The following is a 56,458-nucleotide window of genomic DNA, read 5'->3' as shown; positions in this document are numbered from 1 at the left end:
TAGCCATCAAACTCGTCAAAAGAAATCTCAGTATCCATGTTGAGATATTCTTTCATTTTTTCAAATAGATCCTGCATCTAGCGTCACAACTCCCTCATTATTCTCCGCACTATTTAATACGAGTTCAAAAAGTCGTCTTTTCAGCACCGAGAAAGTGGCGAGAACCTGAAGAAGGAGGAGCGGAGTGTAGGGGAACCTACATGAGCACCGGACTTCGAAGGTGAACGCCTCTTTCGATGTCGCATTAGCCCTCAGAAATACTTCGTGATCAAAAGACGACTTTTTGAACAACCTCTATTATATCAAAAACAAGGCTGGACAGGAAGTTGCCATTATCTGTGAGGCTATCACTGGCAACTGAGGACTCTCGCATACATGCAACGTCTCTCGTAATGCTCTATAATAGGGAAATACTGAATTGCTTGAGGAGAACGGAACAGATGACTACGCACAAAAAAGAACAAGACGCCAGCATCCGTGTCGGCCAGCAAATGACGCTCACGATCAAGAGCTTGGGCATCAATGGCGAAGGGATCGGCTATTTCAAAAGAAAAATCGTTTTCGTAGAGGGTGCCCTCCCTGGTGAAGTCGTCCATGCAGAGGTGACCGAGGCAAGGGAAAAATACGCGACCGCTAAGCTTTTGCGAGTCGTTGAAAAATCAGCCTCTCGCACAAAGCCCCCCTGTCCGGTCTATGCAGAGTGTGGCGGATGCAGCCTGCAGCACATGGATTATGCGGCACAGCTCGCGAGCAAGCAGGAAATCGTCATCGAGTCACTGCGCAAGTACGCTCGACTGAATCAGCCATCAGTCGCCCCTACGATTGGTATGGATAATCCGTGGTCGTATCGAAATAAAGCACAGTTTCAAGTGGGCAAGGAAAAAGGCAAGCTCATTGCCGGACTGTATCAGACAGGCAGCCACAAGCTCGTCAATCTGGAAGGCTGTCAGGTGCAGCATGAAGCGACGACGAAAATCGTCCAGACAGCGAAGCAGATCGTCGAGGAGCTCGGGATTCCTGTCTACGATGAGAAGAAACGGACAGGCGTCATCCGCACGATCGTAGCTCGCGTCGCTTTTGCTACGGGTGAAACGCAGTTAACACTTGTAACAGCTACCCCAGAAATCCCACGGGTAAAAGAGCTGATTTTGGAGCTCCGCACGAGACTTCCCGAGCTGGTAGGAATCGCGCAAAATGTAAACACGCAAAAAACGTCGCTTGTTTTTGGTGACAAGACGGTATCCTTATGGGGCAAGGCTTCCATCGCGGAAAAGCTGGGTGAGCTATCCTTCGACTTGTCGGCCCGTGCCTTCTTCCAATTGAATCCCGAGCAGACTCAAAAGCTGTACAATCAGGTGAAAACGGCTGCTGGACTGACCGGAAAAGAGCTCGTGCTCGATTTGTATTGTGGTACAGGGACGATTGGCTTGTGGCTCGCTCCGTATGCTCGTGAAGTACGCGGGATCGAGCTGATTCCTGAGGCTGTCGAGGATGCCAATCGCAATGCAGAGCGCAATAACGCCGCGAATGCCAGCTTCCATGTGGGCCGTGCTGAGGTCTTGATGCCAAGATGGGCGAAGCAAGGGACCAGGCCGGATGTTGTCGTAGTCGATCCGCCGCGAACAGGGCTGGATGATGCGTTGATTCGTTCCTTGCTGGATGTGCAGCCGAAGAAAATTGTGTATGTGTCTTGTAACCCTTCTACGCTGGCGAAGGATGTTGGGAAGCTGATGCAACGGTATGAGCTTGTATGTGTGCAGCCGGTGGATATGTTTCCGCATACGGCGCATGTGGAGTGTACAGTGTTACTAAAATTAAAAGGGGCTAATGAATAAGCCCCTTTCTTTCTATACCCCTAACGTGAATTGTGGATGGGCAATGTTGTAGTGAATCTTGAGCAAAAACCAAGGTGATATACCTTTATTTAACTATTAATACCCGTTAGTTTACTCACCAATAAGTTTGAGGAGCTTATCTCTTTCGTAGTCTGGGATTGAATAGGCTTGTGTCATAGTCAATGGTTCTCCAAGGGTACCGTTAACGAAGGTAGCTGCCATACCTTTTTTAAGCCACACAAGCTTGTCCATTGAATTCCCTGACTTGGGTTGAATTTGTATCCAATAGTCTGGGTCCATTTGGTTTCTTTCCACTTTTCTAGTTTCTTCAAAAGCATTTAGCACCTGTTGCATAGCTCTTTTGGTTCTTCGTTCATATGGAGGCATCAACCACCATTTAATATTTGGGTCAATAAACCAATCCGATATAACCTTACCTTTTGAATCCGAAATGGCTATTTTAACTATGTCGTGGCCATCTGAGTTTGGAAATCGATTAAACCACAAAAATGTGTTCACCACTACTATCAATAAAATAACCGCAAAAACCCCAAGTACTTTACTCCGCATAAACGCACCTCTTATATCCAGCGATATGGTGTAGTATTACCAAAGTTTGGATATCGATTATTAGCGTAAACTGCCCACTAGCTCTACCGCCACTTGTTATATTTTGATCTGTTTTCACTGTCTACTCGACACATGTGGAGAGCAGTTCACTGTTGGTCAGGAAAGCCTAATAGTTGAGGATGTATTGGCGGATATAGTAATGGAGCGGGTGAAGCCCCGCTTCTTTTTTCATCATAGTGAACCAGTGGACTCTTGCCCATTTTTCTTACCTGTAACTAGGCAGTTGCATAGGATAAATGGTCAATAAGCAAATCACTGAGAGGAGCATGAGTATGTATCCTAATTCATGCTATCACTATCAATGGTATAATCCAATGCAATGCCACTGGAATAACAAATGGAGTTATGATTGGAATCCCCATTATTGCAATTGGAACAATCACAGCTATAATCCTTATTATGGAAATATCACATTACAAGATTATGGAACAAGACCATTTGTAGTGAATATTGACCAAGCAACCAAGCAAAACAATAATTACCGCACCGTTCTGTGGACAGGTAAATATTTACAAGTGACTTTGATGAGTATTAATGCTGGGGAAGACATAGGTTTGGAAGTCCATCCGACAACTGACCAATTCATACGGATTGAAGAAGGTCAGGGACTTGTTCAAATGGGTGATAGCAGAGATAACTTGGATTTTCAAGTAATGGCTTACGATGACTATGCAATTATGATACCTGCTGGGAAATGGCACAATGTAACCAATACAGGTAATCGCCCTCTTAAAGTTTACGTTATCTATGCCCCACCTGAGCATCCATATGGTACAGTTCATGAAACAAAAGCAAGCGCTCAAGGAACGAGGTAAGTAAATTCTACCGCCTCCTATAAACAGGTACCCATAGTCTCGACACTTAAAAAGGTGCGAGCTGCGGGTGCCTTTTTGTATAGTAGAGAAAGCCACACAAGGATGACATGAGTCGTGGATTTGATGGTTATAATCTTAAGGGACAAACCCACCAATGAAAGAAGTGATAGACGATGGATTTAGAAACGGTCATGCAGGAGCTTGAAGCCCTCGGCAAGGAACGAACCAAGAAAATATATATATCCAACGGCGCCCATGAACCACTTTTTGGCGTGGCTACAGGCGCTATGAAGCCAATCGCGAGAAAAATCAAGATAAATCAACCGTTGGCTGAGCAGCTTTACGCCACTGGGAACTACGACGCCATGTACTTTGCCGTTGTGATTGCAGACCCAAAAGCAATGACCGCAGCCGATTTTGATCGGTGGATGGATACGGCTTATTTTTATATGCTGTCCGATTATGTGGTTGCAGTAACCTTAGCTGAAGCAGATATTGCACAAGAAGTTGCCGATCAATGGATGACAAGCGGCGAAGAGCTGCGAATGTCAGCTGGCTGGAGCTGTTATTGCTGGCTTTTGGGTAATCGCCCGGATCATGAATTTTCCGAGAGCAAAATTGCCAATATGCTTGAAACTGTGAAAAATACGATTCACGATTCTCCCGAACGAACGAAATACGCTATGAATAATTTTATATACACCGTAGCGACTTCCTATTTGCCACTCCACGATAAGGCTGTCGAAATCGCAAAGGCAGTAGGTCCGGTAGAGGTCCAAAAAGACAAAACAAAAAGCAAGTTTCTAAACGCTTCCGATAATATTCAAAAGGCAGTCGCTAAAGGACAGCTTGGCTTCAAACGGAAATATGTAAGGTGTTAGAGAAGAAAATAAATCGGAGTAGCCCTTTTGAGGTTACTCTGATTTTTTGCGAGCAAATGGCTGCGAGGGTGGCTACGTCTTGCTATTTGTACTATTTGGTGAGCTTGTAGGCGATACTGGACGTGTAGCGGTTTTTCTAGCAAGACCAAACTCCATCTGGAGACCGATGCCAAAATACATCGGCTGCGGGATGTAACTTCGTGCACTTGGTATATTATGGAATTAAAAAGGAGTTGTGTCACGAGTGAAAACGTTAATCGAATTCAAAAAAGTAACGAAAGAATACAAAAGCGGAGAAGTGCCAATCAAGGCACTTGATGGTGTTGACTTTTCCATATCAGAGGGAGAATTCGTCATTATTTTGGGTGCAAGTGGCGCCGGTAAAAGTACGATTTTGAATATACTTGGCGGTATGGATACGGCTACTTCAGGTCAAGTGTTCGTTGGTGATCAAGAAATAACGAGCTTCAACGAAAAAAAATTAACCGAATATCGCGGCGAGAAAATTGGCTTTGTATTTCAATTTTATAACTTAATTCCGAATTTAAACGCTCTAGAAAATGTTGAATTTGCTACGGAAGTATGTAAGAACCATCTGGATGCAAAAGATATTTTACATAAAGTTGGATTACAGAACCGTATCAAAAGCTTCCCTTCCCAGCTCTCTGGCGGAGAACAACAAAGAGTCGCTATCGCTCGTGCTGTTGCCAAAAATCCTTTGCTTTTACTTTGTGATGAACCAACCGGGGCATTGGATTATGTGACAGGTAAGTCCGTCTTAAAGCTTCTTCAGGATTTGAACAGAGATACGAAGAAATGCGTCGTTTTGATCACACATAATTCTGCCATTGCTCCTATGGCTGATAAAATCATCAAGGTGAAAAGCGGACGGATTGAAAGCGTTACGATTAACGATGAAAAACAAAGTGTTGAAGGGATTGAATGGTAATTATGAAATTGTTTTTAAAACTAGTAAGGGATATAAAACAATCACTCGGGCAATTCATAGCCTTTGTTTTGGTTATCGCCGTAGGAGCTTTTTTCTATGGAGGGCTTGTCACTTATAGCAATAATCTTAGTGCTTATACGGAGGCTTACTTCCTAAAACATATTGTAAGCGACTTAAACGTGTATTATAATCAAATTTCCAAAAAGGACGTCGCCAGTTTAAGCGGAATCGAAGGTATTAATAAAATTGAAGGACGTTACACCTTTGATGCCACGCAAGACTTCGCAGATAATAAATCCTCATTAAAAATTCATTCGATCCCTGTAAATAATGAAATCAATACACCTACTCTACTCGAGGGTAAACTCCCGTCAAAAAAGAATGAGATTCTATTAGATTCCCACTATGCAAAAGAACATCAATTTCAAGTCGGTGATCAAATCAGTATAAATGCGAATGAAAGCGATATTATGTTTACGATTAGCGGCTTGGGTGAGAATGTTGAACACGCAAAAAAGAACGAAATCCAAGACCATAAAACCTACGGAGTCGCTTATATTGCCGAAGAGACAATCTCTGATATCCTAGATGGCCTTTTCTATAATGAAATCATGATTGATGCTACAGAAGGTTACGATATTGACAAATTAGGGAAATCCATTGAAGGACAATCCCAACACCTTCCTTATGTAAACCAAGTAAGCAAAGAACGCACTTTCAGCTATTCGAAAATAAACGAAACGATCCATAATAATAAATTGATGAGTATGGTAATCCCTTTCGTGCTTTTTTTGATTGTAGCTATTATCCTGTTTCTTACCATGTCGCGAATTATTGATTCTCAAAGAAACCAAGTAGGTATTATGAAGGCGTTAGGTGTCAAAAACAGAAGCATCATGCTTCATTACATGGGATACCCTGTGCTGGCAAGTATAATAGGTTCCATCATAGGTTGTGTCATTGCCGCTCTTGTATTTGTTCCATTCGTAACTGCCTCTAGTGCAAGGGCCTACTCTCTGCCTGGCATTACATACTCCCTTTCTTTTTATTCTTTCATTCCTCCTATCCTTTTCTCCAGTGCTTTTGGAATCCTGGCGTGTTACTTAAGTGGTAGAACCATATTAAAAGAACGTGCGGCTCAAGCGATGCGTCCTAAACCGCCAAAGCAGATGAAAACGCTATGGATAGAAAGAATTCCGGGTGTTTGGAGCAATATTTCCTACAGCTACAAACTCATCTTGAGAAACATCTTTTTAAATAAACAAAAAGCTTTGGCGAGCTCAATTGGTGTTGTTGTAAGCACTGTCTTATTGATCACTGCTTTTGGCACTCAATCGGCCTTGCAAAAAGTAGCTAGCCAAGTTGAAAAGGTTTATACGTACGATTTACGAGTAGATTATACGCTGGGCACATCTACTGCTACGGTAAAGCTCCCCCCCGGTATGAAAAATCGATATTTTTTATCCACCTTTCCTGCTGAATTCACAAAAGGTGCTGAAAAAGAAAATGCCACTTTCGTTGTTACTGAACAAGAAAACAATCTCATTCGTTTCTTTGACGAAAATGACAATCGAATCTATTTAGAAAATAATGGTGTGCTGGTACCCAAATCCTACGCCGACAAATATCATATTTCAGCAGGAGATATCATCCAGATCACTTTCAAAGCACCAGAGCTGAAAAATAAATCTGTAGATATGAAGGTTTTACATATCTCTACACAGCTTTCGAACCCTTCTTTTTATATCACACCAGCCTATTTAAAGAGCTTTGGCATAGCCTACCGTCCAACCTCTCTTTTAGTGGAAGCAAATAGTCCTGCAGATCTGATAAGCGTTCGTAACTTCTTTGAACAAGATCCTCATGTAGAAACCATAGCAGATCGTGATGATCTGAAGAAAACAGCTGAGTATATTTTGAAACAAAACAATTTTGTATTTATCATGTTTATCATTTGCGCCGTCATCCTCTCCTTCGGCGCCATATACACGATCTCTTCCATCAACATATATGAAAGGAATCGCGAGCTAGCAACACTTAAGGTATTAGGCTATCAAAAAAATAAAATAAACAGACTGATCTTTTTTGAAAACATCATCCTAACCACATTTGCGGTCATTGTAGCTATACCGATAAGCGGCTATGTTTATTCCATGATTGTCAAGGCACTGTCCAGTACTCATCAACAAATCCCGGATCAACTAAGTATTTGGACCATGTTGGTATCTGTTGTTCTTGCCTACCTGCTTACGATTCTCTCTAACTTGTTACTTCGGAGAAAAGTAACCAACATCAATATGATTGAGTCATTAAAAAGTGTAGAATAGGCCATAGTCCGTTTTCCCCCCTGTACCAGTCTTCATAAGATAAACAAAAACAGGAGAGGAAACGAAGCATGCCGAAAACCACTTCACTATGCGAGCAGTTCTCCCGAATTATCAAGGGGCAATCCGGCTTTGCGGGCGGAAAATGCGTCTCGACCATCAATCGCGATCAAATAAAAGCAACGATTTCGGGGAAAAGATTTCGCGTAGTAAGACGAGCGTTAGATGCCATTCATTCATGAGAATAGGTGGAACAAGCCGAATCCTCTCTGTTACCGCAGGGAGGATTTTTCAGCTATAGAACATAACAGCTTGATCAGCTATAATGTGAAACAACCAAAAATAGGCATTTCAGGAAGGAATGATCCCCTTGAACACACAGATCATTGATATAGGCGTTAACCTCATGCACCGCTCCTTTCTCCAAGATCGCGATGAGGTCGTAGCCAGAGCTGCTGAACAAGGAATCTACCCGTTAATTTTGACGGGGACAAGCTTGAGAAACAGTACCGATGCAGCCAGATATGCGAGTCGCAACAAAGGAAAGCTATACTCCACAGCAGGTATTCATCCTCACGATGCAAAAAGCTGTGACGACTCAACCATCAAAAAATTAAGAGAACTGGCGTCACTTCCCCATGTGGTAGCCATTGGAGAGTGCGGGCTGGATTATAACCGTGACTTCTCCCCTCGTGATATTCAAAGAAAGTGGTTCATCGAACAAATATCCCTGGCTACAGAACTTCAAATGCCGTTGTTTTTGCATGAACGGGATGCTCATCTTGATTTTGTCTCGATCCTCAAAGAACATCGCCCAAAAATCAATCGTGCGGTTGTACACTGTTTTACCGGAACCGCCAAGGAATTAGAAGCCTATTTAGAAATGGATTTCCATATCGGGATTACAGGATGGATTTGTGATGAACGCCGCGGGAAGCATCTGCGCGAGCTTGTTAAAAAGATTCCTTTGAATCGTTTGATGATTGAAACGGACGCGCCGTTTTTAACCCCTCGTGATTTGAAAGAAAAACCTGTGGATGGACGTAATGAGCCACTGTATTTGAGACATATTTTGGATGCAGTCGCTCACTGTATGGGAATGAGACTACCAAGACTGCGAAAGAATTTTTTAACGTATAGATCTTCCTCCAGTTATTCAGCACATGTGGAAAATGTGCCATTTTTAATAAGGAAGGACATATAACAGATAGTTATTCACAAGAGGGACTCGTGCCCTCTTGTGGTTTCGAAGAAAATGTTATTTTCTGTAGTATTTAGCAAATTGTTTATTTTTCTTTATACTAAAATTGTTAAGGTGGCGCGGTGTTATATAAGCATAAATTTGAAAGCTTATGGAATCTTTTTTAATCATCCTAAGGCTATAAACAAAAAAATGAGTGAGACGTTTATTTTAAACCAAACATTTTAAGAAAGAAGGTATACAATGAATATTTATTCATTAATTATAAAATTCTTTGGTATAGGTTTTCTAATTATAGGATTCTTAAAAATCGGAGGGCTAATAACCATAGAATTCAAAAATATTTTCAGCCTATCGTTAGCTGGCTTCTTCTTTGTTCTGTTCGACTTTGTTAGTCATTTTGTTGAAAAGTCAAATAAAAAAGCATTAAGGAACACATTATCATATTTAAGGGTAGCAACTCTTTTTTTATCAATTATGACGATAATAGTAGTTCCATTTTTCCCTATAAAGTGGAATACACCATTTCTAAAAGTTATAACCGACTCGCTAGTTTATTTAAGTTTAGGAATAGTAATTTACCTTATAGGGTCTAAGGATAGAAGTGGGAGCGAAATCAATGTTTCTTCGTCGGAAAAAATGAAGCAAACTGATCTGAATTAATTTCAGTGATCAATCAATTGACAGAGTGTTGAAAACATTTGATGCAATCAAGATATCTCTTTGCGATTATCAATAATACATATAGATTGAAAATAATGGATGAAAATATAAGGAAGGTGGTTTGCTTATGCTTAAAAAAGTATGGCTTCAAGTCTATGTCTTTTCTTAGTTGTGATATCTCTTACACTTCCTACTCAAACCGCAGGGGGTCAAGAACAATCAAATAATACCGCAAGGATTAGTGATTACAGATAGCACGACTGACAAATTTGAAATTTATAGGCTAGAGACATTGAATAGGACTAGAATTGTGGGACGCGACTAATCTGTGTCCCACTTTTTCATTGCGACTATTTTAGACTCATCTATTTTTTTACAACTCTATTACATCCCCATGCTATGCTTTACGAGAGGTGATCCGGGTGGCTACCATCCTAATTGTCGAGGATGAAATTCCTATTAATGAGCTCATCAAAAGAAACCTGCAAGCAGTGGGACATACATGCATTTCTGTAATGGACGGTCTGTCGGCGCTTGATGCGCTGGACAAGCACGAGGTTGATCTCGTTGTGCTGGATATCATGCTGCCCGAGATTGACGGATATGAGGTTTTCCGGCAGATTCGAGGAAAGCCCACTATTTTTTTGACAGCCAAAAGCAGCTTGTCGGACAAAGTAAAGGGCCTCACTCTTGGCGCGGATGATTACTTGGTGAAACCATTTGAGATGCTGGAGCTGCTGGCACGTGTAGATGCGGTCCTCCGGCGCACGAAGAAGACAAGCAAGTCGTTTGAACTTGATGGGGTCAGAATCGATTTCGAGAGCAGGCAGCTGTTTCTCCATGATCATCCGGTAGATTACACCCCCAAGGAATTCGATTTGCTGGAAGTGCTGGTGAACAATCGCAATATCGCCCTTTCGCGTGAGAAGCTGCTAGAGCTCGCGTGGGGCTATGACTATGTCGGGGATACAAGGACAGTGGACGTTCATATTCAAAAGCTGAGAAAAAAGCTGGACATGGAATCCCGAATTAAGACCGTCTATAAAATGGGGTATCGTCTTGAGGTCTAGATGAGCGAAAAACTATTACAACTCCCTAACAACTCCATGACGATTCGATAATTCCTCCCTCTTATACTTCTAACTGTGATCACAACCAAATAATGAAGGAGAGGTTCATATGAAAGTCAAACAAACCATTTTGGCAGCCACCGCAATTATTGGCACCAGCACACTGCTGTTTCAAGGATTCGTACAGGTCGTAACGGCTTCGGATTTCAACAAAACGAATACGATTCCTACCAGCTATGCGAATTATGCAGTCGCTTCCTCCCAAACGACACAAAACAGCTTGCCAGTCGGCTACAAAAAAGCGAACTATACGGTGAAAGCTGTGAACAACCAAAAGCCAACGAGTAAAGACATTACAAAAGAAGCGGCGGCGGAAATCGGAGCAAAAGCCCTTTGGGAGATATATGCCCAGAGCCTGGAAGGGAAGGTGGTAGAAATGAGCTACCAAAACCCACGTGAAGACCTTCCTCGCGCACAGTGGTACGGTGAAGTTAAAATCAATGACAAGCTCAATTATTACTTCATGATCGACGCTGTTACCGGAGAATATTTCAGCATGTTCCGTGAGAGAACGTTCATAGAAAAAGAGACCTACGATGAGGAGCTTGCGAAAAATCCGCAGGAGTATGTGGACCTAGCCAAAAAGGCAGCAGAAAAGTTCAATATTGTCAACGGTCCAGTCAAGTCCGCTGTATACGAAACCCAAAGCATGGTCGAGAACAATGACCCCATCATAGGGGTGGAGATCACAGGCGAGAACGGTGAAATCGCCATTGTGTATATAGCGCGCAAAGATAAAGAGTTCATCGGCGCCACCTATCATGCTAAAGAAAAGTACAAGGACCACCCCAACCAATTAATATCCTATCCTGAGATCGCCGAGCCCAAAAAATAAGGGAGCCTTTTCCGCCGCCACACCGTGCTGGCGGCTTTTTCCCATGAGTTGCGAGCTTTCTCATGAAACCAGAGGTGAAACGAAAGGAAAACTATGAAATACCGGACCTTTTTAACAACTCTTGCCCTTTTTTTGTTTTCATTTAACCTAGGGATCGTCATTATATCGATCACGGCTTTCAAAGACACGATCCATCGTGCACAAGAAAGAAGCTTGGATGAGCATTACTTCATCACATCTGCACTCCTCCAAGATTTTCATGCGGTAGAAGGGCGCGGAACGGATCTCAACAGCTCCATACCGTCTCTGCTCCAGCCATACAGCTATCTTGCCGGGGATCAAAACGTGACATTGGTACTTTTAAAAGACAAGGAACTGGTCTATTCTTCGTCTGTCTTATCGGCCCCAATCGAGTTACCTGAGCTGCAGGGAGACGGCAGCAGACTCGTTTCTATGCAAGAATCAGGCGACTGCGCCTCGGTCCTCGTTTCAGGAAAGTTGCCTGCTCCCTATGATTTATATACAATGGTGTACCTATACGACATAACCGATGGGATTGCTGCCTGGAAGCAAATGAAAAACATGCTGTTTTTCGCTGGCTTGATGATTTCTGCTTTGTTTGCTTTTGGTCTTCATATATTGCTGTCTAAACTATTTAGACCACTCTCGCAAATTTCACAAACATCCCGTCAAATCGCGGCTGGTGCGTATGATACCCGTCTTCCCATGTCTGGACAAGACGAGCTGACCGAAATGGCGCAAAGCTTTAATCACATGGCAAAGGAAATTCAGAGTCAAATCCAGCAGTTAGCGACAGCCGCGCAGCAGAAGCAGCAGTTTATTGATAACTTTGCACATGAGCTCCGCACACCGCTTACGACTATTTACGGCTATGCAGAATACATACAAAAGGTGGCTCGCACAGAAGACGACAAGCTGTTTGCCACAACCTACATCATGTCGGAAAGCCGCAGACTTCAACAGATTGCGTATCGTTTGCTTGAATTGGCAACCCTTCGTGAACACAAGATCGAGCGAAAGACTGTAGAAATAAAGCAGCTGTTTCTTGGCGTCGAGCAAGCTCTGTCTCTTATGGCAGCAGAACAAAACGTTCGGATTACTTCGGAATGTCACTTTGATTCGTTGGAGTGTGATCCTGATTTCATGCATATATTGCTCGTCAATTTCGTAGATAACGCGTTGAAGGCTTGTGGTACTGGTGGACAAATCAAGATGACTGCTTTTCTGGATCATGGACAAAAAGGAATAATGGTCGAAGATAATGGAAAAGGAATGCCTGCAGAGCATCTCGTCCACATCACAGAGGCATTCTATCGCGTAGATCCCTCCCGCACTCGAAATGGCGGCGGGGCGGGACTAGGCTTGACGCTTTGCAAACAGATTGCGGATTGCCACAGGGCAGAGCTGAGCTTTTCCTCTGAACCGGGTAAAGGGACAATAGCCAAACTGATCTTCCCCGCCTACTAGATCTATACGAAAGAACAAAGACACCTGATTGTTTATTTAAAGGTGTCTCATTTTTTATTTTGAAAGTGAAAGATTGTCAGCAGCTTTTCCGTCTATACAGTGACAAGGAGGTGGAACACCAGTGGAGGATCATACTGGCGCACGAATCGAGCAATGGTTTCTTACATACAGCCAGGATATATATCGCTTTCTCGTTTATTACACGGGACGAACCGATATCGACGATCTTGTTCAAGAGACCTTTATTCGTGCCCTGAAAGCCATACATGACACAGAGGTTGAGAATCCAAAGACGTGGCTGTTTGCCATAGCACGAAACGTAGCCATCGATGAAAGGCGCAAGACAAAACTGATTAGCTGGTTGCCGGATATCTTCTTGCAGCATCTCGTTTCGCACGACAAAACACCGGAAGAGTCGCTGGAGTTAAGTGAAAACAAGCGTCTGCTCTATGAAATGATCAATCAATTAAAAAGCTCTTATCGGGATGTGTTGATACTCAGAGGAATCAAGGGACTATCGAGCAAGGAAACAGCAGAGGTGTTGGGCTGGAGCGAAGCCAAGGTCAATCTCACTTTGCATAGAGCGATGAAGTCGATTCAAAACAAAATGCATGTTTCGATTGCGGAGGTGATGAACGATGTCGTCACGTGATGAACAGATTATTCTGGAAGAATTGAATCAATTCCCGGAACAACTCCTTTCACGGGAACGAAGCCAAGCAATATTAAAGGGTGTACGAGAAGAAGGAGGTAGACTTCAAAAAGTGAACAAACGAAGAATGTACTATGGATGGATGGCAAAAGGACTTATCACTTGCGGCTTGTTGCTCGGTTTTTTCTGGATGAAACCATTTTCTGCCCCGGTTGAATCAACGAGCAGTGCAGCTTTAACTCCCGAAGAACAAAAGTATTTTACAGCTGCCCAGAAGGCAATCACTACAGCGAGTGGCATTCAGAAGAGCTTTTCTTTTGAAGAGATCGAGAAAAACGAAGAATCCTTTATTGTACGGGCAAAGGATCACGCAACCTGGGTGTATTTTAAGCCTGATACGACAGAGGTTATTGCCGTCAGAGCAGCTTTTGCCATCCATGAATTGACGGAGCCTTATCATAAATATGTAGAGACTGCACGAGAAGCCTACAGGGATACGAAGCAGTCGATTAACTTTAAAACAGTCGACTTCTATAAAAGAAAAGATTTAGCACTACTAAGCTTTGATGTGGAAAAAGATCAGGAGGTCAGTATTGATCTATCTACAAACAAAGTCGTAGATTATACCTTGAATTACAACCCTAAGGATGTGGATCAAAAGTTCTTGAACATCGCACAGAAAGCTTTGAATCGCTTCTCCAATGAAAATGATCTCTCCTTCACCCTCGCTATAAAATCATCAGATGAGGAAGAAGATAGGTGGACGTTTCGCAATGAGCACGAGAGATATTCGGTGGAAGTCGGAGCACAAACAGGCAAAGTATATGATGTAAACTATTTTACGGAGCACATTGTAATCAAATCCATCGATGAAGCGATTCCCGTGACCAAGCCGCTTATTCAAGATATTTTTGGCATAGACACCACTGGGTATAAGGCTTACGGCGGCAGGGATTGGGGCGGCTATATATTGAGAAGTCCAAGTCCTGGGAAACCACGTTTCTCCATAAGGCTTAGTGATTTGGATGTTGGTACTATTTATGGGATTGGCATAGAAAGGGACTGAGTCAAAAAAGCAACGGGTTCTATATATCGATATGAAACCCGTTGTTTCATGTCCATACTCCATTTAGTCGAGGGACAGCTTCATTTTTAGCCCCTCACGAGGATGCAGTCCGAACCCCCTCAATCGACGCTCTCCAGCTCCCTTGATGTGTCAGATAAGGCGTAAACGTAAGCTGTAGAACACCAATAATTTCCTCATCACGGCACGCCACGACCAATTCATTATTGGGGTCTGCATCAATTGCTTCAAACGCTTTTATGTAGCTTTCTGGAAGCGGGGTTTCGTAACGCTCTCTCGTCTTCCCCAATTCATCATCTGCTAGCATTTGCACAATTCTATTCAGGTCTTTTGCAGCAGCTACGCGAAAATGAATCATCGTTTGCCTCCCCCCCTTTATTGTTTTACTTGCAGGTATTTCTTCTATTCGGATTCAATATGAGTGCATCATCGCCCAGTTCAAACAATTTATCCATCAGCGCATCCATGCCCTGCTCCAGTTTATATTCCATCTCTTCTTTATATAGAGGGATCAAGAAATAAGCATGAATCTTGTTCCCGTCTTTGGTAGGAATGACGCTGATCTCTTCAGATAGCTGAAACAGAACGACTCCATTTAAGCCTGTGCCATCCGCATATGGTTCATAGTCCTGATAATTCGGTATCGTATGTCCGTATCCCAACCATGTATTGTACTGGTGAGGAAACCGTGCCAGCTGCTTCATCAGTCTAATTGGCCAGTAGTTATTTTCATCCTCTAGCGACTCTTGTGTCAGCTCCCAAGAAGCCGGCAAAAATATCATCAGTTCTGCTCGATCGATACTCTCCTCCATCTGCTCCTGTATTTCATCCGGGATCGTCATTGGTAAATCACTCATCCCGTTCGTATACAGAACCCAAAATGGCTCTTCTTCTGTAGGGCTCATCACATTCACATCAATATGGATCGTATCGGAAATAATCTCATGAAAAACACTGCTCTCTCTTCCCGCAAATACCGTTTCAAAATGGGCCCCGATTTCTTCCACATATTCCATGGGAGCTGGAGGTTCGTAAGTTGCTTGTTGGTTATATGTGTAAATTGTAGTGCCATCCTTTGACTTTTCTCCGTTGTTCGTGCCACCGAATAGCTTTTTGAAAAAGTTCATCTTAGATCCTCACCTTCTTATCATTTAGATACTGGGTTCTCACTATTGTATCGGCATGGGATACATCCAACTTTTACCTTATCTTTGTATTTCTTGCAAGAGACATCCGAATCAACTCGCAGAAAAAAAGAGGGTTATTAGCCCCCTCTCTCGATAACTCTCTTTATACCAACACTTGCAAATGCTCCCGTCCATTAAAAGCGACCAGGTCTTCTCCCTGAGTTAAACGGCTGACCAAGTCAGGATTGGCAAGAAAAGGCCGTCCAAATGCAGCCACATCAAAAATTGCGTCCTGTATAGCCTGTTCGGCGCGTTCAGGAGATAAATCGCCGACACCTATGACGATGCCATCCCAGTATTTACGGACGAGTTCGTGCAGCGTTTTGCCTTCTGCAATCACTTGATCAAAACTCATTGTAGAAGGATGAAGCATTGTTAATCCTGCTTCCTTGAATGCCTCCACAAAGGTTTGAATAGCCGCGTCCGGGTCCTCCCACATATACTCACGCTGATCATCCTTCAAGGCAGAGAAGCGCATAATCGTTCTATCAGCGCCCACTTCGGAAATAACCGCTTTCGCCACTTCTTTCATAAAAGTCAATCGTTGGCGCAAATCCCCACCGTATTCGTCTTGTCTGTGGTTAGATATATCTGAATTAAATTGATCAATCAAATACCCGTGCGCTCCGTGAATTTCTATGCCGTCAAAGCCTGCCGTCATTGCATTGCGAGCCGCCTGTGCATATTGCTGAATCACTTCTTCGATATCGGCAAGCGACATCTCTTCCGGGGTATCGTATGGTTTGCCGAAGCGATGGACATGCCCCTCGGCTTGCAATGCAGAAGGAGCTTGCGGAGGTAAGCCTCCTGCGATCTCGTGGTGGGACAGCCGCCCGACATGCCAAATTTGCGCAATAATGACTCCCCCTGCTTGATGAACCGCATCTGTTACCTTTTTCCACCCCTCGATTTGTTCGGTGGTGTACAAGCCTGGAACACCCCGCGTTCCCTTTGCACGCGGACTTATGACCGTTCCCTCTGTAATAATCAGACCAACCCCATCTGCTGCTCGCTTGCGATAATACTCCACGACATCTGGACCAACCACTCCCGTCTGCTCATCTGCGAAGGTGCGCGTCATGGGAGCCATTGCGATTCGATTGCGCAGCTTCCAGGCTCCCATGCTAGTCGGTTGCAGTAATCCTTGTTTTTCCATTCCCATTTGTCTCTCCCCATCCTTACCTGTCATTTACTTACATCGTAGAGAATTGCCAACCGCTTTTACAGATGACTTTAAAGGAATTATGCTGTTTCATCCTTGAAAACAAAGTTAATATAGAGATAATTCATAAAAAGTAAAGGAGGAATTCAAATGGATCAAGTGGACAAGGAAATTCTCCTGATTTTGCAGGACAATGCCCGCATTTCCATGACGGAATTGGGGAAAATAGTCGGTCTGTCTCAACCGGCTGTAACGGAAAGAGTTCGCAGGATGGAGGACAAGGGCATCATCAAGCAATATCGAGCAATCCTCTCCCCGGAAAAAGCGAATAAACAAATCAGCGCGTATTTGCTCTTTCATACGAAGCGCTGCGAGAAGTTCATCGAGTTCTGCAAGGAATATCCAGATGTGTTGGAGCTGCACAGAATTAGTGGACAATATAATTACATGCTGAAGGTCGTCACCGATTCCATGCAGTCCTTGGAGGCATTCATCAATGCCAGCGGAGAGCACGGGGATTCCACTACGTTGATCGTCATGTCTTCACCCATCGAACAGAAAAAGATCGTTCCTTCCGTTTTCGAGGAGTGCTAAGGATACTAAAGAAGCTTCATTTCTTGATAATCGCTCGATAGACGAATTTCGGTAAGGCAGACTGTCTGCGCCAACGTGATTTTTGTCCTTTTGCAGCAGGGACGGTCAGCAATCGACGCAGCCATTCCAAATGTAACTTTTTCCACATTTCCGGAGTAGGTTTTACTTTTCCTGCTATAACGTCCAAGCTACCCCCTACGCCAAAAACAACCTTAACGCCATCGAGTTCTTGCTTATGCCGGTAGATCCATTTATCAGAGTACGGTGCTCCCATCGCAACAATCAGTATATGAGGCTTCGTTCGCTGAATATCATGGAGGATTTGTATTTCTTCTTCTTTGGTAAAAAAACCGTTATGCCGTCCTGCGACCACGACATCAGGATAGCGTTGGCGAACTTCCTGTACAGCTCTATGATTTGTCTCTTCATCTGTCCCAAGAAAATAAAAGCTCCAGCCTAAAGCGTTCCCCTTATCCAATAGCCGAAGCAGCAAGTCGTAGCCCGTCACTCTTTCACGAATTGGCTCTCCCTTCCTTCTCGCTGCAAATACAATGCCGATTCCGTCGGGAGTGATCAAATCTGCCTCTTCGACGATTGTTTGAAGCAGCTTGTCCGTTTGAGTCGCCATTGTGATTTCAGGGTTTACTGTGATGAGATGAAACAGCTTGGCTTCATCTTTTTGGAGATGCTCGGTCAGTTGTTCCGTTGTTTCCTTTAGCGTCCATTTGGAAAAAGAAACGCCCATAATCTTTACCGCGTCTATCACAAGATCACCTTCCACATGAAATAGCAAAAGAGGGCGCCCCTTAGTGCTCCCTCTTCCCGTCTTTCTTATCTCAACACTGTATAGTACCTGATCTCTTCTTTATCTACCCGGAATCCAACCGATTCGTACAGAGCCAAAGCGGATTTATTCGTCGTTTCGACCATGAGGTATGCGGCTTCCAGCTCATGCGATTGTAAATAATCCAATGCTTGTGTCAGCAAAAACCTAGCAAACCCACGCTTCCGCCATGTTTCCTGCACGAAGACATCCTCGACTACTCCGTCGTCATCTTCTCGCCACGCCATCAAGCTGGCAGTAATCGTGTCCCCATGACGAATGACCATCGAGGTCCATAGCGCCTTGCTCTTGTAATCAGACAGTCTTTCAAGCCCTAGTGGAGCGTCCGGCCAGATAGTAGCTTCCACATCCAAGTATTCTCTCTCTTCCTGCGCACTTTCCATTTTCCAATGCGAGAAATGAAAGTATTCATCCAGCATCACCACAGGAATGGGCTCTCGTAAATCGCGCTTCATCTGAAACAAGCTATTCAAATGCTGGTAGCCTTTTTGGATGAAAAATCGGTTATTCTCTGTGTCTGATGAATCGTTGCCTACACATAGCATCGTTTGGTACGTATCTGGCAACGTTTCTTTTAATTTACGGGCTCTTCGATAAAGCTGCTGATACACTTTTTCCAGCAGCTCGCCGTCATTGTCTCGCTCCGGGAGCGTTTTCAGATTTACATAGATCGAATGCTTGTTTTCCTCTGAACGTCCGGGCGGAATCGTATTAATGATACTCACTTGGCCTTTCGCGATCATTTTGCCATGTTCAAATGCACAGTAAACATTACTCCAGTTCGCTTCATCACCGACCCACCAAAACGTCGCGTTTTCTTTTGCTGTAACAGCTTGGTATAGCTCGCCAAGTAGCGGAAAGTCTTCCTTCTGAAAATTACGAATAATTATGTCGGTTGATAATTGACTCACAATAATACCCCTTTCATCGTCGGGGAATATCGCGGGTTTGAGGGCTACTTACGCGAGTTCCCCATCAAAAATTTGCCCTTTGTTAGAATTTGTCCAATCACAATAAACGCCTCCTTTAACAATTGTTACCAACCCAATAATCATACCTTGTCCCTTCTCGGCTATCAACAATTGATCTTGCGAGAAAACCAAAAACCAAGTAAACTTTACCTCATTTAGATGGGGGAATGAAAATTATGGAAATTACCTATCAAACAAATCCACCACTGACAGCAGAACAAGCTCTGAATATCTATAAGCAATCTGGTTTATCACGCCCGAAAGACCTCCAACGTGTTCAAGCCATGATCGATCATGCAAACGTGACGATCGCTGCTTGGCATGGTGAGGAGCTCGTCGGCTTTTTGCGTGCCATGTCTGATTTTACCTTCGACTGTTATATTAACGACTTGGCCGTACATAAAAATTACCAGAAGCTCGGGATCGGAAGGCAATTAATCAACCACCTAACTGAGCTTTTAGGAGATGGCGTTCTCGTATTCCTTATATCCTCGCAGGATGCGACAAGCTTCTATACCAAAATCAATTTCAAAGGTGACTTCGAAAAAGTTGGGGAGCCGATATGCATGATTACAGGCTGAACATCAAGCTGATGATGATCACCAAAAGGAGTTTCCTTATGAACACGAGAATCCCGGAAAGCGTTAGGCCTTTATTGGGCGACTATACGCAGCGACTCATGGAAGAGCTACCTGATGTCATCTACGGTGTGTATTTGTATGGTTCTATTGCTCTGTCAGGCTTCGAGGAAGATAACAGCGATATTGATTTTGTAACTCTCTTGCATAGAGGGTTAACGAATGCAGAGACAGAAACGCTCAAGAACATTCATCATGCTCTCCATCACGCCGATCCACTAGCCAAAAGAATGGACGGTATGTATATTAAGCTGGATGACCTTGGAAAAACCAATCCATCCTTGGAGCCTTATCCTTACTGTGACAGTGGGGCATTCAAACCATCCGGCCACTATGATGTCAATCATGTAACATGGTGGATCATCAAGCAGCATGGCATCTGTGTTATGGGGAAAAACGTTGCCGAGCTGAACATCCCTACTCAATGGTTGGATGTCGCAGAAACGATGAAATACAATGTGCATGACTATTGGTCCCCCAAAGGCAGACGCATGCTCTATTTTTTACTGGATGGTTGGGTAGAATTTGCCGTTTTTACCCTATGCCGCATCTATTACGCGCTTATGCATGAGGACATTATTCCAAAAAGAACGGCGGTTGAACATGCCCTGCAAGAGCTTCCTTCAGAATGGCATCTTTTACTGAAAGAAGCTTTGCGTATACGCTATCAACCACATGAACCATCCTTGTTTTCCTCCAGAATCAAACGGGCTAAGGAAACCCAGAGATTGATACGATACATCTGCGAACTCCCGCCCAGGTAAGAGAGAATAACAGAATCGTTACTACGAGGAGGTAGATCGTTTGCCTCTACAGAAAATCCGCACGCTCGAGGAACTAGCAATTGAGCTATTCGCTGTCTAAAAATTGATAGAAAGAAGGACAATCATGTTCATTGTAAATGTCGAGGGAGCAGTTTTTCATGAAGATAAATGGCTCATCATTGAACGCAGCCATAAGGAAGATCATGCAGGAGGTACGCTCTCTCTCGTTGGTGGAAAAGCAGAACGGGAAGGAAACACACTTGATCTATTGGAGAGGACTGTCCAGCGGGAGATATTTGAAGAAGTCGGAATCGAAGTAAAAGCCGACATGCATTACGTGTATAATTCCTCGTTTGTTGCGAATGAAAACGTCCATGTCTTGAATGTCGTCTTTCTTTGTTTCTATGAAAATGGAGTTGCCTATCGGAAAAGTCCCCATGAGGTAGAGGCGGTCCACTGGATGACGCAAGAGGAGATTATGAATCATCCCAAGACACCGCCTTGGACCAAAGAAAGCATTCAGCGAGCGGAAGCTTTATGGAAAAGCCGTTTTGCGTAAGTAAGGAGATTTGCTTATGAAGATTATGGAGCACTTGCACCTTGAGCATTTTCGACAGATGGAACAGCTCGAGCTTCAGTATTATGATGCTGAATTTATTACACCGTATCAGGAGAGCTACAATTGGTATTTGTTTCGTCCGGATTCAGTCGTCGCCGTCGAAGAAGACGGGCGGATTGTCGCTTTTATGAACCTGCTTCCCGTCAAGCCACATGTCTACATGCAAATCGCGCAAGGAACGTTTAATGACAGCCTGATGACGACTGCGGATATCGAAGATTTGAGCACGTTACCTGAGCACGTTTATTATTTTCTGTCGTGTGTCGTTGTAGATGAAATGTATCGAAAAAGCCCTGCCTTGTCCATGATGCTCCACCATTATCTCGATGTGCTGGCTTGTGTCGAACAGAGTGGCTGCCGCATCCAATCGATTATTATGGACAATATCACGGAAGCGGGCAATCGGTTCGCACATCGCCTCAGCATGAAGCACGTATGTATGAGCGACCATGACTCTCATATTCATGCTTCCGACTATGAAACCTTCAAGCAGCATGTGCGCACGAATTATTCCTTGCCCACAAGCTAAAGGCTTCGCATCTATCAGGTGCGACGCCTTTTTCTTTGCTACCCATACAGCGCCATCAGTTCCTGCACTCTCTCTTTTGCAAAAACTCTTAATTCGGCTGGCTCCATAACCTCCATCTGTCCGATCAAATCCAAAATGTCACGGCATGCTCTACTGAAGCTGTACAAATTCACAGTCAATATCTCGTACTCTCCCTGCCGCACTGCTGAAATTACCTCTAGCCTATTTCGCACAGTCTGCTTCTCGGTGTGCAGCTTGATCACCACGGGAAAATATTCGACATCACGGCAAGCCTGCTTGAACGCTGTTTCCTGATTGATCCAATAATCCGCCAACGAAAAGCTCTCCGAAATCTCGAATGCCTCCTCTATTACAACTACCTCTGTAATTCGCTCACACTTAAACGTTCTTACTTCCTGCGCCCTTTCACAGTAAGCAACGAGATACCACTCCGTTTTTTTCACAACGAGACCATAGGGGCATACCGTACGTGACGAGCTGCTCCCATCCATTTTTCTGTAGGCAATAGCGACCTTGCCCGATCGCCACACCGCTGCCCGCAAAGCCTCCAGACATGGCATGACCACCCGCTCTTCCCACCACGACGCTTCATCATAATAGAAACGATTCTTCGCCTTCTCGATATCGCTTCGATAAGTCTCTGGCAGTGTTTTTTCCAATTTGAGCAAGGCACTCTTCAATTTGTGACCAGTCTCGGAATCCTGCCCTGAATGGATACCCATCCCGGTCAAATACAAGTGAATGACATCGTCAACGTACAGCTTTTTCAGATTGACCGTATAGCCTTCCATCAAATAGATTCCACCGCCAGGACCCGAAGTAGTCGCGATCGGAATCCCCGCTTCAGACAGCACATCAATATCCCGATAAATCGAGCGAACAGATGTCTCCAGCGCAGCAGCAAGTTCTTTTGCTTTCATTTTTCCTCTTGATTCAATCAGCAGCAATATCGCAATTAACCGATGTAGTCTCATCCCCAGCCCCCATTACAAAACGACCTCTCTATTTTTCAAAGACGTTCAAATTGATGACAAGATGATGTCAACAATACAACGATATCATAGAGCTATCGTCATGGGAGGTATGTGAGATGAAAATTGCCGTGTTAGGAACTGGCTTCGGTGCGTATCATGCGCATTTGCTAACAAAAATGGATGGTGTGGAGAAGGTATTCGTTTTCGGTAGAAATGAATCGAAGCTACAAAAGCTGAAGGAAGAGCTGCACGTGGATATTACGCAGCAAATGGACGAGATTATGCGTGATGCTTCCATCGATGTCGTGGACATTTGCTTGCCATCGTCGCTACATCGGCAGTACGCCATAGAAGCTCTCGAAAACGGAAAGCATGTATTCTGCGAAACGCCCGTTTGTTATACGCTAGACGATGCACAAGCCATGAGACACGCCAGAGACCGTTCGGGAAAAAGGCTGCTGGTAAATCAATTTATCAAATTTGACCCTGCGTACACTTATCTTCGCACAGCTTATACAGATAATCGGTACGGACAGCTCCTCTCCCTCTCGCTCAAAAGAGAGACTGCTCCCTTGTGGGGTGATCTTGGTTTGGCCTCCATTACGACCAACCTGATGATCCACGAGCTGGACTACATTACGTGGTTGTTCGGTCGTGAAGCCAGCATGAACGTATGGGGGTCAGAATCAGCGGACAAAAAACAATCCCTCGTCCAGGCTTGCTTTCATCATGCGGGTACATATGCTGAAATTGTCGCCTCCTCTCAGATGCCTGGCTCGTACCCATTTACTGTCGGGTACGAAGCGTACTTCGAGAAGGCGAAGCTCGTGTTTCAGGAAGCCGACAGCCATGGGCAAACGGAAGCTTTCTTATGGGAGTACACCGACTCAGGCAAAAATGAGCTCGTCCTCGAACCGGTCAATCCGTATGTACAGAGCTTGCGACATGCCATTCAATGCTTTGCGGACAATACGCCATCGATCATCGATGTAGACCATGCCACCCAATCATTGGAGCTGGCGCTTGCTCTAAAGGAACAGCTTGTAAGTCTTTGAAAAAACAAAACCTCCATGAGAGTCCTGTCATGGAGGTTTGCTTCGTACTCTTTAATTAACAGCCTTTCCTGTTCTGGCATCCATTGCCCATGGCTGCTCTGAATCCCGCCGGATTTGGTAAGCGAGTACAGGTGCTGCTCCATTTTCTGCTGGCAGGTACACCAATTCCAGTGGAACGATTTGCACAAATTGAAGGAGTGCCTCTTCCTTTGACAGTGTTTTGATTGTCTGATTGTTGTGGGTCCATGATAATTCCGCAAAATTGCCCGTAAGCTCTGTAACTAGACCGCTAGTAAGCTCGACCGAGACCCGATATGGATGATCGATGACAGGAATCCCGTTGACTATCGGGGCAAACGTAAATTGAATGATGTCGGCTGACTTATGGGTCGCTTCCAACGATAACTCTCGCACATCGGTTGGGAGGAATTTCTCCAAGTGGGCGATTGCGAGTGCTTGTGCCTGTTCGTTTGTTGTTTCTCGCTTCTGCTCCTGTCCATTCGCAGCCAACTGTGCATATCCGAGAAATGCTCCTTCATCAGTCGTATCGACGGAAACCGCATTGCCCTCCACGCTCCAAGAGTAGGAAATCCCATGCTTTTCTACATGGACGAAAGGTTTTTCTTCCACCTTTATTCCCAGCTTACTGCCGAGCAGCTCTGCCACTTCTTGAGATGTTTTCAACAACGGTGGTTCTCCTTGTCCCGTAACGGCAAAGGACTTTTTCTCTGCTTTCGTCAGGGTAATCAGGTTCCCTGTTTTCGCCTCTACATAAAAATCTGAATCTGCCATGTAGCGAAGCTCCGGTTGTTCTTCCCCTGTATAAACGAGCCGAAGCGTACTCGCCAGCTGCTGAGCTGCCTTCGCTTTGTCAATCGCCTTGTCATGATTGCCAGACTGTGGCGCTATCACGCTATCTTCGAAACCAGGGTATAAGAGCAAGGTCATTTCCCCCGTTTTTGGAGAGATACGAACCATTGCGCTATTCTCCTGAAGAGGGATACCATTGATTATTTTTCGAAAAGCAACCTCCCCTGCTGCCAAATTCGAGTGTACGTAATCCACTTCAAACTGACTGCTTTGCGCTCCCAGCTTTTTATGTAAAAACGCCTCTGCCTTTGCTTCCAATGGCGATTTCACGCGTGTCGGTGTCGGTTGGGTACTTTCTTCTGGCTTCGTTGCGGACTCCTGTGCTATGGGATGCGGCGTTGAAACATCTTGTGCAACCGTTTGATTTAGAACGATCTTGTTGTCTACCTTCTGGGTAGTTTCCTGCTGTGGCTTAGACTGGGATTCGACTGACGGGGAAGGGATGGCAAGCGGTGGGGACATCCTCACTGTCATCTCTGCAGGGGGCAAAATGGCCGTTTGCGTGTCAGCAGATGGCTTCAGCGGTGAATCATAGCTCATCCAAACCCCAATGAATACAGCCGCAGCAAAGGTACCTGCACCCGCTACAGCTCGCTTGAACCTCTCTGCTTGCTGAAGGCGATCTGCCTCACGAATTAACCTTTCTTTGCCCATCTGTTTCCACTCTGGACGAGGTGGGACGCTCTCCTGTCTGACTTGCTTCAGTCGTTCGATTAAGTGGTTCTCATCTGGCAAACTCATTCGCAATCCTCCCCTCGCAAGCGTTGCCGAGTATTTTCTGCAACGCCTTTAGTCCCCTGTGGCAGTCCACTCTCACCTTTGTCTCGGGAATCGCCAGTATCTCGGCTGTTTCCTTGACGCTGTACTCCTTTATGTAGCGCAAAATCACAATGATGCGTTGATCGGGCTTTAGCTTTTGCAACGCAAGCTGAATACTTTGCATTTCTTCCTTTATCTCCAGCTCCGTTTCTGGAAGGCCTTCCGTAGACTTCATGAGGACCAACCAGTTGTCTCGGAACAAACGCTGCCACTTCTGCTTGCGGTAATGATCAATTGCGACATGCTTGGCGATGGAAAAAAGCCAAGTCTTCATCGCTACCCGCCCGTCATACCTCGGCAGTATTTTTAATAGTCGTGAAAATACTTCCTGCACCATGTCTTCTGCATCTTCTTGTCTCCCCGTAAAGTAGAGCAAGAAATAGTAAATGTCATCGTAGTGAGCTTCGTAAATAACCCCGATTCGTTCTGCCAAATCCCCAGACAACAGGCTCCCCCCTTTCTATTGCGATTTTTTCACTCTCTCTATCTCGCTTTATTCGGCTTCTTCCTCTTCCCCATAGGTGTAAAACTCACCTGTCAGGGCATCGATGTCCTCTTTAGGAACGAGTGGAGAAAGATAAACAAGCTTGGCTGCGTTTTTGTTGTTCTCATCCAAGGAGTAATACAGCTTGAGTGGATATTTTTTCAGAAACTTTTTGGCTGCTTCCTCTTTTGTCATGGCGTTCTTACTATCCGGTAGTTTCATATTTTGAGAGACTCTCCAGTCAAGGAGAGTGACTTTACCCGTGGTTGCATCCACATGGGCCTGTCTAATCATCCCATCTACTGGATACCCCTGATGAAGCATGGTAAAATCAAATTCGTATAAGTTATTACCCGCTTCATATCGATTTGCGGTTATTACCATTTCTTTATCGGTGGAAGGCAAGAACTCGGACATGGCTTCCACGGCAGCTTTTAATGCCTGCTCTTCGCTCAGCTTTTTATCAGCTTCACTTTTCCGTTTCGTATCCAATACCTGATAATTCGTGACCTTTCCCGTCTTGGTTTCGAAAAAGATATTGGCGATCAACTCATCTTCCGTTATCCACAAGTAATTGCTGATTCCGGTTTTCGGATCGCTCTCTTCCTTAAAAGTTGAGCGTCCTTTCGCAGGGTCATAACCTGTCTTGGCGGCCAGGAACGCAGCTGCTTCTTCTTTTGACTTGATGATCGCTTGCTTTGCTTTTGGTTCGAAATGGATAATCTTGTTGTTCTTATTCGCTGGGAGCTCTTTTCCGATGCTCGCATAGATTTCACCGAGATAAGGGGTATACAAGAACTTGTAGCTATTCCCATCTGCACTCTGTCCGTAGATCGGCGTCATCGCGGAAGCAAACATCTTTTCTACTTTTTCTTTTGCGTGAACCTTGTTTGGATCAGCGAATTGGATCTTACGGATATCCTGTTCTATTTCGATTTGCTCTGTAAGTCCATCGCCACTCGCCAGATGCTGAATTTGCCCTTCGCTATTTATAGCAAAGCTGAGTGTGTCATTGCGAAACGGAACACCATTGATCGTTTTGCGAAACAAAATCGAAGAATTATATTCGGTCGCTTCCTCGTCCAGCTGATAGCCGGCCATGTCCTCCCCATACCATTGCTTCATAAACTCCGTTGCCTTTTTCTTCGCATCTTCTAAGGGATAAGTGGAAGAGAAGTCTCCTTTGCCTGTGATGTGGCTGAAAAATTTCACTTCACCCGTATTTTGATCGACATACAAGCTCACATAGGGAGCTTTCTTCTCCTTCGATTGATATTTATTGACTTCAATCCGGGATGACTTTTCGTTTATCTCATATTCAGTGATGGGATAGTTCTTTACATAGGGCACAACTTGAGCCAGCTTCTCCAATGATTTTTCTATTTTTTTGATCAGGTTCTCATCGATGGCACCATTGCCTTTGCTCTCTTCCTGAACTGATGCGCTAGATTCCTTTGCAGCCACCGTACTGATGGGCGCCGTTACCGCGAGACTCGCTGCCATTAGTACAAATACACTTTTCGTCCATTTGTTCATGTTTCGTCCCTCACTCGCTCTATTTTTTGGGGCTTGTCTCTCTGTTGTTTTTCACTCTGATCATTATTCGAATGAGATCCGTTTTTGTTTCATGTAATAAGGAAATTTTTCCACAAAAAAACCGACTCCCCAAAATGGAATCGGTTTTATCTGACTGTCGCTTATATTTTGCAGGAGCCATCTGCGCAATTGTCGCCGGATTGCTCATCTTTTTTCTCATCGTTCTGCACAAATTTCAGAGCAGGAGCGGAGCTTTCTTCTTCCCACACCTGATTCAGTGCACCCAAGAATACCTCCCCTGGCTGGGCTCCCGATACTGCATATTTGTCGTTAATGACAAAGAACGGTACTCCAGTGACACCCAAATCGTTTCCTTTTTGTTTGTCCGCTTGTACCTGCTCGCTGTATTCGTCTCCTGCCAGCATGGCCAACGTCTCTTCCTTGTCCAATCCAACCTCGGAAGCAAGCTGCGCCAATACCTCGTGGTCTCCGAGATGGAGAGATTCTGTGAAGTATGCCTTCAGCAAGCGTTCCTTCATTTCTTTCATTTTTCCATGTGCATGGGCGTAGTGTGTCAAGCGATGCGCATCGAATGTATTGGTCATAACCATGGTGTCGAAATGATAATCCAGACCGACTCCTTTCGCCTGTTGGGCTACTTGGTCACTCATCCGCTTCGCTTGCTCACGTGGAATGCCGTACTTGTTCGCCAGCACGCTATGACTGTCCAAATCTGTATCGCGTTCCATATGCGGATCGAGCTGGAAGCTGCGATATACGACCTCTACTTGGTCCTTATGTGGAAATTGGGAGAGCGCCCCTTCCAGACGTCTCTTTCCGATATAACAAAACGGGCAGGCAAAATCAGACCACACTTCAATTTTCATGTTCCATCCTCCTCTATTTGAACGGTACTGACGAAAAAGACAGCAAACCGCACACACTGCAATCCTTGTAAGCACATTATACAACAACGTGCAGTACAACTATGCACTTTGGAGGCTGGTGGCTACACTTTGCCCTTATCGAGTCATGCGAATAATGCGATCACATATCGTTTCCGCATCTGCTTTGTCATGCGTGACCAGGATCGAGGTCATCTTGGCAGCTCGCAGCATTTGCTTCAAATCGTCGCGTATTTTCGTTTTCAACTCAGCATCCAAATTACTGAATGGTTCATCCATCAACAAGATAGCCGGTCTAGGTGCAAGCGCACGAGCAAAAGCGACACGCTGCTGCTGTCCCCCGCTCAGCTCATGCGGAAATCGCTTGCCATAGCCTTCGAGCTGCACGAGCGCCAGCATTTCTTTCAAACGCTGCAGACGCTCCGTTTTGGACAAGCGATGCAGGCCAAACAAAATGTTTTGCTCCACAGTCAAATGAGGAAACAGCGCATAATCCTGAAAAATCATGCCGATCCCCCGATGCTCTGGCTCTACGAACTGCCCCTGATCGACCAACACTCTCCCATCAATCAGGATACGACCACTCTTCGGGGACTCTAGTCCGGCAATCAATCGAAGCAATGTACTTTTTCCGCAACCGCTATTACCAAGCAGTCCGACGACTTCCCCCTGCTCCATCTGCAAAGAAAAATCTCGGATGACGCTTCCGTTTCCGCTCGCATAACCAAACGTCAGGTTTTTCACTTCAAAAAAAGTCATTTTGCCTGTCTCTCTCCTAACCAGTGATAGAAATAAACGGAGACGATCCCCACTGCAATAATACAGAGCGACGGAATCGCGGCCTGATGAATTTGTTCATCGCTCGCATATTGATATGCCTTTGTCGCCAGTGTCTCGAAGTTATAGGGACGAAGGAGCAAGGTGAGCGGCAATTCCTTCACAATTTCCATGAAAACCAGGATAAAACCAGTGAGCACAGCACCTTTGATGAGTGGCAAATCCACCTTAAAGAACGTTCGTGTCATGCTCATCCCAAGCATGCGTGACGCTTCTGAATAGCGGTTGCCTGTCTTCTCAAACCCTGCCTCGACCGCATTAAATCCGACTGCCAGGAAGCGGATGATGTAGGCAAACATCAGCATGAACAACGACATGCTGAGTACCAGCTTGTTTGATCCTAAGCCCAGCCAGCTATAGAAGGAACTCAGTTCTTTATCAACGGACATCACCACCGCCATCACACCGATCGACAAGACTGCACCCGGAATGGAGTAGCCCATGGAAATCAAGCGCGTCAGTGCCACAGCGAATATCGAGCCTCGGGAAAATCGGATGACATTCGCTACAGTTACGGCGAGCAGCATCAAAATGGTGATTGAGATGATTGAGATGAACAGCGTATTGCTCAAGAGCTTCCAGAAGGTCTCGTTCAACACTTCCTCATACGTCCACGTTGCCCAGACAATGAGCTGCACAACAGGAATCACGAACGAAAAAGAAACGATTATCAACCCAAAGGCCACTGCAGCGTACATCGGGAGTCCGCGCAGTTTTCTTCTTGTGAGCGGAGTGCTCTTGTTCGTCGGAGAGCTGTACTTTTTCCGTTTACGCACGAGTCGCTCCACGATAAAAATCCCGATGATCAATGTCATGAGCCACGCCGATAAGCGGATCGCCGAATCTACGTCGTACATGCCAAACCACGTCTTGAAAATCGCTGCTGTAAAAGACTGAATCCCGAAATGCTTGGTTACCCCATAATCATTCAGTACTTCAAAAGCTACCAGACTTGCGCCACCAACGATGGCTGCCTGTGACATCGGCAGGACGATGCGAAAAAAGATATGCGTCTGGTTTTTTCCGAGCAATCTGGCATTTTCAATGAACACAGCACTTTGTTTTTCCAGAAATGTTTTGGTAATCAAATAAACGTACGGGAATAAAAACAGGGTAAATATAAAAATAGCGCCCTTCATCGACATAATGTCAAAGTAGCGTTGATCGAGCGTCCACCCGAATGTATCGCGCAAAAACGTCTGGATGCTCCCCGTATAGCTGAGCATGGAGCCGTATGTGTAAGCTGCGATATACGGAGGAATCGCCAACGGCAGTACAAAAGCGAATGAAAAAAAGCGACGAAACGGAAAATCGTAGGCAGCGACCAGCCAGGCCAGCGTCACACCTACGATGATCGTACAGGCTCCCGTAGCGAGTACGAGCCATAGCGATTGCAGCGCGTAATCCAGCAGCATGTACTCCTGAATGTGCTGCCAGTTTTCATTCTGTTTTTGAAAGAGTCCGAAAAAAATATAAAGAGACGGGAGAAGGGCCAAGAAGGCCCCTATCACGCTCAGCGTTACCCACCCGTTCAGCTTACGTCTCAGGCTTCTACGCAAAAGTGCTCCCGTCATACTTATTTCCAGCCTGCTTGATTCAGCAGCTCTACCGCTTTTTTGTTATACTCGCCCAGCTTAGCAAAGTCGAGCTTTTGCGTTTTAAACTCTCCCCACTCTTTCAACAGAGCAGGCATGTCAGCCTCTGCATTGACAGGGAATTCATAGCTTCCGTTTGTCAGCATCGTTTGAGCCTCTTTACCTGTGATGAACTCAACCAGTTTCACCGCATTGTCCTTGTTTTTCGCGTGCTTGGTCAAGCCAATTCCGCTAATGTTCAAGTGTGTGCCTGTCGTTTCCTGGTTCGGGAAGAAGACACCGATGTTTTGCGCGACTTTTACTTCCTCTGCATCTTTGGAATTCAGCATTTGTCCAACATAATAGGTGTTCATGATCGCAACGTCGCCGACTTTGGCAACAACAGCTTTTGCCTGATCACGGTCGCCACCCTCTGGCTTGCGAGCGAAGTTGTTTACCAGACCTTTTGCCCAATCCAATGCAGCCTGCTCACCGTTCAGTTCAATAAAAGAAGCAACAAGAGACTGGTTGTACAAATTGGAAGAAGAGCGTACCAGGACTTTGCCCTTCCATTTGTCCGTAGCCAAATCTTCATACGTAGACAGCTGCTCTGGCTTCACACGATCCTTCGCATAGACGATGACACGCGCACGGGTAGCCATACCGATCCATTGGTTGTCAGGATCACGCAGTTCTTTCGGTACATTTTTCTCTACCTCAGCAGATTGAATCGGCTGCAGAACGCCGTTTTGCTTCGCGTAGTTCAAAACACCACCGTCAACCGTGATGAACAAATCCGCTTCAGAGCTCTCGCCTTCACGCTTCAAGCGCTCAACCAGCTCTTCTGCTGTACCCTTCACTTCGTTCACCTTGATGCCTGTCTGCTTGGTGAATTCAGCGAACAGCTTGCTATCAATATCGTAGTGGCGCGCAGTAAATACGTTAACGACTTGCTCTGTAGCAGCTGGCTCTTGTGCCTTTAGCGCTTCTGTTTGCGGCTGGGCAGTATTTGCGCCGTTTCCGCATGCAGCAAGTATTGGCAGCGCCAGCATCGTGCTCAGCATGAGCCCTAGCATAGATTTCTTTCTCATTTTTAATTCTCCCTCTCTATCGCATTGATTATTGATAATGAATATCATTGCCAATTGACAAGGCTTATTGTAACGAACAAAAATGAGAAAATGATGTGAAAATAAAAAAACATCTTCGTTTTTTTATAGCAAGACACTTAGGGCAGCCAATCTACTGACGAAGCGGCACAAGAACAGTCACAGTTGTCCCTTTTTGCTCCACACTCTGTACCGTAATGCTGCCGTTGTAACGCGCAAGCAGACGTTTGGCGATTGCCAGTCCAAGTCCATGCCCGCTCTCCCCGCTGTTTCTCGCCTTATCTACGCGATACAACCGATCCATGACATACGGCAAGTCCTGTTCGGGAATGCCTATCCCATCATCTATGATTTCCATACAGGCAACATTTCCTTGCACCTTGGCCCTGATACGGACTCTTCTGTTCTCTCCGGAATACTTGACCGCATTATCCAAAAGAATCAGCAATACTTGCTCCAGATGTTCCTCCGATATCGCGAGAATTTTCCCAGCCAAAGGAGCTAGTTCCTGCTCGATCGTAAAAGCTGGTTGAATCATGGCGAATTTCTTTACCATGTGACTGACAGCCCGATCCGGATCATGAAGCGCTACATCCTCGTCTACCTCAACATGCTCCGCTCTCGTCAAAACGAGCAGCTCCTGCACCAATCCTTTTAGTCTGGCGAGCTCCTGAATGGACGTCTGCAGGGATTCCTCCAAAACGGCTGGATCATTTTTACCCCAGCGTCGCAGCATTCCCAGATGCCCTTCGATAATGGCGATCGGCGTCCGCAGCTCATGAGAGGCATCCTCGACGAACTGTCTCTGCTGTAAAAAGGATCGCTCCACCTGATCCATCATTTTATTGAACATCTTCATCAAGGTCGCAATCTCATCCTGATTATCGTGAAACTGTACGCGTTCATGAAAGCCTTCTTGCCTGACGTTGCTCATCGTTTCATTCATGGATTGCAGCGGCTTCAACAGCTGTCGTGCGAGCAATCTGCCACCCAGACCACTAATAATCACGGCAGTCAAACAACCAATCGCCATGACCTGAAAGAGAGCGCCACTCAGCTGCTCAAACTCTTTCATATTCTTCAGAATCATGACCGTCCCGTTAAATTGAAAGATCGTGAGGGGACTACTCATGATTAACAGGTCGCCACTAACTTCCTGCGTTTGTGTGCGAATCGATTGAACAGGCGGTAGCGGTGGAAGTGTAATATCTTGAAAATTTTCCGATACAACGACGATCGGATTCCCCTCTTCGTCCAGAATGCGGATCATCTGGTTTCGTTGATTGATTTTCTCCAGAAAGCTCCGTAGCTCTGTGAGGTCTTCTCCTTCAAAAGAAAGCTCTTTTTCCAACGCATAGTTGAGGAACTCTTGCATCGTCTGTTCGACAACCTGTTGTTCTTTAGTAAACATCCACTTCTCTACAAAAAAATATTGGACGCTATTGTAGCCAATGAATACGAGAAAAAGCAGCAGCGATGACCAAAGTGTCAGCTTCCATTTGATCGGGAGCTTCAAGAATCGGGATGATCCTCTCATTTTCGCATCACATAGCCAATCCCGCGTACAGTCGAGATATAGCTGTCCTCATTTGGGGAATCAATCTTATTGCGCAAATACCGTACGTACACATCGACTACATTGGTCTCGACAGCTGCCTCGAAGCCCCATACGGTATCCAAGAGCACCTCACGCGGCAATACGCGATTGATGTTTTTCATAAACGTTACGAGCAGATCGTATTCACGCTTGGTCAGCTCGATAGGCTGATCATTTTTGGTGACGACTCTGCCCTCCATTTGGACTACCAGCCCTCGATGCGTAAGCAATGATCGGTTGGCATTCTCCTGTTCTTCTTGTCTGCGAAACACGACGCGCATACGTGCCAACAGCTCTTCGATCGCGAATGGCTTCGGAATATAATCATCGGCACCACTGTCCAACCCAGAGACACGATCCGTAATACTGTCTCTTGCTGTCAGCATAATGATCGGCGTTTTTTTCACGCTGCGTATTTTTTGGCAAACCGCAATACCATCAAGCCCCGGAAGCATGACGTCCAATAAAATGACATCCCACTCTTCCTTTAAAGCCAGATCGAGTCCTTTATGTCCATCGTGTGCGACTGTGATCGCAAACGATTCGTAACGCAGCTCCAGCTCAATAAATCGGGCCATATTTATTTCATCTTCTATCAACAGCACTTTTTTCACGTTTTGCCCACCCTTTTGCCCATGCCGGGGAATTCCACCTGATTGTAGATGATAATAATTATCACCGTCAATATTCACGCGGGAAAAGGAACTTCGTAATCATCTGGAAAATACTTACTAGTAGAACTATAGAACCCCTATCAAAAGGAAGTGGAAGTGCATGTACCTTGTAAAAGGAAGTCAAAAGCTCGCGAAACAGCTTCTCCATAATAATAGTGACGTGATGTTTGCTGGGGTAGTAGCAGGTAATCATCCCGGAATCATTTGGGTAGATAACCGGGACAAGCCTACTTGTGCATTGGTATGGTCAACCGGTCTAAACGGCTTTTCTTTCATCGGTGAACCAAGTATGAGCGTTCATCCAACAGCTTTCACCGCTTTTTTCCAAACGCAAATCGGCCCTTTTTTGCAGCAAAAGGACCTTACTTATTTTGAATTCTCGAGGGAATCAAATGAATGGGATACACTTCTTGCGCCAATCATGAAAAATAGTAGCTTAGAAGTAAATACTCAATTCGTGTATCGTTCTTCCCTTGATCAAGGCGAGGACCCTTCTCTCATTATACCCGCCTCCTTCTATTCCATTGAACTCGGGGAAAGCTTTTTACGAGGGCGCGATACCGTCGTTCCTTCCACCCCTGATTTTGTCATCGACTACCTCCATGAGTATTGGCACTCTATCGATGAATACTTGGAAAATGGCTACGGATATGCAGCTCTTACATCAGATCACGAAGTCGCGAGTATTTGTGTGTCCACCGCGGTGTATCAGTCGATTCATGCTATCGGAGTAGAAACACTCGAGCCCTATCGTCAAAAAGGATTGTCGAGTGTACTTACTCATCAATTGCGAAACAGACTACATCAGGAAGGAATAACCGTGTGGTGGGACTGCATGGATTCGAATATCGCTTCGCAAAAAACCGCAAAAAAGGCAGGGCTGCACCTCTCACATCGCTATGAAGTCGCTTGGTTTTCCTATCCGGGCAAGTAACCATGCGCCCACTCCTTACATAAGATGTATCAAACGGGATCTTGAAGTAAGGTGGTGTGTAACATGTACGGGTACCAGCCATATGAATACCCCTATGAAAATGACTTGCGAGCCGTGTCCTCCCAATATGGGCGCAGAACAGGACAATCGTTTGCCGAAATCCAGGGCAGTCCACTGGCGCCGAACCTGCATGGCTATGTCGTATTCACTGATGTCCCCTACGGTACCGAAGTCTTCGTAGAAGTCAGTGGTTTGCCCGCTTTCCAGCCAGCCTCCGGCAATCGGCCGCAAATCGGGCCATTCGGCTTTCATCTGCATGAGCATGGAATATGTACGGTAGGCAATCCGGAAGATCCCTTTACCGCTGCAGGTAACCACTGGAACCCTACGCACCAGCCACATGGCAACCATGTAGGCGACTTCCCCGTGCTTTTTTCCAATGATGGCTATGCGCGAATGACTTTTTTCACAAACAAAATCAGTGCAGCGGATGTGGTCGGCAAATCTGTACTCATTCATCAAAGTCCCGATGACTACCATTCGCAGCCGGCAGGCAATAGCGGAAAACGTTTGGCATGTGGAGTGATCTATGCAGGGTAGTGCTTCTTCCAATAGGAAAGGGGGCAACCATGTAAGCTGCCCCCTCGCCTTTATTCCATCCGCTATCGCCGTAATGTAGACAAATCAAATGCTGGTACAAGCCCTTCTTCGGCTGCCCGCCCGAGCAACGCCGTCACAGCTGCGTACCCATCGTCACCCAAATTTCTCGTAAATTCATTCACGTACAGGTTAATATGCGCTTGCGCTACCTCCAAGGACAGCTCTTGGGCATGGGACATCACATACTCTTGCGAAGCAGTCGGATTCGCCCATGCATATTCCACAGAGGAACGCGTCCAGTTGGTTAGCGCTTCGATGTCCAACGATTTTTTTGCAATGATCGCCCCCAACGGAATCGGCAAATTGGTATCAGACTCCCACCAGTTACCCAAATCGGTCATGAGAGACAGACCGTAGTTTTGGTACGTAAAACGCGCCTCGTGAATGACAAGCCCCGCATCGATCTTGCCGTCACGTACAGCAGGCATAATCTCATGAAACGGCATGACAACAATTTCTCCTAACCCACCAGGGACATTTTGCGCAGCCCAGAGTCGGAACAGCAAATAAGCTGTGGAGCGCTCACTAGGTACCGCTACACGCTTATTGGACAGGCGTGCAGGATCATTCGCACTCTCGCCCGGATTCCCTTGAGTCAAAACAAGTGGCCCGCACCCTCGGCCCAATGCCCCTCCGCAAGGGAGCAACGAGTAATCGTCCATCACCCATGGCAATGCCGCATAGGAGATTTTCATAACTTCTGGTCCTTCTCCCCGTGCAGCAAGCGTATTGGTAATATCGATATCTGCGTACATAATATCGAGCTTAGGTGCACCCGGAATCAAATCATGTGCCCATGCATGAAAAACAAAGGTATCATTCGGACATGGCGAAAACGCTATTTTCATGATAGTACCTCCCGTAATACAGAGCTTCCCTTTTCGAGGGCATCCAACGCATCTTTTATCCGCCAAGCAGCTTTATCCCGTGGTCCAATCGCATTCGATACCGTGCGAATTTCCAGAACAGATCGGTCAGCAGCCTGGGCCGCAGTAGCGACACCATACCCCTCCATCGCTTCAGCTAACGCATCTGGCATCCGCTTAGCCAAAGCCGCCGCTGTTTCCGCTGTTCCGGTCACGGTAGACAGGGTAAGGACGATGCCTTTTTTAGCAGACAAGCCTGCCTTGTTCATCGATTGTGTCAGCTGTTCGACCAGCTCCTGATCGACACCTACCCGAGCGGAACCAAAGCCCAGCTCGTCTACACTGCAAAAGCCCTCAGGCGTCTCGGCCCCCAAATCCGCACAAACAATCTCTGTCGCCACAACCAGCGACCCAATCTCTGCTTGTCCCACGAATCCACCGCATATTCCTGCACAAATGACCAAATCGTAATCCGCGCCAGCAAGCGCTCTGGCTGTACTCGCTGCAGCTGCTGCTGGTCCTACGCCCCCCGCAATGACTGTGAAGCGCTCATCTCCCTGAATGCCGCGCATCACTGCATCCCGCTCTGCCTCCACCGAGGTCACAATGAGAATGCTTTTATATTTTTGCGACAAAACCATTTGTCCTGGCTCCTTTCAACTGCACTCCATCTTCCACGTTATCGCTACTTTTCGCTCATGTAAAGCCGTTTAAAGAGTTTGTCAAAAGACAGGAAAATTATTACAATGGAACCTGTTGTGCATTTTCGTTAGATGAGAGGTGACTAATCATGATTCATCCACCGAATCCGAACACCCATCCCGACTGGCTCGCTCCCCACTCTTTAGCCTGGTACACTCAGCTGGGCGAAATGACTGGTGAATACGTCTACCCTTGGCGCTCTACCATTACCGAACCGAACGGCGAGTCCCTTTTCATGGAAGAAATCACTCGCATGGTTCCGAATCAATCCGTTCTCGACATTGGATGCGGACACGGAGCATTCACCCTACACTGGAGCCCTTCAGCCAAAGAAATCGTCGGTTTGGATGTTACGGAAAAGTTTGTGAAAAAGGCCCGTACCCAAACACCTGAAAACGTGTCCTTCGTCATCACCAATACGAAAAATACGCTCCCCTTCCCAGACGATACATTCGATTTCGCCTACAATCGCAAGGGACCTACCTCCGCCTATCCGGATATCACACGCGTTGTGAAAAAAGGAGGCGCATTCATCGGATTACACCCTGGCGATCAGTTGTCTGCCGAATTATTTGAATGGTTTCCTCATTTATTTGGCTCCCCTCCAGCTGGCAGCCCGATTCTTCAAAATTTGCAGGAGCGAATCAAACAAGCTGACTTTTATCACGTCGACATACAGACGGTGGTTGCCACCGAGTATTTTCAAACTCCGCTGGATGTCATTCGCATGCGTTGCTTCGGGCAAAGTCCGACGATTCTCACGTCCACAATCGAGCAGCATATGGAAAGCATCATGCCTATCTTTGACCACCATGCGACAGCGGACGGTCTGCCAACCACTCATATGTTTTACCTCGTTCGCGCCATCGTTTGATTGACTATTTGAAAAAACCTCCAGCCGAATTTGGCCAGAGGTCATCTGTACTTTTTTACCCTTTTAGCAAATAGCTGTTGCCATCCTCATCTTGAAAAGTCGCGTATGTCCCCCATTGCATTTTGTTCAGCTCTCCGTCAAAAGCAACACCGTTCGCGCGCATTGTTTCATACGTCTTTTCAATTTCTGTACATTCAAAAACAATCGAAGCTTTTAGCTCCTGCCAGTTGCTCATCATACTTTTCGGATAGAGTACTAAAGCCGTCTGGGCACCTGCTGGTCCAACCTCCAGCCAGCTGCTGTTTGGCCCCATCGGATGTTCTTGCTTAACTTCGAACCCAACCTTTTCTGTCCAGAACACTTTTGCCCGTTGCTGGTCTTCTACATAGACGGCTACCGTTGCCATTTTTGTTATCATATATATCCTCCTTTGAAGCTTGAACCTTGTCACATCCCATTGTAACCGAAAGAAAGTGTCCTTATTGCTTTGATTTACACCAATTTGAATAAGTGACACGTTTTCTATCCATCATGTTAAGGTAAAAACAAGTTGCAGGAGGAATGAAGAGTGGGTAAAGATTTTATCGCAGCCATAAAAGAGAGAAGAACGTACTACGGGATCAGCAAAGAAAACGTTGTATCTGATGAGCGCATTAAAGAAATCGTGCAAGATGCAGTAAAATACACACCATCCGCTTTCAACTCACAAAGTGCTCGTGTAGTCGTCCTTTTTGGTGCGGAGCATGACAAGCTGTGGAACATAACCAAAGAAACACTGCGTAAGATCGTTCCCGCTGAGAATTTCGGTCCAACGGAAGAAAAAATGAATGCCTTTGGCAGCGGCTGCGGGACTGTTCTTTTCTTTGAAGATCAGAGTGTCGTCGAGAACCTGATGCAGCAATTCGAAGCGTACAAAGACAATTTCCCGATTTGGTCTGAGCAATCTTCCGGTATGCTCCAGTTTGTCGTGTGGACGGCATTGGAAATCGAAGGCCTCGGTGCGTCGCTGCAGCACTACAATCCACTCATTGATGAAGAAGTCCGACAAACATGGAATCTCCCTAGCCAATGGAAGCTGAGAGCACAAATGCCTTTTGGCAAACCGACCGCTCAACCTGGTGAAAAACAATTCCAACCGTTGGATGAGAGAGTAAAGTTCTTTTCGTAAGAGATACGCTGTTTATTGTAAAAGGGACGGCTCTGAGCCTTTCTGTACTTAGGTCGTCCTTTCATTCATTGAGCGATTGCTTTCCTGTTTGGTCTGTGTTAGTATTATCTTAAACAAAACATTCTTATTAAAGCGTTCACATATTGTAAAGGGTTTACACTTATGTTCGAACCTTTTACAATGTGTGAATTTTATTTTATCATAAATAAAAGTTACATATTCATTTTATTTTGTTGGAGGTAACACCCATGCAAACAGGTACAGTTAAATGGTTCAACGCAGAAAAAGGTTATGGTTTCATCGCAGTTGAAGGCGGAAACGATGTATTCGTTCACTTCAGCGCAATCCAAGGCGAAGGTTTCAAATCCCTTGAAGAAGGCCAACGCGTTGAATTCAACGTGGTTGAAGGCAACCGTGGACCACAAGCTGAGAACGTTGTAAAACTGTAAATTACACATAAAGCTGCCCTTGCCAATAACAAGGGCGGCTTTTTTTTCCAGCTTCTTTTCTTCACAAAAATTCGTTCTTTGTTCCTAAAGAGCAGTTGACATTAGTGATGCCTCCCCATATAATCACTTTATAATGCAGGTAAAGCAACGGCGCTTTCTAGCATGGAGTTGTCAAAACTTACACAACGAAATAGAAGAGACTTCAACTTTCGCTTATTTTTTAGCGAGCTATGAAAGCGGTTCCAGATCGGTTTTTATTACCATTACCTGTAAACAAGTTCATACGAAATAAGCAAAGGCGCTTAGGGTATATCTCATTCATTTATGAGATCCTAAGTGCTTTTATTGTTTACATCTGCAAAAAGGTGGGATATCCATGGAGCACATTGGAAGCGTCATTATTTACATCATCATGTTATGTGCAGTGATTGGTGCCATTGCCGCGATCCGCAACAGTGATGAGGGTCTAGGTAAAGAGTTCATGGAAGGGATTCACTCAACCGGTTACATCTTCGTTCCTGCTGCCGGTATCATGGCGTCACTCCCTTACATCTCTTGGTTCGTAGAAAAAGCAGTATCACCTATCTTCAATAAAATCGGAGCAGATCCAGCGATTGCTGCAACCGCCATTCTCGCTTCTGACATGGGTGGCTATCAGTTGGCAAACCTCCTGAAAACTACCACTGAGGGATGGGTTATGGCAATGATCGTCGGTCTGATGGCCGGTGCTACGATCGTTTTCTCCATTCCGATGGGACTTGCTATGTTGGACAAGCGCGACCATAAATACATGGCGCTTGGCGTAATGTCCGGTATTTTAACAGTACCAATTGGTGCTTTTATCTCCAGTGCTATTCTCGTTTTGACGAATGCAGAAGTTCGTGCTGAAATCTCGACGAACGCTGAATCAACTTATGCTTTTGCCATTGGATTCGGTCAGGTGCTTCTGAACCTTTCGCCGATTTTGTTCTTCGTATTAGCGATTGCTGCTGGTCTGCGTTTCTTGCCAGACTTGATGATTCGCGGGTTTATGATTTTCGGTAAAACAATGGACGCTGGTATCAAGCTCGTTCTCGTATTCTCTATCGTGCAACACTTTACTGGCATCTTTACAAAGGTTTTTGGAGCTTGGGGATTCGATCCAATCATCGCAGATCCAACCGATCAATATCGTGCCTTGGAAACTGCCGGTTACATCGGTATTATGCTCGCAGGTGCGTTCCCAATGGTATACATGCTGCGTAAATATGCGGCGAAGCCACTGGAAATATTGGGTAACAAGCTGGGCATGAGCCCTTCTGGTAGTGCGGGCTTGCTGGCAACTAGCGCTAACATCTTGGCTATGTTCCGTCTCGTTCGTTCCATGCCGCCGAAAGACAAAGTTATCAACATCTCCTTCGGGGTTTGTGCAGCTTTCTTGCTTGGTGACCACTTGTCCTTCTCGGCGAACTTTCAACCAAACATTATTTTGCCAGTCATGATTGGTAAATTGGGTGCAGGTATTATCGGGATTGCTCTCGCTTACTGGCTCTCTGTTCCGAAAGCACTGGAACTGGAAAAACAAGACCGTGCTGCAGGAATTATCGGACCAGATGAATATTTGGATTCTAGCAGCGCTCAAGCTGAAGTTGCAGCGACAAAACAATCATAAAGAAAAGAGCTGTCCATTCCTGGACGGCTCTTTCTTCGTTTACTCAGCTTTCTTGCTCATTTCCCAAATAGCCAATGCGGGTACCGGTTTCTTTGAGCACCCCTCCATCGTTAATTCACTGGCTTCCTTTGACCACAAAAAAGGATAGATGGAGAACATTTCATCTCCCTTCAACTTGGAAACGTCCTTCTCCCAATCCTTCCAGAAAAATGTAGAATAAAACGTATGGATATCCCCCGTCATTGCCCAGTGGACAAAGTCGGTATACCCGATTTCGAGATCTTCCCACTGAAGACTGTCAGGAGCGAAATACCATATCCCGCCTAATGAATCAGGGAACATTCCACCATTGATCGCAAAAAATCCGCCGATGACATCGTCAGCTACCAACAGTGCCTGATTCAGATCACACTGCTGATTCCAAGAAGCAATAGAACGAGGTAAATCAGAATGACCAGACCCCAATATCCGTAACCATCCTCGATGAATCAGAATTCCACCTGTTTCATAAGCAACAGCACCAAGCGTTGACCTCGTCGAAACTTGTAAATCAACGAGCTGTTTCTTCCCTTCCTCATGAACAACTGGAAGCAGAGTAATCGTCCTGTCTGATCCTGACTGCCATTTTTTTATTTCTTCGATCGCTGAATCCTTTTCGCAATACAATTCCTCAAAGCTCTTCATTTCAGCCTCCACTCCCAAACCCTACTGGCGAGGCGCCCATAAGATGACGCTCACTCCGACCAAGCAGATGATAGCCCCAACCCAGTCGTATAAATCGGGTGTCTTTTTATCCACCAGCCATCCCCAAAAAATAGCGAGAATGATAAAAACCCCTCCATAGGCGGCATACACTCGCCCAAAGGAAGGGAAGTTCTGAAGAGTAGGAATGATTCCGTACAACACGAGAATCAGTGCACCGACTATACCATACCAATATGGCTTGGACTCCTTCAGCCAAAGCCAGACCAAATATCCTCCGCCGATTTCAGCCAATCCCGCCAGAATAAACAATAGTATCGCTGCTGTCATTATGTTTCCTCTTTCCTATCAGTACGAGCCTTCTTCATTGTAAGTTGAAGTGCAAGATCACGTCTATAATCTGATTGTCTCTCATATTCTGTAATTGTAATCATCACATGGGCTCGTTTTGACGGACCAGCATACACTACCCTTGATGAGCAGTCTCTGGAGAGCAGCACAAATCTCCTTTGCCAGATTCAAGTGCAGATTTCAGACTCCCCAATACGTGGGACCAAGCCATTTCATGCCAGTTGCGAGCCTTGTCCCACTCCTCTCCCTCTTTCCAACCGAAATGCTCGACTAACACACTCGTCTTCCCCTCTGACTCAGACAAGGTGACAAGAACATAGGTCAAAGCATCTTCATGGTTCATGACATCTGCGAAATCGTCGGGTCCCTTCCAAGTAAAGCCCAAGCGCTCCTTTGGTTCAAAATGGGTGATGATGCATCCCTTCGTCCCCATCTGGTCGCGATTCGCTGGATTAAAATACAGCTCGTACGCTCCGCCCAAATACGGCTCAATCGTTGCATCAGGGGCAAACCATTGAACAAGCCGTTCCTTTCTAGTCCATGCCCACCATACTAGCTCTATAGATGAGGATACTTCTATTTCCGCTTTCAAGAAACTCATCTGACTTCCCCCTTGCTATTTTCCTAACAGTTTGAAAATAACAATTTCTGTAGGACCAGTCAATACAGAGCACTCTCTTTCTTCATCATTCACGACTGAACGAGAATTCAAGCGTCTGAATAAATCTGAACAAGTCTGAATGCAGTATTTTTTCTAGAAAGTGTAATTGTGCAGTATTCACATAAGAATGAATGCTATAATAGATACGTACAAAATTTCACAATGGGGAGAGGAACGATGGAACAACCAAGTGCAAAATCGACTCATCAAAAATTACCCATTGGAAAATTGCTCAAGAGGATCTTAGGTATCCTGATTGGTGCTTCCCTGTTCTCGGTAGCTCTCGAGATCTTTCTCGTACCGAACAATATTATCGACGGTGGAATCGTAGGTATCTCGATTATTACCTCGCATCTGTCTGGGTTGCCTCTTGGCGTTTTCCTGTTCGTGCTTAACTTGCCCTTCTTAATTATAGGGTACAAACAAATCGGAAAAACGTTTGCGATCTCGACCCTCTTAGGGGTTACTGTCATGTCGATCGGAACGACACTTCTTCATCCTGTCCCAGGATTGACTGATGATCCCCTGCTAGCTGCTGTATTTGGAGGAATCCTGCTCGGGATCGGTGTAGGACTCGTTCTCCGTTATGGAGGCTCTCTGGACGGTACAGAGATCGTGGCTGTCCTGCTTAACAAGAAATCTCCGTTCTCCGTTGGTGAGATCGTTATGTTCATGAACTTATTCATTTTGAGCAGTGCCGGATTTGTATTCGGATGGGATCGCGCGATGTACTCGCTGATTTCCTATTACATTGCATTCAAGATGATCGATCTGACCATCGAAGGCTTCCAGGAATCAAAAGCAGTATGGATCATTAGCGACAATCACAAAGACTTGGGAGATGCGATTGTTGCTCGTCTCGGCCGTGGGGTTACTTACCTGAACGGGGAAGGTGGCTATACCGGAGACGATAAGAAAGTGATTTTCTGCATCATTACGCGATTGGAAGAAGCCAAGCTGAAGCTGATCGTGGAAGAAGTTGATGAGAATGCCTTCTTGGCTGTCGGCAACATCCATGATGTGCGCGGCGGGCAGTTTAAGAAGAAAGCGATTCATTAAGGGAAAAAGTATACCCTATAGAGTGGACTTTTGAAAAAGTCTGTCTATAGGGTATTTTTATTTACAGCCGTGATCGTCCTCGCCAAGGGTATGAACCGGGCTGAACCAACAGCTTAAACCTAAGGTAACACTTCGAGTGCGATTGCTGAGGCCATTAATACAACACCACTTAGGATCAATAACTTTCCGTTTTTCTTCAGTTTCGCTCTTAATCTTTGTTCGTATTGTTGCTCTGTTTCGCCAGGTTTTTGTACACCTTTCACTCTTCTAATATCATAAGTTTCTCTGGATGCAGCGACGATATAGAAGATACCACCCAAAATGCCTATTCCTGCGATAATAAATAACATGTTATCCTCCTTATTTTGAATAACCATTCCTCTTTTAACGGATACTTCCTTTTATTTTGTAGGGGGATTATTTATTTTTGGAACATCCTGAATCTTCACAAGAAAATCTTCAAGAACTTTCTTTACTGGTATACATGCTTTTGACTTTAAATCATTGAGTCGATGCAATAGGAATGGATTAGCTAGTATCGATGTTTATTTTCCGGATTTGTAAAACTTCTTAGCGTATCTATACAAATCCCGAAAAAGTTCTTCACCTTCTGTATTAAGCAATGACAATAGAATTTTAAGTTCATGCATATTACAGTTTGAGCCCCAGCCCCAACCAATCAAACGGCGGATCAGGATCGAGCGCCTTCCCTTGCTTCTGCTCATCGTTATACGGCATACGGCGCAAACTTGGTTATATCCCGCCCTTCCGCATGAACAGCAGTGCCCAGAAAATTGTATTCGCTGTCAATCGTAAATCCGCTTGGCGCACTAGTTTTCTTGGCGAAAAAACTAGCTTTGCGCTTGAATGACCGCGCGTTTCGGCGTATACAACGAGATCTCTTCCTTGGCGTTCAGTGGGGGGACCTGTCTTCGCGCAGTTGTCCCCGTTTTTGCGCACGCAGCCCAGCACCATCGCCTGACTCCCCGTCGCATCGGGAAAAGTCAGAATATTTCAGTTCGAATTCTCTCCGCCGTTCAGTTGCAATCTCTTATGTTGGTGGAACGCAAACGTACCTGCAATGCCTTGCCAAAATGCATATCCAAAAATCAATATGGACATCCACCCGGTTCTAATCATTTCAGGATTGTCCACTATTAGCGTAAACTTTGAAAACAAAAACAACCCAAACAACAGTATTGCGCATACTCTGCTTTTTTTGTAAACGCCGAATGTTAATCCAAGAATCAATGCAATATCTATCAGGCTCCATAAATTAATCCCGAATAAGTCCGTGTTAGAACTCATCGATATAATGATGCCGATTACGGTTATTATGCTGCTTATTATCCCTCCCATACAGGCAATCTTGATTTGATTACTCATTTTCACTGTTTTGTCTGGTGCATCTGCTGAAACTGCTGCTTTCCATTTTTGCATTTCAACCTCAACCTCAACCTCGTGGATTTTATTGCTCCCTATTTTTCTCTTCAGCAACTCGTGAAAATCATAGAAACCGGTCGTTTCGTACAGTACTCTCAACGTCACCCCGTTTCTCAGTTTTTCAGAAGTAACTACTAAATCGTCTGGTTCCCCCATACTGGAGCCTATCCCTGATGTCGTTAGACCTCCTGTCATGGGTACAACCGCTCCGCCGCCTATACCCCAAATATGCTCCGTATATCGTACCGATCACGTCTCCTTGTGCGGCGCTTTTTAAATAGTCGTATGCACTGCTCATCTTCCCGTTAGCAATATCGGATGAGGCGGTCATGACCACCCCTCCAATCGCTCCGAGGGCTGCCCCTACCGCTGCGGCTCCAATTACCGCACCAGCACCAAACGTGGCCACCGTTAGTGCCACTGCCCCGACGATTGCGACAGCAGCTACCACGCCTACTAGCAGCTTCTCCCAACTAAACGGAGGATCTGGCGGTGGCGGCGTTCCCTTCTGCGGTTCATCGTTATACGCGGGAAACGTGCTTCTGTCCCGTCCTTCCGCCTGAACTATAGCCCCGAGAAAGTGGTATTCGCTCTCGATCGTAAACCCGCTCTTCGCACTGGTTTTCTTGGCGAGAAACTGGCTCTGCGCCTGGATTACGATTCGCTTCGGTGTATATACACCGATATCTCTTCCTTGGCGTTCAATCCTTGCGTTTTATGGCTGGTCATGGTAATCCCGATGTTGTCGTCAATGGTCAGCTTCAACGGCTCCTTGCTACCGCTGACGATGTTAATCGCGGTAGGCGACAGCTCCAGCTCGCTTCCGTGCTCCGTACCGAAATACCGGATGTTCGGGTTGCCTGTCTTCGCGCAGCTGTCCCCGTTTTTGCGCACGCTTCCCAGCACCATCGCCTGTTTGCCTGTTGCATCGGGAAAGTACAGGCTCGCCTGCGTACCCACCTGCGGCATGTATAAAAGGCTTATTCCTCCTAATTATTCAAGTGAAATAAGCTTTTGAAAGGTTTGCAATTGTGTTTGTCAAGTTGCTTGTGTTTGTTCAAGACTGATTACTCACTCTTAATAGCTCTTCGCCCAGATCCAAAATGCTCTTGAAAAAAGCCGAAGTCAAACAACTTCCCATGAAATTTTGTTTGTTTATATTCTATTTTTTTTAGATTTGCTTGCTCTATGCTGCTGCTATTCATGAAATCGAACGGAACAGTCTCTTCAATATTAAATGTTAATGTTATTTTAGGCTTACTTTCAGTAATAATCATTAATGCTACGTAGTAATCCTCTAGAAAAGATAACTTCCCCCCACATTTACATATAATGTCACCTTTATCGATTGTATATGGCCAACTGTAATAATGCTCACGTCCTACAAGGAGGTTACCTTCAATGAGTTTGAAATCTGCACCCTTAACGCCCTCAATTCGAACTTTCATTTTTCCAAACACAAAAAGTGAATCATCCTTTATATAAAGTCCTTGATCTTGTAATTGATCTTCAAAATCATAAATATTTATGACTGTATTTATAAGTTCAAATTCATATATTCCTTTTATCTCACTCGGAAAGTTTAAAAAAATAGTTGGTGTAAACGCCCCTCCATCATCTACGATCCCATCAAATTCTTCACTACTTATGTCAAGAGTAAGAATCATTAGCTATATTCCTCACTTTCTTATGAATGTATATTGATCTAGCATTGGCGATTTAATACTTTCACCGTCTGTAGTTAAATAACTTCCGTCATTGGGAATATCTTGTCTTTCACCTTTTAACTTCAGCCCTTTCTCATCTAATTGTTTCAACAATTTTTTCATATTAGAACGGGAACCCGTAATGATAATTTCGCCATCTCTTGATAAAACTCTTAGTACTTCAGGATTCAATGGATCATAGCCAAATGGGTTCTCAATAATGATTTTACTTTGGCTCCCTGTCTTTATATTAGTTAACTTTGTTGCATCTCCATAATGAACACCTGAAGCCTTAGGGTCTATATCAATATTGTATGCGCCTTCTGTAGGCTTGCCTCGTGCTCCAATATTTAGTGTTCCATTTTCGTCAGCAGGTTTTTCTAAAAATTTGCCTGAACCATTACCAGGCACCCCAGCCTTCGAACCAGCTCCACCTTTCCCCATTCCCTTAATCTTGCTAACCCCTCGCGCTAACCAAGAGCCCCCAAGCATGAAGCCGCCTCCCAGCAAAGCTCCAAACGCAAAAGATTCTAATGCTTTGCCAGCATCCGGCGTACGCCCGTCCCACAGTTCACGGATGGAATAGTCGATATAACCTGATGACCCACCAATAAACATACTGGAGCCTATCCCTGATGTCGTTAGACCTCCTGTCATGGGTACAACCGCTCCTCCGCCTATACCCACTGCCGGACCAAATATGGCTCCGCATATCGCACCGATCACTGCTCCTTGTGCGGCACTTTTTAAATAGTCGTAAGCACTGCTCATCTTCCCGTTGGCAATATCGGATGAAGCGGTCATGACCACCCCTCCAATCGCTCCGAGGGCTGCCCCTACCACTGCTGCTCCAATAACCGCACCCGCACCAAACGTGGCCACGGTTAAAGCCACTGCTCCGACAATCGCTACGGCAGCTACCACACCTACTAACAGCTTCCCCCAACTAAACGGCGGATCTGGCGGTGGCGGAGTTCCCTTCTGCGGTTCATCGTTATACGCTGGGAACGTGCTTCTGTCCCGTCCTTCCGCTTGTACTACTCCTCCGAGAAAGTGGTATTCACTCTCGATCGTAAACCCGCTCTTCGCACTGGTCTTCTTGGCGAGAAACTGGCTTTGCGCCTGGATCACCACTCTCTTTGGTGTATACAACGAAATCTCTTGTTTGGCGTTCAGCACCAGCTTTTTGTGGCTGGTCATGGTAATCCCGACGTTGTCGTCAATGGTCAGCTTCAACGGCTCTTTGCTGCCGCTGACGATGTTAATCGCGGTAGGCGACAGCTCCAGCTCGCTTCCGTGTTCGGTCCCGAAATACCGGATGTTTGGGTTGCCTGTCTTCGCGCAGCTGTCCCCGTTTTTCCGCACGCTGCCCAGCACCATCGCCTGTTTGCCTGTTACATCGGGAAAGTACAGGCTCGCCTGCGTACCCACCTGCGGCATGCAGTACATCATATTGCCTGTGGGCGGGGCGAAAGGTACCCAACATGCTGCTTCCTTTGGCTGCTCTTTGTCAATGTCCAGATGAAGCTTGACCTGCTCTCCCTTTACCTCAAGCACCTTGCCTTCCAGAGAGACACCGGAGAGCTTCGAATTGTGGATTCTCTCCTGCCGAATGCCGTCCATCCGGGACAAGCGATAAGTATAGCGAAGCAGTCCCTGCTGAATACGGGCCCGCACTTCGCTGACTACCATCCGCTTGTGGCGGAACTGGATTTCATCCCCGATCGCATACTGCTCGCCAGACTCGATCTCATAGGTGAAAAAATCCGTATCGTGCAAGCCTGCCGCATCACCGCCTGCTTTTTGATAGGCAAGCAGATCCTTACTCGCCGTATACGGCATATCGTCTGGTAGAGTGTAGCTTTTCCCCTGTGGCATTCCGAAAGAAAACCGCGGTGTTGCCTCCATGATATCACTGACGAGAACGCTGTGAAAATGGCTGGACAGCCGCTTGAGCAGCTCCCAATCCGTTTCTTCGTACTGGATGATTTGCTCGCCGATCTTGACCCCATCGCCGATGCTGTTGATCACGTTATGCCCCGGATAGCTCTTGATCGCCTCTTGCACCAGCTCGGGGTAAGTCATCTCCACCTGCTGAAAGGAGCGGCGCTGTTTCTTGATGTCCAGCTGAAAGCTACCAGCCAGTCCTTCCAGTTCTATGGTGTACACTCCTTGGTTGTTGGTGATCTGAACCGAGGTCACCAAGCCCTTGAAGATAGTGACTTCATTCTCGCCGTCGCTTTCATACAGATGGATTTCGTCGTCTGAGGCAGCCTGCAGCACGGCGTTTATCTTTTCGCTGTCGTCCACGATGCCGCGCAGGCGCAACCAAGCGTGTTCATTCGGCTTCCATTCCAGCCGTACGTCTTCGATTTGTTTGATCCGGTAAGGAGCTGTTACCCGGATCCGTTCATACCCTGTCATAGCTCGTCCGCCTCCATGTCGATCTACTCGTCATGCTGCCCGTCTGAGAAGAACCTGATGACGCCATCGTAGCCGCAAATTAGCAGAGAGTCCGTCGTAAGAGCTGCCTTGCCTGCCACTTTTGTATCTTCCTTCGCCTTAATCCAGGGAGCGCAGATCGTTGGAGTGCAAGGCTTGCCGGAGATGTTCCGGCCGTCTTCGGATATCAGATAAATGATGGAATTATTTTGATTGATTGGACTCTCGCAAATGCCAAAATGGGCAATGTTCTCTACGGGCTTGTAATCCTCTATGTTCATCATTGGTTTTTCGTTCACATAAGAGCCGTGGCTGACAGGCAGGTTAATCCTCCTCTGGTGGCTGCCGCAATCGCAGCGCATTTTTGCCCCTCTCACCACATAACGTGGTCCTTCCTGCATGATCGATCCCTCCTCTATTCAACCGGCACTCGTTCCAGTCGGATTCCAGTCATATCTCGCCGCAGGATGCTCTCGGCTACATCCAGACGGACTATGATCAGCGGTTTTACGCTCTCTTTGATCCTGGCGATTTTTTTCCCGCGCATGCTTTCTTCCTTCAGCACCAGCTTTTTGATCTGGCTATTGTCTCGGTGAAACTCGCTGTGGGCGCTGACCGCTTCCACTTCTTCAAAGATGGGGAGATAGTAGTTTTTCTGTAGATGGCGGGAGAGATCAATCAGCGGAGTCAGCTTAAACAGGGTGTCTGGTTCGTACGCTTCCACCAACCGCTTCAGCTTGTCGGACAGCAGAAACAGTGGGTATTCAAGGATATCGAGAAAGCTGCTCTCCACTCCCGACTTAATCTGAAGGATCAGCGGGTCCGTGATTTTATGGGCTCGCTCGCGGTGAATATCACGGCTATCGATTTTCTTGCGCACATCCAGCAGCAGCGGCACATCCGAATATCGTTCATCTTGCTTCAGCAAAAAATAGTCCATGATTACGCTCCCGCTCCATTGGTTTCCTCGTTCGCCGGGTCAGGATGCTGGTACAGGACTTCGCTTTGATCCCGGTATTCTCCGACCAACAGGCAAAACTTCGGGGATTTGGCCATCTGGCGGTAGCTGGTGGTCTCCAACAGCACAGGCACCATGCTTTTCATAAATTCGACCGTCAGCAGGTGATACTTGATGGCTTCCATCTGCTTGATCCGCTCGATATCCATCGATGTAATCTTTCTCGCATAGGCAGACTTTATCTTCTCAAGGTCCTCCATCCGCCGGAACAATGGGGCAAAGATGAAATCCGCATCCCACAGCACGGAGCATTCCGTCTGATCCAAATACCAGTTTTCATCATGTGCGTCTAGGCGGTATGTGGCGCTGTTCTCCATGATGCTTGTCCGCAGATACGAGACGTAGATGGTGTGAATCTCCCCCTTGCTCCCCTCTTGCTGCTGCCTGGCTGCCTGCGCGCACAGCTTATCAAACGCGTGGCAAAAGCTGCTCTCGATGCTCTCCTTCTGCTCGCTGTACCGCTGGTCAATCTCGAGCAGATCGTACTGCCACCGATCCAGCACATGATTGTGAAAAAAATCCTGCATTGCGGCCTGTTTGTCCATCAGCTTGCTCATTTGATATGTACCTTCGCCCCGCTCAAGGTCACATCGTCTATGATGCTCAGAGTGGCATCGGCCTGCTTCATGTCTACGCCTGCTTCTCCATGAATGACTACCTTCTCGCCACCTGTGATTTCAATATCCTCCTTGGCTGTCAAAATTATTTTCTTGTCGCTGTTGATCTCGATGCCGCCTTCGTCTGTCAAACGCATCAACAGCTTGCCATTGCCGATAATCTCGATCGCTCCTGGCTGAAATATAATTTGTTTGCCGTATTTGGTGCTGATGCTTTTGACAGAGGGATCGCTGCGCTTTTGGGGATCGGAGGTTTGCAGATTCACCGAGCTTGCGGCAAAAGCATTTTTCTCATTTGCATCGGGAAAATACAGGCGAACCTCATCCCCGATTTCCGGCATGCAATACCATCCGCTGCCGTCGGGGGACGAGTACACAGTGGAGTAAGGAAACCAGATCGCCTCACCAGTGGGCTGTTTTTCATCGATAGACAGATGCACTTTTACCGTGTCTTTGGCGACATCCAAAATCTTGCCGAACAGAGAGGAGCCTGCCAATTCGGTAGGATACAGGGTGTGACAGCCTAATCCTTTTTGATCACGTAAGACGTAGTGATTGAGCAAAAGCCCGTTTTCGATTCGCGTCTCGGCTGTATAGACGTAAAGCGTTTGCCTCTGAAAGGTAACCGGGCTGCACAAGTCCAGTATTCTGTTGCTGGTAACCTCATAGCTGATCGTGTTTTGCTCAGTGATGCCCTGCTTGTCGTTTTCCGATTTCAGTTTGTATTCCATCAAGTTCTTTTTGACGGTGTAATTGTATTCTTCGAGCTTTTGGGGTTCACCCAAATCAGGGATTCCAACAAAATACCTCAGCCCTTTTTGTGTGCAGACAGGTACCAGAGGAGCGTGAAAATGGGAAGCCAGCCGCTTCGCAAACTCCCAATCGGTCTCCTTGTATTGAACCAGCAATCCCCCGATCTGCTTGCCGCCTGAGGCTTCATCGACCACATCGGCTTCGGGATACACTCCGGTGATCTGAGCAAACAGGTCGCGATAGGATAGCTGTTTGTTTTGGAAGGAACGGGTCTTCTTCGCCACATCCATCTGGAAGGTTGCGCTATACGCCTCGATGGTAATGCTCCTAACATCTCTCACAGCATGAACAGACAATTTCGTCACAATGCCTTGAAACAAGACACGCTTCCAGGCTCCGTCTTGAACAAGCACTTCGATTCTTTCATTCTCATCCGCTCTCTCAACGTACTGGTCCAGCTTTTCTTCGGGCACGATTCCACTGAGAGTCAGTTTGATATGATCGTTTACCTGTTTGATCAGGTGCAAATGGGTTATCTTTTCGAATTGGTAGGGTGCAATAAAAATGTTCGCATACGTTAAGACGGGTTGGCTCATCCTTGCTCCTCTCCCTTATCCTCTTCTGTGACGCTTAGTGTCCTGACGACTTGAAAGGCAATCTCCCGCCACTCTTCATATTTCGCAAAAGGGCAGCAAAAAGTGCCCATGGCCATCTTGCCTTCAAGCGCAAAGAAAAACATGAGGTGATAGAGAAAACCATCCAGTGCGGGGCTTTTAAATTCGAAGTAGCCAACCTGCTTTTCGTCCACGACTTCTACCCCGTCTGTATAGAAGACATTTGCCGGATTCGCCTGCTTGATCATGGCTTTCATCCCGTCCGTCAACCGTTTAACCCACTGATCCTGCAAATCCTGATCGACCCGGTTCAGCGTGAAATTGATGCTGCCTGTCTCATCGCTCTTGATGATCTGCGGTCGCTGTTCGTAAGGATATTTGAGCGTCCGCTGCTGTTCGGGCATGTCTTCAAAATCTTTGGGAATATACAACCTTACCTTGTTCTCCCAAAATGCCTGCTGCTCAAACTCGTAGAAGCGGTTTCCCACCCTGACCGGTCCGGTGCCAATGTTATTGGGAGCTTTCGCATTCTCCGCTTGGTTTAAAAATGCCAGTATCTTTTCATCCATATACTCCATTGATCGTACCGCCTTTATCTATTGGGCATTAACCCAAATAAAGTAAATTTACCACATTATTCTAATTATCTCTTTTCTATATCGGAACTTTCATATGAAAATTTTACAAAAATTAGAAAAGAAGCCCTAACATTCATCTCCATATGTTTCCATGGCCGGGCAAATAGAGTACGATATACGAAAGGGAGGTTTTCTCAGTGAACCCTACTTTCTCAATAGAACGAGTTCCTTTTGAACAAAAGCACGCTCTCAAGCAACTGTTGGAGCTGTATACATACGACTTCACGGAGTTTGAGCCTTTCGAGGTCGATGAGGACGGCTTGTTTGGCTATGACTACTTTGACGAGTATTGGACCGAACCAGAGCGCCATCCTTTTTTCGTCAAGATAAATGATAAGCTGGCAGGGTTTGTCCTCGTCCGCATGCTCCCCAGCGCGGAGCAAGAGACGCAATCGCTATACTCTATTGCTGAGTTTTTTATCATGAAGCGCTACCGCCGACTGGGAATCGGGAAATCCGTTTCTCACGAAATCTTTCAAATGTTCCCTGGAGCTTGGGAAGTATTTCAATTGGAAAATAACCTGCCTGCTATCGGCTTCTGGCGATCCAGCATCCGGGATTACACAGCCAATCACTATCAAGAGCGTCAAGCGGATGGCAAAGTCATACAAACGTTCATTTCGAAACCGTGATACAACAAAAAAGCCAAGGGACAACACACATCCCTTGGCTTTCATAATAGTAATCTCCTAGCCGTTGACGGCAGGAAATGTCATTACGACAACAGTCCCGCTGCCCAGCTTGCTTTCAACCGTTATCTCTCCTCCGTGAGCCAAAACGAGCTGCTTGGCAATCGCCATGCCTAGACCCGTTCCACTGGCATCCTCTCTTGTATGCCCTCCTCGATAGTATCTCTCAAACAGATTGGCCAGTGTGGTCTCATCCATGCCCGGGCCATTATCTGCGATCCTAACAACAAAACTGTCTGCCGCATTCGACTGTACCTGTACGAGCACGTTTGTACCTGCTGGAGTATACTTGATCGCGTTCGTCAAAATGTTAACGATGATGCGGCGAAACCATATCTGATCGACTTCGGCCGTTATCGATGGGACGTTCGTCGTAAATTCGATGTCATGCAAAGACGAGCTCGGATCGTTCACCATATCCACGACAATCCTGCGAATCGCTTCTACGATCGCTACCGACTGTTTGACCATGGGCAAGGCATTGTTTTTAAGGCGATAGGTCAAATTCAAATCCTCAATCAGCCCGTTCATGTAGTCTGACTTTTCCCGAATCGTTTTCCCAAATTGGCTGACTTCTCGTCTGTCCCACTCGTACTGCTCAGACTCCAAAAAGGTAGCATAGCCGTAAATAGAGCTAAGCGGCGTCTTGAGATCATGGGAGAGCCCGGTGATCCATTCCTCTCGCGTCTGCTCGATTTCTTGCTGACGCCTTTCATTCGAGCGCAGCGTTTCACTTAGATGTCGGAGAGCGTCAAATACATCCTTGAATACGCGGAATGACTTCTTTTCTTTCCCGCGCCAATTCCTTCCGATTGGTTTTCCTTTTTTACCGGTGGGCTCCTCGTAGCGACCTTGGGCTAGCCTTTCCAGCCAATTCACCATATGCAGCAAGGGCTTACCGACTCGCCACGCATACCAGCTGCCTGCGAATAGTACGGCCAGGATCAACAGCAGCCCGATTTGCAAAAACGTTTCCTTGATCATGGCATCCTCTGACGTCTCCTGAACACCAGACTGATACGTTGGATTCGGACTGCCCACTACGTACGTCATGGAGCTCGTCTTGTCATAGCGACTGGTGATGGAGACTGGAACATTTTTAGCTGTCTCGCTGTTCTGCAGAGCTTCCGTCATGTCTAACTGTGCGGAAGCGCTAGGGTGATTCCACTGATGGATGAGTTTCCCCGCACGATCGTATATCAAATACCATGACTTTTCCTGGGAAAAACTCTTGTTCAGCTCGTCCAATGTCTCCTTGCTCGTGCCCGTCTTAGCTGCGATCAGGCGCTTCATCAGTTCTTTCTCTGGGGCTGGCGTTCCGTAGAGGACGATCATGTTTTCTTCGAATTGATTAATGGCCCAATGCGTGATGTGATAGCGAGAAGCATCCCGATCTTCAACATAAGCGATCCACTCCCCTGGCCCAAATTGACTCGGAACATCAGCGGGTGTTCGATAGGTGTACAGGATCTTGCCGTGCTTGTCGATGATTTGCATCCAGCCTTGATGTCTCGCTACGCTCTTCTCGATGTCCGAATTAACGTGAACACGCTGCCCGTCATAGTCAATCTTCAATGTCAGATCAGCCGCTTCCAGCCTAGACAAATCGACGGTCAGCTGCTCGTTCATTATCCGCCAGCCTAATCCAAGCATCGCGATAATCAGAAACAACAGCAAGACGAGGAGAAACCCGAACAGCTGCCTTACATATTGAAAGATCAACTTATTACGCAAATTCATGACTGTCTTGCCGGACTTACCAGCTTGTAGCCCAGTCCTCTCACCGTGACCAACAGCTTCGGCTGTCCCGGATTTTCTTCAATGCGCTGGCGGAGCTTATGAATGTGCACCATGACGGTATTTTCATCAAACATCCCGTACTCGTCTTTCCATACATGATCATATATTTGTTCTTTCGTAAATACACGGTTCGGGTTCTGGCAGAAAAAGACGAGCAGCGAAAAAACTTGCGCCGGGCAGTCCACTTGCTCTCCATTCACAAACAGCTCGGCTGCCTCCACATTTACTTGAAAACGTCCAAAATCATATCGCTTTTCTTCCGAGGCTGGCGCAGGTCCACCCAACGTTCTGCGCAGATGTGCCTTCATCCGGGCAACGACCTCTAATGGATGAAACGGCTTCGTAATGTAATCATCTGCTCCATAAGCAAATCCGCTCAATTTATCGAAATCCGTCCCTTTTGCCGTCAGA

At 46.0% G+C, this 56,458-nt stretch carries 58 protein-coding genes and 4 pseudogenes (2 of these 62 running past the window's edge); 27 read left to right on the top strand and 35 right to left on the bottom strand.

The window, feature by feature from the left end; genetic code table 11:
- Positions 1-77, bottom strand: the start of a protein-coding gene (locus tag AB1L17_RS16335) for a hypothetical protein (protein WP_048031397.1). 265 nt of this gene lie to the left of the window's left edge; the window shows 77 of its 342 coding nt (coding positions 1-77); the start codon lies at positions 75-77; the stop codon falls past the left edge of the window.
- A 363-nt stretch (positions 78-440) separates the two neighbouring features.
- Here AB1L17_RS16335 and rlmD point away from each other — a divergent pair, with 363 nt between their 5' ends.
- Positions 441-1,835 carry a 23S rRNA (uracil(1939)-C(5))-methyltransferase RlmD gene (gene rlmD, locus AB1L17_RS16330; protein ID WP_412844472.1) on the top strand — a complete coding sequence of 465 codons (1,395 nt, stop codon included), beginning with the start codon at positions 441-443 and terminating at the stop codon, positions 1,833-1,835.
- A 111-nt stretch (positions 1,836-1,946) separates the two neighbouring features.
- On the opposite strand, the gene AB1L17_RS16325 is transcribed toward rlmD, so the two are convergent.
- A complete protein-coding gene (locus AB1L17_RS16325; RefSeq protein WP_412844471.1) occupies positions 1,947-2,405 on the bottom strand; it encodes a hypothetical protein in 459 nt (152 codons plus the stop codon).
- Between the two features lie 332 nt (positions 2,406-2,737).
- Between AB1L17_RS16325 and AB1L17_RS16320 the strand changes: the two genes are divergently transcribed.
- The 11 genes and pseudogenes from AB1L17_RS16320 to AB1L17_RS16270 all read left to right on the top strand — a co-directional run bounded on the left by AB1L17_RS16320 (position 2,738) and on the right by AB1L17_RS16270 (position 14,469).
- Positions 2,738-3,280 carry a cupin domain-containing protein gene (locus tag AB1L17_RS16320; RefSeq protein ID WP_412844470.1) on the top strand — a complete coding sequence of 181 codons (543 nt, stop codon included), beginning with the start codon at positions 2,738-2,740 and terminating at the stop codon, positions 3,278-3,280.
- 173 nt (positions 3,281-3,453) lie between these two features.
- Positions 3,454-4,161 carry a DNA alkylation repair protein gene (locus AB1L17_RS16315; RefSeq protein ID WP_412844469.1) on the top strand — a complete coding sequence of 236 codons (708 nt, stop codon included), beginning with the start codon at positions 3,454-3,456 and terminating at the stop codon, positions 4,159-4,161.
- A 244-nt stretch (positions 4,162-4,405) separates the two neighbouring features.
- Positions 4,406-5,110, top strand: coding sequence for an ABC transporter ATP-binding protein (locus tag AB1L17_RS16310; protein ID WP_412844468.1), 705 nt, complete (start codon positions 4,406-4,408; stop codon positions 5,108-5,110).
- A 2-nt stretch (positions 5,111-5,112) separates the two neighbouring features.
- Positions 5,113-7,437, top strand: a complete 2,325-nt coding sequence (locus AB1L17_RS16305; RefSeq protein ID WP_412844548.1) for an ABC transporter permease — start codon at positions 5,113-5,115, stop codon at positions 7,435-7,437.
- Between the two features lie 68 nt (positions 7,438-7,505).
- Positions 7,506-7,643, top strand: a pseudogene (locus AB1L17_RS16300) (DUF1259 domain-containing protein); the annotation flags it as partial.
- 152 nt (positions 7,644-7,795) lie between these two features.
- Positions 7,796-8,574 (top strand): annotated as a pseudogene (locus tag AB1L17_RS16295) (TatD family hydrolase).
- Between the two features lie 1,146 nt (positions 8,575-9,720).
- Positions 9,721-10,368, top strand: a complete 648-nt coding sequence (locus AB1L17_RS16290; protein ID WP_412844467.1) for a response regulator transcription factor — start codon at positions 9,721-9,723, stop codon at positions 10,366-10,368.
- A 109-nt stretch (positions 10,369-10,477) separates the two neighbouring features.
- Entirely contained in the window at positions 10,478-11,263 is a 786-nt protein-coding gene (locus AB1L17_RS16285) for a hypothetical protein (RefSeq protein ID WP_412844466.1), read from the top strand.
- A gap of 93 nt (positions 11,264-11,356) precedes the next feature.
- A complete protein-coding gene (locus AB1L17_RS16280; RefSeq protein ID WP_412844465.1) occupies positions 11,357-12,751 on the top strand; it encodes a sensor histidine kinase in 1,395 nt (464 codons plus the stop codon).
- 121 nt (positions 12,752-12,872) lie between these two features.
- Positions 12,873-13,403 carry an RNA polymerase sigma factor gene (locus AB1L17_RS16275; RefSeq protein WP_412844464.1) on the top strand — a complete coding sequence of 177 codons (531 nt, stop codon included), beginning with the start codon at positions 12,873-12,875 and terminating at the stop codon, positions 13,401-13,403.
- Entirely contained in the window at positions 13,390-14,469 is a 1,080-nt protein-coding gene (locus tag AB1L17_RS16270) for a hypothetical protein (protein WP_412844463.1), read from the top strand. The genes AB1L17_RS16275 and AB1L17_RS16270 overlap by 14 nt, the downstream gene beginning before the upstream one ends.
- 97 nt (positions 14,470-14,566) lie before the next feature.
- Here AB1L17_RS16270 and AB1L17_RS16265 read toward each other — a convergent pair.
- The 3 genes and pseudogenes from AB1L17_RS16265 to AB1L17_RS16255 form a co-directional block, all read right to left on the bottom strand.
- Positions 14,567-14,845: pseudogene (locus tag AB1L17_RS16265) on the bottom strand (GNAT family N-acetyltransferase); the annotation flags it as partial.
- A 25-nt stretch (positions 14,846-14,870) separates the two neighbouring features.
- A complete protein-coding gene (locus AB1L17_RS16260) occupies positions 14,871-15,614 on the bottom strand; it encodes a suppressor of fused domain protein (protein ID WP_412844462.1) in 744 nt (247 codons plus the stop codon).
- 163 nt (positions 15,615-15,777) lie between these two features.
- Positions 15,778-16,830, bottom strand: a pseudogene (locus tag AB1L17_RS16255) (alkene reductase); the annotation flags it as partial.
- A 156-nt stretch (positions 16,831-16,986) separates the two neighbouring features.
- Between AB1L17_RS16255 and AB1L17_RS16250 the strand changes: the two are divergent.
- A complete protein-coding gene (locus AB1L17_RS16250) occupies positions 16,987-17,430 on the top strand; it encodes an Lrp/AsnC family transcriptional regulator (protein WP_412844461.1) in 444 nt (147 codons plus the stop codon).
- 16 nt (positions 17,431-17,446) lie between these two features.
- On the opposite strand, the gene AB1L17_RS16245 is transcribed toward AB1L17_RS16250, so the two are convergent.
- Both AB1L17_RS16245 and AB1L17_RS16240 read right to left on the bottom strand, forming a co-directional pair.
- Positions 17,447-18,196, bottom strand: coding sequence for a WecB/TagA/CpsF family glycosyltransferase (locus AB1L17_RS16245; protein WP_412844460.1), 750 nt, complete (start codon positions 18,194-18,196; stop codon positions 17,447-17,449).
- Between the two features lie 65 nt (positions 18,197-18,261).
- Positions 18,262-19,188 carry a GNAT family N-acetyltransferase gene (locus tag AB1L17_RS16240; protein WP_412844547.1) on the bottom strand — a complete coding sequence of 309 codons (927 nt, stop codon included), beginning with the start codon at positions 19,186-19,188 and terminating at the stop codon, positions 18,262-18,264.
- 233 nt (positions 19,189-19,421) lie between these two features.
- Between AB1L17_RS16240 and AB1L17_RS16235 the strand changes: the two genes are divergently transcribed.
- The 4 genes from AB1L17_RS16235 (at position 19,422) to AB1L17_RS16220 (ending at position 21,795) form a co-directional block, all read left to right on the top strand.
- Positions 19,422-19,826 carry a GNAT family N-acetyltransferase gene (locus AB1L17_RS16235; protein ID WP_412844459.1) on the top strand — a complete coding sequence of 135 codons (405 nt, stop codon included), beginning with the start codon at positions 19,422-19,424 and terminating at the stop codon, positions 19,824-19,826.
- A 38-nt stretch (positions 19,827-19,864) separates the two neighbouring features.
- Positions 19,865-20,647, top strand: a complete 783-nt coding sequence (locus AB1L17_RS16230) for an aminoglycoside adenylyltransferase domain-containing protein (RefSeq protein ID WP_412844458.1) — start codon at positions 19,865-19,867, stop codon at positions 20,645-20,647.
- Positions 20,648-20,771: 124 nt separating this feature from the next.
- A complete protein-coding gene (locus AB1L17_RS16225) occupies positions 20,772-21,206 on the top strand; it encodes an NUDIX hydrolase (protein ID WP_412844457.1) in 435 nt (144 codons plus the stop codon).
- 16 nt (positions 21,207-21,222) lie between these two features.
- Complete coding sequence (locus AB1L17_RS16220) at positions 21,223-21,795, top strand: hypothetical protein (protein ID WP_412844456.1); 573 nt, start codon at positions 21,223-21,225, stop codon at positions 21,793-21,795.
- Positions 21,796-21,833: 38 nt separating this feature from the next.
- On the opposite strand, the gene AB1L17_RS16215 is transcribed toward AB1L17_RS16220, so the two are convergent.
- Positions 21,834-22,790, bottom strand: a complete 957-nt coding sequence (locus AB1L17_RS16215; RefSeq protein ID WP_412844455.1) for a helix-turn-helix transcriptional regulator — start codon at positions 22,788-22,790, stop codon at positions 21,834-21,836.
- A 116-nt stretch (positions 22,791-22,906) separates the two neighbouring features.
- On the opposite strand from AB1L17_RS16215, the gene AB1L17_RS16210 reads away from it, so the two are divergent.
- A complete protein-coding gene (locus AB1L17_RS16210; protein WP_412844454.1) occupies positions 22,907-23,845 on the top strand; it encodes a Gfo/Idh/MocA family protein in 939 nt (312 codons plus the stop codon).
- 51 nt (positions 23,846-23,896) lie between these two features.
- Here the strand turns inward: AB1L17_RS16210 and AB1L17_RS16205 are convergent, their stop codons facing one another.
- From AB1L17_RS16205 to AB1L17_RS16165, 9 genes are all read right to left on the bottom strand, one after another.
- Entirely contained in the window at positions 23,897-25,456 is a 1,560-nt protein-coding gene (locus AB1L17_RS16205) for a YcdB/YcdC domain-containing protein (RefSeq protein WP_412844453.1), read from the bottom strand.
- Positions 25,440-25,979, bottom strand: a complete 540-nt coding sequence (locus AB1L17_RS16200) for an RNA polymerase sigma factor (RefSeq protein ID WP_412844452.1) — start codon at positions 25,977-25,979, stop codon at positions 25,440-25,442. The genes AB1L17_RS16205 and AB1L17_RS16200 overlap by 17 nt, the downstream gene beginning before the upstream one ends.
- A gap of 48 nt (positions 25,980-26,027) precedes the next feature.
- On the bottom strand, positions 26,028-27,554 hold the full coding sequence (locus AB1L17_RS16195; RefSeq protein WP_412844451.1) for a YcdB/YcdC domain-containing protein: 1,527 nt from the start codon (positions 27,552-27,554) through the stop codon (positions 26,028-26,030).
- Between the two features lie 161 nt (positions 27,555-27,715).
- Entirely contained in the window at positions 27,716-28,441 is a 726-nt protein-coding gene (locus AB1L17_RS16190; RefSeq protein ID WP_412844450.1) for a DsbA family oxidoreductase, read from the bottom strand.
- A 135-nt stretch (positions 28,442-28,576) separates the two neighbouring features.
- The gene (locus AB1L17_RS16185) at positions 28,577-29,218 is read right to left on the bottom strand and encodes an ABC transporter ATP-binding protein (protein WP_412844449.1); all 642 of its coding nucleotides are present in this window, start codon (positions 29,216-29,218) and stop codon (positions 28,577-28,579) included.
- Entirely contained in the window at positions 29,215-30,870 is a 1,656-nt protein-coding gene (locus AB1L17_RS16180) for an ABC transporter permease (RefSeq protein WP_412844448.1), read from the bottom strand. Before AB1L17_RS16180 ends, AB1L17_RS16185 begins: the two co-directional genes overlap by 4 nt.
- A gap of 2 nt (positions 30,871-30,872) precedes the next feature.
- Positions 30,873-31,961 (bottom strand): Fe(3+) ABC transporter substrate-binding protein, encoded by a 1,089-nt coding sequence (locus AB1L17_RS16175; protein WP_412844447.1) that lies wholly within the window; start codon positions 31,959-31,961, stop codon positions 30,873-30,875.
- Between the two features lie 151 nt (positions 31,962-32,112).
- The gene (locus AB1L17_RS16170) at positions 32,113-33,516 is read right to left on the bottom strand and encodes a sensor histidine kinase (protein ID WP_412844446.1); all 1,404 of its coding nucleotides are present in this window, start codon (positions 33,514-33,516) and stop codon (positions 32,113-32,115) included.
- Positions 33,513-34,190, bottom strand: coding sequence for a response regulator transcription factor (locus tag AB1L17_RS16165; RefSeq protein ID WP_412844445.1), 678 nt, complete (start codon positions 34,188-34,190; stop codon positions 33,513-33,515). The genes AB1L17_RS16170 and AB1L17_RS16165 overlap by 4 nt, the downstream gene beginning before the upstream one ends.
- A gap of 160 nt (positions 34,191-34,350) precedes the next feature.
- Here AB1L17_RS16165 and AB1L17_RS16160 point away from each other — a divergent pair, with 160 nt between their 5' ends.
- Both AB1L17_RS16160 and AB1L17_RS16155 read left to right on the top strand, forming a co-directional pair.
- The gene (locus tag AB1L17_RS16160) at positions 34,351-35,184 is read left to right on the top strand and encodes a GNAT family N-acetyltransferase (protein WP_412844444.1); all 834 of its coding nucleotides are present in this window, start codon (positions 34,351-34,353) and stop codon (positions 35,182-35,184) included.
- 63 nt (positions 35,185-35,247) lie between these two features.
- Positions 35,248-35,784, top strand: a complete 537-nt coding sequence (locus AB1L17_RS16155; protein ID WP_412844443.1) for a superoxide dismutase family protein — start codon at positions 35,248-35,250, stop codon at positions 35,782-35,784.
- 62 nt (positions 35,785-35,846) lie between these two features.
- Here the strand turns inward: AB1L17_RS16155 and AB1L17_RS16150 are convergent, their stop codons facing one another.
- Positions 35,847-36,692 carry a 1,4-dihydroxy-6-naphtoate synthase gene (locus AB1L17_RS16150; protein ID WP_412844442.1) on the bottom strand — a complete coding sequence of 282 codons (846 nt, stop codon included), beginning with the start codon at positions 36,690-36,692 and terminating at the stop codon, positions 35,847-35,849.
- Positions 36,689-37,351: a futalosine hydrolase gene (locus AB1L17_RS16145; protein ID WP_412844441.1), complete on the bottom strand. Its 663-nt coding sequence runs from the start codon at positions 37,349-37,351 to the stop codon at positions 36,689-36,691. Before AB1L17_RS16145 ends, AB1L17_RS16150 begins: the two co-directional genes overlap by 4 nt.
- Before the next feature lie 149 nt (positions 37,352-37,500).
- Here AB1L17_RS16145 and AB1L17_RS16140 point away from each other — a divergent pair, with 149 nt between their 5' ends.
- Positions 37,501-38,286: a class I SAM-dependent methyltransferase gene (locus tag AB1L17_RS16140; RefSeq protein ID WP_412844440.1), complete on the top strand. Its 786-nt coding sequence runs from the start codon at positions 37,501-37,503 to the stop codon at positions 38,284-38,286.
- Positions 38,287-38,341: 55 nt separating this feature from the next.
- Here the strand turns inward: AB1L17_RS16140 and AB1L17_RS16135 are convergent, their stop codons facing one another.
- Positions 38,342-38,704: a VOC family protein gene (locus AB1L17_RS16135; RefSeq protein WP_412844439.1), complete on the bottom strand. Its 363-nt coding sequence runs from the start codon at positions 38,702-38,704 to the stop codon at positions 38,342-38,344.
- 150 nt (positions 38,705-38,854) lie between these two features.
- On the opposite strand from AB1L17_RS16135, the gene AB1L17_RS16130 reads away from it, so the two are divergent.
- From AB1L17_RS16130 to eutH, 3 genes are all read left to right on the top strand, one after another.
- Positions 38,855-39,454 (top strand): nitroreductase family protein, encoded by a 600-nt coding sequence (locus tag AB1L17_RS16130; protein WP_412844438.1) that lies wholly within the window; start codon positions 38,855-38,857, stop codon positions 39,452-39,454.
- A gap of 248 nt (positions 39,455-39,702) precedes the next feature.
- A complete protein-coding gene (locus AB1L17_RS16125; protein WP_023556290.1) occupies positions 39,703-39,903 on the top strand; it encodes a cold-shock protein in 201 nt (66 codons plus the stop codon).
- Positions 39,904-40,279: 376 nt separating this feature from the next.
- A complete protein-coding gene (gene eutH / locus AB1L17_RS16120) occupies positions 40,280-41,554 on the top strand; it encodes an ethanolamine utilization protein EutH (RefSeq protein WP_412844437.1) in 1,275 nt (424 codons plus the stop codon).
- A gap of 39 nt (positions 41,555-41,593) precedes the next feature.
- Here the strand turns inward: eutH and AB1L17_RS16115 are convergent, their stop codons facing one another.
- The 3 genes from AB1L17_RS16115 to AB1L17_RS16105 all read right to left on the bottom strand — a co-directional run bounded on the left by AB1L17_RS16115 (position 41,594) and on the right by AB1L17_RS16105 (position 43,208).
- Positions 41,594-42,238 carry a DUF2625 domain-containing protein gene (locus AB1L17_RS16115; protein ID WP_412844436.1) on the bottom strand — a complete coding sequence of 215 codons (645 nt, stop codon included), beginning with the start codon at positions 42,236-42,238 and terminating at the stop codon, positions 41,594-41,596.
- A 21-nt stretch (positions 42,239-42,259) separates the two neighbouring features.
- Entirely contained in the window at positions 42,260-42,586 is a 327-nt protein-coding gene (locus tag AB1L17_RS16110; protein ID WP_412844435.1) for a YnfA family protein, read from the bottom strand.
- A 136-nt stretch (positions 42,587-42,722) separates the two neighbouring features.
- Entirely contained in the window at positions 42,723-43,208 is a 486-nt protein-coding gene (locus tag AB1L17_RS16105; protein WP_412844434.1) for an SRPBCC family protein, read from the bottom strand.
- A 237-nt stretch (positions 43,209-43,445) separates the two neighbouring features.
- On the opposite strand from AB1L17_RS16105, the gene AB1L17_RS16100 reads away from it, so the two are divergent.
- Positions 43,446-44,327 carry a YitT family protein gene (locus AB1L17_RS16100; RefSeq protein ID WP_412844433.1) on the top strand — a complete coding sequence of 294 codons (882 nt, stop codon included), beginning with the start codon at positions 43,446-43,448 and terminating at the stop codon, positions 44,325-44,327.
- Between the two features lie 119 nt (positions 44,328-44,446).
- On the opposite strand, the gene AB1L17_RS16095 is transcribed toward AB1L17_RS16100, so the two are convergent.
- Both AB1L17_RS16095 and AB1L17_RS16090 read right to left on the bottom strand, forming a co-directional pair.
- Positions 44,447-44,677 (bottom strand): hypothetical protein, encoded by a 231-nt coding sequence (locus AB1L17_RS16095; protein WP_412844432.1) that lies wholly within the window; start codon positions 44,675-44,677, stop codon positions 44,447-44,449.
- Between the two features lie 664 nt (positions 44,678-45,341).
- A complete protein-coding gene (locus AB1L17_RS16090; protein ID WP_412844431.1) occupies positions 45,342-45,965 on the bottom strand; it encodes a hypothetical protein in 624 nt (207 codons plus the stop codon).
- A gap of 134 nt (positions 45,966-46,099) precedes the next feature.
- Here AB1L17_RS16090 and AB1L17_RS16085 point away from each other — a divergent pair, with 134 nt between their 5' ends.
- Positions 46,100-46,333, top strand: a complete 234-nt coding sequence (locus AB1L17_RS16085; protein WP_412844430.1) for a hypothetical protein — start codon at positions 46,100-46,102, stop codon at positions 46,331-46,333.
- 91 nt (positions 46,334-46,424) lie between these two features.
- Here the strand turns inward: AB1L17_RS16085 and AB1L17_RS16080 are convergent, their stop codons facing one another.
- From AB1L17_RS16080 to AB1L17_RS16045, 8 genes are all read right to left on the bottom strand, one after another.
- On the bottom strand, positions 46,425-46,739 hold the full coding sequence (locus tag AB1L17_RS16080; RefSeq protein WP_412844429.1) for a hypothetical protein: 315 nt from the start codon (positions 46,737-46,739) through the stop codon (positions 46,425-46,427).
- A 98-nt stretch (positions 46,740-46,837) separates the two neighbouring features.
- Positions 46,838-47,437 (bottom strand): hypothetical protein, encoded by a 600-nt coding sequence (locus AB1L17_RS16075; protein ID WP_412844428.1) that lies wholly within the window; start codon positions 47,435-47,437, stop codon positions 46,838-46,840.
- Positions 47,438-47,449: 12 nt separating this feature from the next.
- A complete protein-coding gene (locus tag AB1L17_RS16070) occupies positions 47,450-49,900 on the bottom strand; it encodes a hypothetical protein (protein ID WP_412844427.1) in 2,451 nt (816 codons plus the stop codon).
- A gap of 23 nt (positions 49,901-49,923) precedes the next feature.
- Complete coding sequence (locus tag AB1L17_RS16065; RefSeq protein ID WP_412844426.1) at positions 49,924-50,319, bottom strand: DUF4280 domain-containing protein; 396 nt, start codon at positions 50,317-50,319, stop codon at positions 49,924-49,926.
- Positions 50,320-50,333: 14 nt separating this feature from the next.
- A complete protein-coding gene (locus tag AB1L17_RS16060) occupies positions 50,334-50,858 on the bottom strand; it encodes a hypothetical protein (RefSeq protein WP_412844425.1) in 525 nt (174 codons plus the stop codon).
- Positions 50,859-50,860: 2 nt separating this feature from the next.
- Positions 50,861-51,493, bottom strand: a complete 633-nt coding sequence (locus AB1L17_RS16055; RefSeq protein WP_412844424.1) for a hypothetical protein — start codon at positions 51,491-51,493, stop codon at positions 50,861-50,863.
- On the bottom strand, positions 51,490-52,902 hold the full coding sequence (locus tag AB1L17_RS16050) for a phage tail protein (RefSeq protein ID WP_412844423.1): 1,413 nt from the start codon (positions 52,900-52,902) through the stop codon (positions 51,490-51,492). The genes AB1L17_RS16055 and AB1L17_RS16050 overlap by 4 nt, the downstream gene beginning before the upstream one ends.
- The gene (locus AB1L17_RS16045; protein WP_412844422.1) at positions 52,899-53,498 is read right to left on the bottom strand and encodes a hypothetical protein; all 600 of its coding nucleotides are present in this window, start codon (positions 53,496-53,498) and stop codon (positions 52,899-52,901) included. Before AB1L17_RS16045 ends, AB1L17_RS16050 begins: the two co-directional genes overlap by 4 nt.
- 197 nt (positions 53,499-53,695) lie before the next feature.
- Here AB1L17_RS16045 and AB1L17_RS16040 point away from each other — a divergent pair, with 197 nt between their 5' ends.
- The gene (locus tag AB1L17_RS16040) at positions 53,696-54,190 is read left to right on the top strand and encodes a GNAT family N-acetyltransferase (RefSeq protein ID WP_412844421.1); all 495 of its coding nucleotides are present in this window, start codon (positions 53,696-53,698) and stop codon (positions 54,188-54,190) included.
- A 57-nt stretch (positions 54,191-54,247) separates the two neighbouring features.
- Here AB1L17_RS16040 and AB1L17_RS16035 read toward each other — a convergent pair whose 3' ends face one another.
- Together AB1L17_RS16035 and AB1L17_RS16030 are read right to left on the bottom strand one after the other, a co-directional pair.
- Positions 54,248-55,987: a sensor histidine kinase gene (locus AB1L17_RS16035; protein ID WP_412844420.1), complete on the bottom strand. Its 1,740-nt coding sequence runs from the start codon at positions 55,985-55,987 to the stop codon at positions 54,248-54,250.
- On the bottom strand, positions 55,984-56,458 hold the 3' portion of the coding sequence (locus AB1L17_RS16030) for a response regulator transcription factor (RefSeq protein WP_412844419.1). 242 nt of this gene lie beyond the right edge of the window; the window shows 475 of its 717 coding nt (coding positions 243-717); its start codon lies off the right edge, out of view; the stop codon is at positions 55,984-55,986. Before AB1L17_RS16030 ends, AB1L17_RS16035 begins: the two co-directional genes overlap by 4 nt.

The sequence above is a fragment of the Brevibacillus jepli genome, assembly GCF_047229145.1.
GTDB lineage: Bacteria > Bacillota > Bacilli > Brevibacillales > Brevibacillaceae > Brevibacillus.
Note: the sequence above shows the minus strand (reverse complement) of the source record. Positions and strands in the feature narration are given on the sequence as shown.

Excerpts from the sequence above, each read along its gene's own strand:
- rlmD (WP_412844472.1), top strand. The coding sequence starts at position 441 with ATGACTACGCACAAAAAAGAACAAGACGCCAGCATCCGTGTCGGCCAG.
- AB1L17_RS16325 (WP_412844471.1), bottom strand. The coding sequence starts at position 2,405 with ATGCGGAGTAAAGTACTTGGGGTTTTTGCGGTTATTTTATTGATAGTA.
- AB1L17_RS16320 (WP_412844470.1), top strand. The coding sequence starts at position 2,738 with ATGTATCCTAATTCATGCTATCACTATCAATGGTATAATCCAATGCAA.
- AB1L17_RS16315 (WP_412844469.1), top strand. The coding sequence starts at position 3,454 with ATGGATTTAGAAACGGTCATGCAGGAGCTTGAAGCCCTCGGCAAGGAA.
- AB1L17_RS16305 (WP_412844548.1), top strand. The coding sequence starts at position 5,113 with ATGAAATTGTTTTTAAAACTAGTAAGGGATATAAAACAATCACTCGGG.
- AB1L17_RS16285 (WP_412844466.1), top strand. The coding sequence starts at position 10,478 with ATGAAAGTCAAACAAACCATTTTGGCAGCCACCGCAATTATTGGCACC.
- AB1L17_RS16280 (WP_412844465.1), top strand. The coding sequence starts at position 11,357 with ATGAAATACCGGACCTTTTTAACAACTCTTGCCCTTTTTTTGTTTTCA.
- AB1L17_RS16270 (WP_412844463.1), top strand. The coding sequence starts at position 13,390 with ATGTCGTCACGTGATGAACAGATTATTCTGGAAGAATTGAATCAATTC.
- AB1L17_RS16260 (WP_412844462.1), bottom strand. The coding sequence starts at position 15,614 with ATGAACTTTTTCAAAAAGCTATTCGGTGGCACGAACAACGGAGAAAAG.
- AB1L17_RS16250 (WP_412844461.1), top strand. The coding sequence starts at position 16,987 with ATGGATCAAGTGGACAAGGAAATTCTCCTGATTTTGCAGGACAATGCC.
- AB1L17_RS16235 (WP_412844459.1), top strand. The coding sequence starts at position 19,422 with ATGGAAATTACCTATCAAACAAATCCACCACTGACAGCAGAACAAGCT.
- AB1L17_RS16230 (WP_412844458.1), top strand. The coding sequence starts at position 19,865 with ATGAACACGAGAATCCCGGAAAGCGTTAGGCCTTTATTGGGCGACTAT.
- AB1L17_RS16225 (WP_412844457.1), top strand. The coding sequence starts at position 20,772 with ATGTTCATTGTAAATGTCGAGGGAGCAGTTTTTCATGAAGATAAATGG.
- AB1L17_RS16220 (WP_412844456.1), top strand. The coding sequence starts at position 21,223 with ATGAAGATTATGGAGCACTTGCACCTTGAGCATTTTCGACAGATGGAA.
- AB1L17_RS16215 (WP_412844455.1), bottom strand. The coding sequence starts at position 22,790 with ATGAGACTACATCGGTTAATTGCGATATTGCTGCTGATTGAATCAAGA.
- AB1L17_RS16210 (WP_412844454.1), top strand. The coding sequence starts at position 22,907 with ATGAAAATTGCCGTGTTAGGAACTGGCTTCGGTGCGTATCATGCGCAT.
- AB1L17_RS16205 (WP_412844453.1), bottom strand. The coding sequence starts at position 25,456 with ATGAGTTTGCCAGATGAGAACCACTTAATCGAACGACTGAAGCAAGTC.
- AB1L17_RS16195 (WP_412844451.1), bottom strand. The coding sequence starts at position 27,554 with ATGAACAAATGGACGAAAAGTGTATTTGTACTAATGGCAGCGAGTCTC.
- AB1L17_RS16190 (WP_412844450.1), bottom strand. The coding sequence starts at position 28,441 with ATGAAAATTGAAGTGTGGTCTGATTTTGCCTGCCCGTTTTGTTATATC.
- AB1L17_RS16185 (WP_412844449.1), bottom strand. The coding sequence starts at position 29,218 with ATGACTTTTTTTGAAGTGAAAAACCTGACGTTTGGTTATGCGAGCGGA.
- AB1L17_RS16180 (WP_412844448.1), bottom strand. The coding sequence starts at position 30,870 with ATGACGGGAGCACTTTTGCGTAGAAGCCTGAGACGTAAGCTGAACGGG.
- AB1L17_RS16175 (WP_412844447.1), bottom strand. The coding sequence starts at position 31,961 with ATGAGAAAGAAATCTATGCTAGGGCTCATGCTGAGCACGATGCTGGCG.
- AB1L17_RS16170 (WP_412844446.1), bottom strand. The coding sequence starts at position 33,516 with ATGAGAGGATCATCCCGATTCTTGAAGCTCCCGATCAAATGGAAGCTG.
- AB1L17_RS16160 (WP_412844444.1), top strand. The coding sequence starts at position 34,351 with ATGTACCTTGTAAAAGGAAGTCAAAAGCTCGCGAAACAGCTTCTCCAT.
- AB1L17_RS16155 (WP_412844443.1), top strand. The coding sequence starts at position 35,248 with ATGTACGGGTACCAGCCATATGAATACCCCTATGAAAATGACTTGCGA.
- AB1L17_RS16150 (WP_412844442.1), bottom strand. The coding sequence starts at position 36,692 with ATGAAAATAGCGTTTTCGCCATGTCCGAATGATACCTTTGTTTTTCAT.
- AB1L17_RS16145 (WP_412844441.1), bottom strand. The coding sequence starts at position 37,351 with ATGGTTTTGTCGCAAAAATATAAAAGCATTCTCATTGTGACCTCGGTG.
- AB1L17_RS16140 (WP_412844440.1), top strand. The coding sequence starts at position 37,501 with ATGATTCATCCACCGAATCCGAACACCCATCCCGACTGGCTCGCTCCC.
- AB1L17_RS16135 (WP_412844439.1), bottom strand. The coding sequence starts at position 38,704 with ATGATAACAAAAATGGCAACGGTAGCCGTCTATGTAGAAGACCAGCAA.
- AB1L17_RS16125 (WP_023556290.1), top strand. The coding sequence starts at position 39,703 with ATGCAAACAGGTACAGTTAAATGGTTCAACGCAGAAAAAGGTTATGGT.
- eutH (WP_412844437.1), top strand. The coding sequence starts at position 40,280 with ATGGAGCACATTGGAAGCGTCATTATTTACATCATCATGTTATGTGCA.
- AB1L17_RS16115 (WP_412844436.1), bottom strand. The coding sequence starts at position 42,238 with ATGAAGAGCTTTGAGGAATTGTATTGCGAAAAGGATTCAGCGATCGAA.
- AB1L17_RS16110 (WP_412844435.1), bottom strand. The coding sequence starts at position 42,586 with ATGACAGCAGCGATACTATTGTTTATTCTGGCGGGATTGGCTGAAATC.
- AB1L17_RS16105 (WP_412844434.1), bottom strand. The coding sequence starts at position 43,208 with ATGAGTTTCTTGAAAGCGGAAATAGAAGTATCCTCATCTATAGAGCTA.
- AB1L17_RS16100 (WP_412844433.1), top strand. The coding sequence starts at position 43,446 with ATGGAACAACCAAGTGCAAAATCGACTCATCAAAAATTACCCATTGGA.
- AB1L17_RS16095 (WP_412844432.1), bottom strand. The coding sequence starts at position 44,677 with ATGTTATTTATTATCGCAGGAATAGGCATTTTGGGTGGTATCTTCTAT.
- AB1L17_RS16090 (WP_412844431.1), bottom strand. The coding sequence starts at position 45,965 with ATGACAGGAGGTCTAACGACATCAGGGATAGGCTCCAGTATGGGGGAA.
- AB1L17_RS16085 (WP_412844430.1), top strand. The coding sequence starts at position 46,100 with ATGACCACCCCTCCAATCGCTCCGAGGGCTGCCCCTACCGCTGCGGCT.
- AB1L17_RS16080 (WP_412844429.1), bottom strand. The coding sequence starts at position 46,739 with ATGCCGCAGGTGGGTACGCAGGCGAGCCTGTACTTTCCCGATGCAACA.
- AB1L17_RS16075 (WP_412844428.1), bottom strand. The coding sequence starts at position 47,437 with ATGATTCTTACTCTTGACATAAGTAGTGAAGAATTTGATGGGATCGTA.
- AB1L17_RS16070 (WP_412844427.1), bottom strand. The coding sequence starts at position 49,900 with ATGACAGGGTATGAACGGATCCGGGTAACAGCTCCTTACCGGATCAAA.
- AB1L17_RS16065 (WP_412844426.1), bottom strand. The coding sequence starts at position 50,319 with ATGCAGGAAGGACCACGTTATGTGGTGAGAGGGGCAAAAATGCGCTGC.
- AB1L17_RS16060 (WP_412844425.1), bottom strand. The coding sequence starts at position 50,858 with ATGGACTATTTTTTGCTGAAGCAAGATGAACGATATTCGGATGTGCCG.
- AB1L17_RS16055 (WP_412844424.1), bottom strand. The coding sequence starts at position 51,493 with ATGAGCAAGCTGATGGACAAACAGGCCGCAATGCAGGATTTTTTTCAC.
- AB1L17_RS16050 (WP_412844423.1), bottom strand. The coding sequence starts at position 52,902 with ATGAGCCAACCCGTCTTAACGTATGCGAACATTTTTATTGCACCCTAC.
- AB1L17_RS16045 (WP_412844422.1), bottom strand. The coding sequence starts at position 53,498 with ATGGAGTATATGGATGAAAAGATACTGGCATTTTTAAACCAAGCGGAG.
- AB1L17_RS16035 (WP_412844420.1), bottom strand. The coding sequence starts at position 55,987 with ATGAATTTGCGTAATAAGTTGATCTTTCAATATGTAAGGCAGCTGTTC.